Annotated in this window: 45 protein-coding genes, 1 tRNA gene, 1 other RNA gene and 1 pseudogene (1 of these 48 cut by a window edge); 41 read left to right on the top strand and 7 right to left on the bottom strand. The window is 40.0% G+C overall.

Annotated elements, in window-relative coordinates; translation table 11 throughout:
• Window positions 1–182 precede the first annotated feature (182 nt).
• The 7 genes from rpsA (at window position 183) to ADF62_RS00735 (ending at window position 5862) form a co-directional block, all read left to right on the top strand.
• Window positions 183–1385, top strand: a complete 1203-nt coding sequence (gene rpsA / locus ADF62_RS00760; protein ID WP_003094841.1) for a 30S ribosomal protein S1 — start codon at window positions 183–185, stop codon at window positions 1383–1385.
• Window positions 1386–1453: 68 nt separating this feature from the next.
• A tRNA-Arg gene (locus ADF62_RS00755) sits at window positions 1454–1525 on the top strand.
• A gap of 294 nt (window positions 1526–1819) precedes the next feature.
• Window positions 1820–2169: a transfer-messenger RNA gene (gene ssrA, locus ADF62_RS09905) on the top strand.
• 44 nt (window positions 2170–2213) lie between these two features.
• On the top strand, window positions 2214–2834 hold the full coding sequence (locus ADF62_RS00750) for a DUF3862 domain-containing protein (RefSeq protein WP_003097599.1): 621 nt from the start codon (window positions 2214–2216) through the stop codon (window positions 2832–2834).
• 263 nt (window positions 2835–3097) lie between these two features.
• A complete protein-coding gene (locus tag ADF62_RS00745; protein WP_239664975.1) occupies window positions 3098–3589 on the top strand; it encodes a TVP38/TMEM64 family protein in 492 nt (163 codons plus the stop codon).
• Entirely contained in the window at window positions 3567–4802 is a 1236-nt protein-coding gene (locus ADF62_RS00740) for an aminoacyltransferase (protein WP_048787864.1), read from the top strand. The genes ADF62_RS00745 and ADF62_RS00740 overlap by 23 nt, the downstream gene beginning before the upstream one ends.
• Before the next feature lie 97 nt (window positions 4803–4899).
• The gene (locus ADF62_RS00735) at window positions 4900–5862 is read left to right on the top strand and encodes a Gfo/Idh/MocA family protein (RefSeq protein ID WP_048787863.1); all 963 of its coding nucleotides are present in this window, start codon (window positions 4900–4902) and stop codon (window positions 5860–5862) included.
• A 39-nt stretch (window positions 5863–5901) separates the two neighbouring features.
• On the opposite strand, the gene ADF62_RS00730 is transcribed toward ADF62_RS00735, so the two are convergent.
• The 3 genes from ADF62_RS00730 to ADF62_RS00720 all read right to left on the bottom strand — a co-directional run bounded on the left by ADF62_RS00730 (window position 5902) and on the right by ADF62_RS00720 (window position 9085).
• Window positions 5902–6204, bottom strand: coding sequence for a DUF1827 family protein (locus ADF62_RS00730; protein ID WP_002885967.1), 303 nt, complete (start codon window positions 6202–6204; stop codon window positions 5902–5904).
• 9 nt (window positions 6205–6213) lie between these two features.
• Window positions 6214–6672, bottom strand: coding sequence for an NUDIX hydrolase (locus tag ADF62_RS00725; protein WP_048787862.1), 459 nt, complete (start codon window positions 6670–6672; stop codon window positions 6214–6216).
• Window positions 6673–6814: 142 nt separating this feature from the next.
• On the bottom strand, window positions 6815–9085 hold the full coding sequence (locus tag ADF62_RS00720; RefSeq protein ID WP_048787861.1) for an ATP-dependent Clp protease ATP-binding subunit: 2271 nt from the start codon (window positions 9083–9085) through the stop codon (window positions 6815–6817).
• A gap of 241 nt (window positions 9086–9326) precedes the next feature.
• On the opposite strand from ADF62_RS00720, the gene argF reads away from it, so the two are divergent.
• The 24 genes from argF (at window position 9327) to ADF62_RS00600 (ending at window position 31965) form a co-directional block, all read left to right on the top strand.
• The gene (gene argF, locus ADF62_RS00715) at window positions 9327–10307 is read left to right on the top strand and encodes an ornithine carbamoyltransferase (protein ID WP_048787860.1); all 981 of its coding nucleotides are present in this window, start codon (window positions 9327–9329) and stop codon (window positions 10305–10307) included.
• A 68-nt stretch (window positions 10308–10375) separates the two neighbouring features.
• Window positions 10376–10606 (top strand): DUF1797 family protein, encoded by a 231-nt coding sequence (locus ADF62_RS00710; protein WP_002885970.1) that lies wholly within the window; start codon window positions 10376–10378, stop codon window positions 10604–10606.
• Between the two features lie 267 nt (window positions 10607–10873).
• Window positions 10874–11554, top strand: a complete 681-nt coding sequence (locus ADF62_RS00705) for an amino acid ABC transporter permease (protein ID WP_002886081.1) — start codon at window positions 10874–10876, stop codon at window positions 11552–11554.
• Window positions 11554–12288 carry an amino acid ABC transporter ATP-binding protein gene (locus tag ADF62_RS00700; protein WP_003094046.1) on the top strand — a complete coding sequence of 245 codons (735 nt, stop codon included), beginning with the start codon at window positions 11554–11556 and terminating at the stop codon, window positions 12286–12288. The genes ADF62_RS00705 and ADF62_RS00700 overlap by 1 nt, the downstream gene beginning before the upstream one ends.
• 172 nt (window positions 12289–12460) lie before the next feature.
• Window positions 12461–12937, top strand: coding sequence for a ferrous iron transport protein A (locus ADF62_RS00695; RefSeq protein ID WP_003094204.1), 477 nt, complete (start codon window positions 12461–12463; stop codon window positions 12935–12937).
• Window positions 12934–15072 (top strand): ferrous iron transport protein B, encoded by a 2139-nt coding sequence (gene feoB, locus ADF62_RS00690; protein WP_003094165.1) that lies wholly within the window; start codon window positions 12934–12936, stop codon window positions 15070–15072. The genes ADF62_RS00695 and feoB overlap by 4 nt, the downstream gene beginning before the upstream one ends.
• Window positions 15073–15089: 17 nt before the next feature.
• Window positions 15090–15230 (top strand): FeoB-associated Cys-rich membrane protein, encoded by a 141-nt coding sequence (locus ADF62_RS10015; RefSeq protein ID WP_003094518.1) that lies wholly within the window; start codon window positions 15090–15092, stop codon window positions 15228–15230.
• 1054 nt (window positions 15231–16284) lie between these two features.
• A complete protein-coding gene (locus ADF62_RS00675; protein ID WP_003097586.1) occupies window positions 16285–17139 on the top strand; it encodes a bifunctional methylenetetrahydrofolate dehydrogenase/methenyltetrahydrofolate cyclohydrolase in 855 nt (284 codons plus the stop codon).
• A gap of 3 nt (window positions 17140–17142) precedes the next feature.
• A complete protein-coding gene (locus ADF62_RS00670; protein WP_003097583.1) occupies window positions 17143–17979 on the top strand; it encodes an NAD(P)H-hydrate dehydratase in 837 nt (278 codons plus the stop codon).
• 121 nt (window positions 17980–18100) lie between these two features.
• Window positions 18101–20215 (top strand): penicillin-binding protein PBP2B, encoded by a 2115-nt coding sequence (gene pbp2b / locus ADF62_RS00665; protein ID WP_048787859.1) that lies wholly within the window; start codon window positions 18101–18103, stop codon window positions 20213–20215.
• Window positions 20216–20324: 109 nt separating this feature from the next.
• Window positions 20325–20921 (top strand): recombination mediator RecR, encoded by a 597-nt coding sequence (gene recR / locus ADF62_RS00660; RefSeq protein ID WP_003094128.1) that lies wholly within the window; start codon window positions 20325–20327, stop codon window positions 20919–20921.
• 102 nt (window positions 20922–21023) lie between these two features.
• Entirely contained in the window at window positions 21024–21860 is an 837-nt protein-coding gene (gene licT, locus ADF62_RS00655; RefSeq protein WP_003094358.1) for a BglG family transcription antiterminator LicT, read from the top strand.
• A 221-nt stretch (window positions 21861–22081) separates the two neighbouring features.
• A complete protein-coding gene (ybeY, locus tag ADF62_RS00650; protein WP_048787858.1) occupies window positions 22082–22579 on the top strand; it encodes an rRNA maturation RNase YbeY in 498 nt (165 codons plus the stop codon).
• Complete coding sequence (locus ADF62_RS11285; protein ID WP_003093800.1) at window positions 22560–22964, top strand: diacylglycerol kinase family protein; 405 nt, start codon at window positions 22560–22562, stop codon at window positions 22962–22964. The genes ybeY and ADF62_RS11285 overlap by 20 nt, the downstream gene beginning before the upstream one ends.
• 18 nt (window positions 22965–22982) lie before the next feature.
• Complete coding sequence (gene era / locus ADF62_RS00640) at window positions 22983–23882, top strand: GTPase Era (protein ID WP_003093183.1); 900 nt, start codon at window positions 22983–22985, stop codon at window positions 23880–23882.
• 46 nt (window positions 23883–23928) lie between these two features.
• On the top strand, window positions 23929–24750 hold the full coding sequence (gene mutM, locus ADF62_RS00635; RefSeq protein ID WP_048787857.1) for a DNA-formamidopyrimidine glycosylase: 822 nt from the start codon (window positions 23929–23931) through the stop codon (window positions 24748–24750).
• Window positions 24747–25340 carry a dephospho-CoA kinase gene (gene coaE / locus ADF62_RS00630; RefSeq protein WP_048787856.1) on the top strand — a complete coding sequence of 198 codons (594 nt, stop codon included), beginning with the start codon at window positions 24747–24749 and terminating at the stop codon, window positions 25338–25340. Before mutM ends, coaE begins: the two co-directional genes overlap by 4 nt.
• Window positions 25341–25438: 98 nt before the next feature.
• Window positions 25439–26614, top strand: coding sequence for a multidrug efflux MFS transporter (locus tag ADF62_RS00625; protein WP_338131582.1), 1176 nt, complete (start codon window positions 25439–25441; stop codon window positions 26612–26614).
• Complete coding sequence (gene rpmG, locus ADF62_RS10010; protein WP_081448739.1) at window positions 26604–26750, top strand: 50S ribosomal protein L33; 147 nt, start codon at window positions 26604–26606, stop codon at window positions 26748–26750. The genes ADF62_RS00625 and rpmG overlap by 11 nt, the downstream gene beginning before the upstream one ends.
• A gap of 45 nt (window positions 26751–26795) precedes the next feature.
• Window positions 26796–27032 carry a preprotein translocase subunit SecG gene (secG, locus tag ADF62_RS00620; RefSeq protein ID WP_002886135.1) on the top strand — a complete coding sequence of 79 codons (237 nt, stop codon included), beginning with the start codon at window positions 26796–26798 and terminating at the stop codon, window positions 27030–27032.
• A 62-nt stretch (window positions 27033–27094) separates the two neighbouring features.
• Window positions 27095–29548, top strand: coding sequence for a ribonuclease R (rnr, locus tag ADF62_RS00615; RefSeq protein ID WP_048787854.1), 2454 nt, complete (start codon window positions 27095–27097; stop codon window positions 29546–29548).
• A gap of 21 nt (window positions 29549–29569) precedes the next feature.
• Window positions 29570–30034 (top strand): SsrA-binding protein SmpB, encoded by a 465-nt coding sequence (gene smpB / locus ADF62_RS00610; RefSeq protein WP_003097567.1) that lies wholly within the window; start codon window positions 29570–29572, stop codon window positions 30032–30034.
• A 154-nt stretch (window positions 30035–30188) separates the two neighbouring features.
• Window positions 30189–31595, top strand: coding sequence for a Cof-type HAD-IIB family hydrolase (locus ADF62_RS00605; protein WP_003097565.1), 1407 nt, complete (start codon window positions 30189–30191; stop codon window positions 31593–31595).
• Window position 31596: 1 nt separating this feature from the next.
• On the top strand, window positions 31597–31965 hold the full coding sequence (locus ADF62_RS00600) for a S1 RNA-binding domain-containing protein (protein ID WP_002886108.1): 369 nt from the start codon (window positions 31597–31599) through the stop codon (window positions 31963–31965).
• A 96-nt stretch (window positions 31966–32061) separates the two neighbouring features.
• Here ADF62_RS00600 and ADF62_RS00595 read toward each other — a convergent pair whose 3' ends face one another.
• Window positions 32062–33147, bottom strand: coding sequence for a M24 family metallopeptidase (locus ADF62_RS00595; protein WP_003097563.1), 1086 nt, complete (start codon window positions 33145–33147; stop codon window positions 32062–32064).
• 314 nt (window positions 33148–33461) lie between these two features.
• On the opposite strand from ADF62_RS00595, the gene ccpA reads away from it, so the two are divergent.
• From ccpA to ADF62_RS00580, 3 genes and pseudogenes are all read left to right on the top strand, one after another.
• Complete coding sequence (ccpA, locus tag ADF62_RS00590; RefSeq protein WP_037621533.1) at window positions 33462–34463, top strand: catabolite control protein A; 1002 nt, start codon at window positions 33462–33464, stop codon at window positions 34461–34463.
• A gap of 59 nt (window positions 34464–34522) precedes the next feature.
• Window positions 34523–35590, top strand: a complete 1068-nt coding sequence (locus ADF62_RS00585) for an MmcQ/YjbR family DNA-binding protein (protein ID WP_003097560.1) — start codon at window positions 34523–34525, stop codon at window positions 35588–35590.
• Between the two features lie 12 nt (window positions 35591–35602).
• Window positions 35603–36719: pseudogene (locus ADF62_RS00580) on the top strand (glycerate kinase).
• Between the two features lie 31 nt (window positions 36720–36750).
• On the opposite strand, the gene ADF62_RS00575 reads toward ADF62_RS00580, so the two are convergent.
• Window positions 36751–37206, bottom strand: a complete 456-nt coding sequence (locus tag ADF62_RS00575; protein ID WP_048787853.1) for a YueI family protein — start codon at window positions 37204–37206, stop codon at window positions 36751–36753.
• Window positions 37207–37411: 205 nt separating this feature from the next.
• Between ADF62_RS00575 and eno the strand changes: the two genes are divergently transcribed.
• Both eno and ADF62_RS00565 read left to right on the top strand, forming a co-directional pair.
• Window positions 37412–38710: a surface-displayed alpha-enolase gene (gene eno, locus ADF62_RS00570; protein ID WP_002889001.1), complete on the top strand. Its 1299-nt coding sequence runs from the start codon at window positions 37412–37414 to the stop codon at window positions 38708–38710.
• Between the two features lie 426 nt (window positions 38711–39136).
• Window positions 39137–39520 (top strand): TM2 domain-containing protein, encoded by a 384-nt coding sequence (locus ADF62_RS00565; RefSeq protein ID WP_003093919.1) that lies wholly within the window; start codon window positions 39137–39139, stop codon window positions 39518–39520.
• A gap of 367 nt (window positions 39521–39887) precedes the next feature.
• Here ADF62_RS00565 and ADF62_RS00560 read toward each other — a convergent pair whose 3' ends face one another.
• On the bottom strand, window positions 39888–40073 hold the full coding sequence (locus ADF62_RS00560; protein ID WP_003097555.1) for a hypothetical protein: 186 nt from the start codon (window positions 40071–40073) through the stop codon (window positions 39888–39890).
• Window positions 40074–40244: 171 nt separating this feature from the next.
• Entirely contained in the window at window positions 40245–42425 is a 2181-nt protein-coding gene (locus ADF62_RS00555) for an LTA synthase family protein (RefSeq protein ID WP_003097553.1), read from the bottom strand.
• A 161-nt stretch (window positions 42426–42586) separates the two neighbouring features.
• Between ADF62_RS00555 and ADF62_RS00550 the strand changes: the two genes are divergently transcribed.
• The 5 genes in view from ADF62_RS00550 to aroC are tightly spaced (at most 12 nt apart) and all read left to right on the top strand, a layout consistent with a single transcriptional unit that may run on beyond the window.
• Window positions 42587–43750, top strand: a complete 1164-nt coding sequence (locus tag ADF62_RS00550) for a class I SAM-dependent rRNA methyltransferase (RefSeq protein WP_037621530.1) — start codon at window positions 42587–42589, stop codon at window positions 43748–43750.
• Complete coding sequence (gene aroD, locus ADF62_RS00545) at window positions 43747–44424, top strand: type I 3-dehydroquinate dehydratase (protein ID WP_003097550.1); 678 nt, start codon at window positions 43747–43749, stop codon at window positions 44422–44424. Before ADF62_RS00550 ends, aroD begins: the two co-directional genes overlap by 4 nt.
• A complete protein-coding gene (locus tag ADF62_RS00540) occupies window positions 44414–45271 on the top strand; it encodes a shikimate dehydrogenase (protein ID WP_003097549.1) in 858 nt (285 codons plus the stop codon). The genes aroD and ADF62_RS00540 overlap by 11 nt, the downstream gene beginning before the upstream one ends.
• Before the next feature lie 12 nt (window positions 45272–45283).
• Window positions 45284–46351 carry a 3-dehydroquinate synthase gene (gene aroB / locus ADF62_RS00535; RefSeq protein WP_048787852.1) on the top strand — a complete coding sequence of 356 codons (1068 nt, stop codon included), beginning with the start codon at window positions 45284–45286 and terminating at the stop codon, window positions 46349–46351.
• A protein-coding gene (aroC, locus tag ADF62_RS00530) for a chorismate synthase (RefSeq protein WP_003097545.1) crosses the window boundary here: on the top strand, window positions 46352–46452 show its start. Its footprint extends 1066 nt past the window's final position; only the first 101 of its 1167 coding nucleotides appear in the window; the start codon lies at window positions 46352–46354; its stop codon lies beyond the right edge, outside the window.

Below are 46452 nucleotides of genomic sequence, written 5' to 3'. Positions count from 1 at the left end.
CCAAGCGGTAAGGCAAGGGACTTTGACTCCCTCATGCGTTGGTTCGAATCCAGCTACCCCAGTCAAAGGTATCGGGTGCATTGGCACCGTCTATGTTAATAATTGTCTTTGCGGGTACCTTGAAAAATATATTGTTATCAAGGGTCAGAATTGGCTGGCTCTTGTTGGAGGATCTTTTTAGAATGAACGAATTTGAAGAATTGCTAAACAGTGTTAGCGAAGTTAACACAGGTGACGTTGTAACAGCTGAAGTTATCTCAGTAGATAATGATCAAGCAAATGTTGTTATCGAAGGAACTGGTATCGAAGGTGTTTTGACACGTCGTGAATTGACAAACGACCGTGACGCAAACGTTGCAGACCTTGTTAAAGTTGGTGAAACACTTGAAGTGCTTGTTCTTCGTCAAGTTGTTGGTAAAGATACTGATACTGTAACTTACCTTGTATCTAAAAAACGCTTGGAAGCTCGCAAAGCTTGGGATAAACTTGTTGGTCGTGAAGAAGAAGTTGTTACTGTTAAAGGAACACGCGCTGTTAAAGGTGGACTTTCAGTTGAATTTGAAGGTCTTCGTGGATTTATTCCAGCTTCAATGATCGATACTCGTTTTGTTCGTAACACTGAACAATTTGTAGGTCAAGAATTTGACGCTAAAATCAAAGAAGTTGATCCAGCTGAAAACCGTTTCATCCTTTCACGTCGTGAAGTTGTTGAAGCCGAAGCTGCAGAAGCTCGTAAAGAAGTCTTCTCTAAACTTGAAGTTGGTTCAATCGTAACTGGTAAAGTTGCTCGTTTGACAAGCTTCGGTGCTTTCATCGACCTTGGTGGTGTTGACGGACTTGTTCACGTGACTGAATTGTCTCACGAACGTAACGTTTCACCTAAATCAGTTGTATCTGTTGGTGATGAAGTTGAAGTTAAAGTTCTTGCTATCGACGAAGAAGCAGGACGTGTATCGCTTTCACTTAAAGCAACAACGCCTGGACCATGGGATGGCGTTGAACAAAAACTTGCTGCTGGTGATGTAATTGAAGGTAAAGTTAAACGTTTGACTGACTTTGGTGCTTTTGTTGAAGTATTGCCAGGAATCGATGGACTTGTTCACATCTCACAAATTTCACACAAACGTGTTGAAAATCCAAAAGATGTTCTTTCAGTAGGCCAAGACGTTACAGTTAAAGTTCTTGAAGTAAACGCTGACGCAGAACGTGTATCACTTTCTATCAAAGCTCTTGAAGAACGTCCAGCTAACGCTGAAGGCGAAAACAACGAAAAACGTCAATCACGTCCACGTCGTCCAAAACGTCAAGAAAAACGTGACTATGAGCTTCCAGAAACTCAATCTGGATTCTCAATGGCGGATCTTTTCGGAGATATCGAATTGTAAGATAATAAAAAGGCATGTAAACATGTCTTTTTTTATATTTTAGAGTATGCTATAATAGTATACTGTTAGCACCCTTAGTGTAATGGATATCACGTAAGATTCCGGTTCTTGAGATAGGGGTTCGATTCCCTTAGGGTGCAAAGAGGAAACGTTGAGAGAGTAATGCTTTCAGCGTTTTTTAGTTGTTAAATTTATCAAGAGTACTCTGTAAATTCAGGGAATGTTAGAAAAGGTAAATGATATATAGTATCTTTAGAGTTTAGGGAGAAAGTCATTGAATAGTAATTTGTAATAATAACCGAATTATCTATTTCTGTAAATTGGGTAGAGAGCTAGATGCTAATAAATCGTACATAGTCTATACTTTTGTATATATCTTGGTAATCTTTTGCTATTTATTAAAAATTTTGCTATAATACTCAGTATCTCATATTGGGGTCGTTACGGATTCGACAGGCATTATGAGGCATATTCTGCGACTCGTGTGGCGACGTTAACGCTCAGTTAAATATAACTGCAAAAAATACTAATTCTTACGCTGTAGCAGCCTAAACACCTGCTCGCGTGACTTCTAGCAGATTGCTTATGTTTGCTTAGAGGTTTTATTGATTTATAAGCTACGTTTGACCATTGCCTAGCTGGTCGAAAAGAGATTTATAGGCTCGCATATAGAAGGCTTGAGTTATGTGTCGTCTATCTGTTAAATGAAAGACATAACCTATGGTTGTAGACGAATATGTTGGCAGATGTTTGGACGTGGGTTCGACTCCCACCGGCTCCATAAAAAACTTGAGGCGTCAGCCTTTTATTTGTGTATAGGAACTTATTATGAAAAAACTTTTGTCTTTGACCGTTTTAGGTCTCTCACTTTTTTCCTTAGCTGCTTGCGGAAATTCTTCGTCTAAGACTGAGACGAAAGGATCTTTGGATAATGAAGCATCCAAGATCTTAACTGTTAAGCATGGAAATGTTCGTCAGAACTTTGATAAGATTACCATGGCAAATGCTTCTCAGGAGTTTTCTGGGGGATCAAATCTTGATAGTTTGAAGGGGTTGTTTGGTGAGCCAACATCAACTAGTCAGGAGCAGGCAGGAGACGCCACGCTTGATGTCTATAATTGGCAGTATGATAATGTTGTTGTTACAGCAAAACTTTTTAACAATAGTACCGTTGTTAAGTCAATTTCAACTTTTTCTTACGTTCGGGATTCTAAAATCACTTTGAAAATGTATGAAGATCTTAAAAATGGAACTAGCTATGATAATGTGGTCAAAACACTTGGGGTACCAGATGTTTATTCTATCGCTGTTTCTTCTGATGCGACAATGACACAAGCACTTTGGTCATCTAACCTTGTAACTAAGAAAGGGAAAACAGGTAGCCTTACTCTTAACTTTAAAAATGGTGCCTTGGAAAACAAGTCTCAAGAAAATTTGATTAACAAGTAATCACAGTAAAAGATGCCTTTCTAAATCAATGAAGGTATTTTTTTGTTATAATAAAAGGAGTGATTAAATTTGAGGAAATATAATGACTAAAAAGGGTATTTTTTATAGGGATAGCAGGTTTAATTCTGGTATTCTTATGGCCTCTTTTAAATAATTTTATCCCCTAAATCAAGAAGTGGACCAATGCTAATCATGCTCAAGCCTTTTTAAAAGAGGTTTTTAAGCAGGCTGAATTCCAAAACGCAATGATACTTCTTAGTCTAATGATTCTGTCATCAGCTATTCCTGGAGTTTCAAGTTCTATTTTTTGTATTCTTGTTGGGCTACTCTATATCCCTTTGCTTGTGATTCCGATGAATATTATTGGGAATACTTTTGGAAATTTGACTAGTTTTGAAATTCTGAGAAGACTTGAGAGATCTAAACGTATGGAGAAACTCCTAAACTATGTTGAGTCCTTTAAACATTGCTTTATTGGTATTTTCCTAGCATTCTCTACTCCTTTTATCCGATCAGCTTTGGTCAATTATGCTTGTGTTCAGATGAAATTACCCACAAGGAAAAGGATTTTAGCGACACTAATTGGAATGCCACCACTCTCTGTTGTTTATGCAGTCAGTGGGGACTTGTTTCTTAATATCCGTCCAATCCGAATACCATTAGTGGCAGTACTTGCCATCTTGCTTTTTATCTCACTCGTCATTTACTTTATCCATTTTAGGAAGGAAAAAAATGAGCTTCATTCAAGTAACTAAAGAAGAATTTAACACACATGCTCAACAAGTGTCTGAGCGTTCTTTTATGCAAACTGAGGAAATGGCTAAGCTTCTTGAAAAACGTGGGTTTAGCATTAGCTATGTCGCTTGGAAAGAAGGAGACAAGCTAGAAGTCTCAGCAATTGTCTACAGCATGCCTATGACTGGTGGGCTTCGTATGGAGGTGAATTGTGGACCGATTCACTCAAATGCAGCTCATCTGAGCGACTTTTACCAAGGTTTGAAGGATTATGCTAAGGAAAATGGTGCTCTTGAACTATTAATCAAACCTTATGATACTTATCAAACTTTTGACAGTAATGGTGAACCAACTAGTGATGAGCAGAAGCAGTTGATTAGTCAATTGACTGATTTAGGTTATAGCTTTGATGGTTTACAGACAGGCTATCCTGGTGGTGAGCCTGATTGGCATTATGTGAAGGACCTATCAGGGGTTGCGGAAAAAGATCTCATCAAATCATTCAGTAAAAAAGGGAAACCTCTGGTTAAAAAAGCCAAAACCTTTGGTATTAAGTTGAAAAAACTGAAACGTGATGAGTTATCTATTTTTAAAGAAATCACTTCAGCGACCTCTGATCGTCGTGAGTATAGTGATAAATCGCTAGAATATTATCAAGATTTTTATGATGCTTTTGGTGATAATGCCGATTTTATGGTAGCTACCCTGAATTTTCAAGATTACTTTGATCATTTGGAGAGTGATCAGGCAAAGTTGGGAGCTAGAATTGTCAAATTGCAAGCTGATTTGGGATCTAATCCTAAATCTGAGAAAAAACAAAACCAATTGCGAGAGCTATCAAGTCAGTTTGAGACTTTTGATGTTCGTAAGGGAGAAGCGACTGCCTTTATTGACAAGTATGGTCAAGAAGACATTGTTCTAGCCGGAAGTCTCTTCGTTTACACCCCTCAAGAGGCAGTCTATCTTTTCAGTGGCTCTTATCCTGAATTTAATAAGTTTTATGCTCCAGCACTTTTGCAAGAGTATGTAATGACACAGGCTATTAAACGTGGCGTCAGCTTCTATAACTTCCTTGGTATTATGGGAATTTTTGATGGTTCTGATGGGGTTTTGCGATTTAAACAAAACTTTAATGGTTATATTGTTCGTAAGATGGGAACTTTCCGTTATTATCCACAACCGCTTAAATATAAAGCGATTCAAGGAGTTAAGAAACTGCTTGGACGTCATTAAGTCTCGGAGGGCTTCTATTGGAGTCCTCTTTCATTATAGTTCTGTTATGGAATTACTTCATGCATAAGAGAGTTTAGAGAAATAAGGAGGTAGTTTAATGAAACTGGCACTATTAGGTACAGGGATGATTGTTACAGAGGTCCTTCCTGTGTTAATGACTATTGAGGGTATTGAGCTTGAAGCTATCTTGTCAACACCACGATCACTTGATAAGGCTGAAGCTTTAGCCAAGCAGTATGGTCTTACTCAGGCGACAAGTGATTATTCAGCGATCTTGTCCAATCCAGATGTTGAGACCATTTATATTGGAACACCTAATCATACCCACTATGACTATGCCAAGCAAGCACTTATAGCTGGCAAGCATGTCATCTGTGAGAAACCTTTTACCCTGCATTTGGGAGAGTTTGAAGAGCTGATTAAGCTTGCTCAAGAAAAAGAGCTTCTCTTGATAGAAGCAATAACAAATCAATATCTGGAAAATTTTAAAGTTATCAAGGACTCTTTATCTGAAATTGGTGATATTAAAATTGTTAACATCAATTATTCCCAATATTCGTCACGTTACGATGCCTTTAAGCGAGGAGAGATTGCACCTGCCTTTAACCCTAAAATGGGTGGTGGAGCACTTAGAGATCTTAATATCTATAATATTCACCTTCTTGTTGGACTTTTTGGTAAGCCTAATCGTGTGGAATATCTACCTAATGTGGAGCGAGGAGTGGATACGTCAGGAATTTTAGTTTTGGACTATGGTAACTTTAAGGCTGTTGCCATTGGAGCTAAAGACTGTAGTGCGGAGATCCGTTCAACTATTCAAGGTGATAAGGGAGCCATTACTATTTTTGGTGCAACCAACACCCTTCCTGAAATTGGTCTTACTCTTAATGGTCAAGAAGAGACTGTGATTAATCTTAATAGTCCAAAACATCGTATGTATGATGAATTTGTATCTTTTGAAAAGATGGTAGCGACCAAGGATTTTGACAGTGTTGCCAAGCAGTTGGAGCATAGCCACCAGGTCATGGAAGTCTTGGATCAAGCTTCGAAAGTTTTATAAAAAAAGAAGCTGTGGCGGTGGCCACGGCTTCTTTTGAATTTATACAGTTGTTGGGAATGAAATCTCAATCAATTTGTCAGTGTGTACTGTTCTAAGTTTGTCCATCAAAACGATATCTTTGTCGATTTTTCGTTTAAGGAAGAATTCACGGATAACTTCTAATTCGTTGTCTTTAACAGCACGATGTTTATTTGAAATCAAGAGTTCATAATGTTTAGGTGCTTGTGTAAAGACAACATCAGTATTCCCAGCAGAGTAGGTCTCTACGAGAAAGGCATCCGTGTTGTCTAGTTGGTTTTGAACGAGTTCTTGGTGTGTACGGGTCGTATTAATGAGTTTCATAGTTTCCTCCTAAGATTTGCCAGTTGTTATGTTGTTTGCTTTCCATTGTTCGATTCCCCATTTATGACTACCACGTTTTAGCTTGGCAATTGCCTCATCAATTGGAAACCATGCTAGGTTATTGAAATCTTCGAGGGGTTTGCCAATTTTTGAAAAATCTACAACTTCATAAATATAGGCTGGATTGTAATAGTAAGTGTCACGGTGGCTTGAATAGAAGTATTCATCAGCCTGGCCATAGTACTGGCCTAAAGTGGCTGTAAACCCAAGTTCTTCAATTAACTCGCGTTCTAAGGCACTAAAGTGATCCTCGCCTGCTTCGATTTCTCCACCTGGGAGAAACCAAGCTCCGTTAGGAGCCTGGACTAAAATAATCTTTGTCTTTTCTTGGTTAGGAATCACAGCATAAACACCGTAACGTGTTTGATAATGAGCTCCCTCAACCTTGTCACCAAATGTTGGATTCATGAGTTGCTCCTTACGTTTATTTGCCTATATTATACTAAAATTTTGCTCATTTTCCTATTGATTTAGGCAGAATTAGGGATAAATTTGAAAATAGGAAATGAAAAGATAAATAAACCAAGTCGTAATGACTTGGTTTATTTGTTTAATCAGATTCTTTTGCTGCCTCAGCTTTTTGAGTATTTTTTTCGACTTTTTTAGCAGACTTAATGGTAATGTGGCCTTTTGAGGTCATGACTGCCTTGAGATCTTTTTCGTTTGGATTTTCAAGGTAGAAGTCGGTAATAGCATCTTCAATGTGATCTTGGATGGTACGACGTAGTGGTCGAGCACCCATCTTAGGATCGTAACCAAGGTCAACCAATTTTTCCTTAACTTTCTCTGTTACACTGAGGTGGATACCGTTGTTAGCCAAGCGTTGGTTGACATTATCAAGCATGAGGTCCACGATAGTAAGGAGATTTTCTTTGCTGAGGGCAGAGAATTCGATAATACCGTCAAAGCGGTTCATAAATTCAGGACTGAAGAAATCTCCAAGCTGGTTAAGAACAGAATTGGTACGATTTTCACGGGTAGCTCCAAAGCCAACGCTAGCTTCAACTTTACCAGTACCAGCATTTGATGTCATGATGATGATGGTATCCTTGAAGCTTACAGTGCGCCCTTGACCATCAGTCAAACGACCGTCGTCAAGTACTTGGAGGAACATGTGAAGAACGTCTGGGTGAGCTTTTTCAACCTCATCTAAAAGAATAAGTGAATAAGGATTACGGCGGACTTTTTCAGTCAACTGACCAGCTTCGTCGTAACCAACATATCCTGGAGGGGCACCAACCAATTTAGCAACAGCGTGTTTTTCCATGTATTCTGACATGTCGAAACGAATCATACTGTCAGCTGAACCAAAGAGTTCAATAGCCAATTGTTTAGAGAGCTCAGTTTTACCGACTCCTGTAGGACCTACGAAGAGGAAGCTACCAATTGGGCGGTTTGGAGCACCCAATCCAACACGATTACGGCGGATAGCTTTGGCAATCTTATCAACTGCAGCATCTTGTCCGATAACATGTGATTTAAGATCATCGGCAAGACTAAGAAGTTGTGATTGTTCTTTTTCTTTCAAATCACCGACAGGAATATTGGTCTTTTGTTCCACAATAGCTTCGATATGTTTTTCTGTGATGACAGGCATATCTTGGTCTTTGATGGTTTGCTTTTGCATTTCCTTGTATTTGGCAATTTGATCACGGAAGTAGGCAGCTTTTTCAAAGTCCTCGTCACGAGTAGCCTGAGCTTTAAGATTCTCTGCTTCAATCAAACGTTTGTCGATATCTTTAGGATCAACAAAATTGAGGGTCAAGTTCATCTTCGAACCAGCTTCATCCAGAAGGTCGATGGCCTTGTCTGGCAAGAAGCGGTCTTGAATGTAGCGGTTGGACAATTCTGCAGCTGCAGTAATGGCTTCATCAGTGTATTTGACATGGTGGTAGTCTTGATATTTAGGCTGAATACCACGCAAAATTGTGATTGTTTCCTCAACTGTTGGCTCATCTACCTTAACGGGTTGCATACGACGTTCGAGTGCAGCATCTTTCTCAATGATACGGTATTCGTTGAGTGTTGTTGCTCCAACAAGTTGAAGCTCTCCACGGGCAAGTGCAGGTTTTAAGATATTTCCAGCATCCATATTGCCATCCCCAGCATTACCAGCTCCTACAATTTCATGGATTTCGTCAATAAAGAGGATAACATCCTGACGTTGACGAATTTCTTCCATGAGTTTTTGCATGCGTTCTTCAAATTGGCCACGGATACCAGTCCCTTGAACCAGGCTGACCACATCAAGACGGATCACTTGCTTACCTTGGAGTTTTTGTGGCACATTACCGTCAACAATTTTTTGGGCAAGTCCTTCGACTACAGCGGTTTTACCAACACCAGGCTCACCGATGAGAACAGGGTTGTTCTTGGTACGGCGGTTCAGGATTTCGATGACGCGAATAATTTCTTCGTCACGACCAATGACAGGATCAATGTCTCCACGACGAGCAATATTTGTGATATTAATTCCAAATTCTTCAAGAAGGCCTTGAGGTTGTTGAGGAGCTTGTTGGCGTGGTCCTTCTGGACGGCCTGGCCCTTGTGTATTGCCACCGTTTCCTCGGTTGCCTCCCTCTTGTGTTGGAGGTGTATTGGGAAGATCACCGTTAGAAGAACGGAAGTTATTTAGGTCGCTGAAGAAATCATCGAAGAAGTTGGAACCTCCTGTTTGATTGAATTGATTGAGGGGGTTTTGGGGGTCAGATTTCATGATTTTATAACAATTTTGACAGAGGTCAACTTGTTGCTGATTACCATTTACATTGGTATATAAATGAATACTAGCTTCATTAAGGTTACAGTTTTGACAGAGCATATCAGAACCTCTTTTCTATTTGAATTGGGAAAGACCTTTAATGAAAAAAACTTGGTCAAAAAAGGTCAAATCTATGACACCATTATAGCATGCAGAAGGTAGATTGCAAGTAAAAAGTATTTAGGTTTGGCACTCTCTTGACAAGAGTGCTGGTTTTGAATTTTAATTCAAAACCACTTGTATAAAATGAAAAAATATTATATAATATTTATATATTATTCAGAATGAAAGAGAGATACCTATGACACAAGCTAAATCCTTTTTAAAAGAAATCGACTTTACCAAGCAAGAACTCGAGGAGTTGATTGATTTATCCATAAAATTTAAACAGTTAAAAAAGGAAAGAATTCCGCATAAATATTTAGATGGCTTAAATATTGCCTTGATTTTTGAAAAAACATCTACAAGAACTCGCTCAGCTTTTACAGTGGCCGGTCAGGACCTAGGTATGAATGTGACCTACCTTGGTGCTGGAGACATTCAGCTGGGTAAGAAGGAATCTGTTGTTGATACGGCCAAGGTGCTTGGATCTATGTTTGATGGAATCGAATACCGTGGGTTTAAGCAAGAAGATGTCGAGGATTTGGCTAAGTACTCAGGTGTTCCGGTCTGGAATGGTTTGACGGATACCTGGCATCCAACGCAAATGATTGCGGATTTCATGACTTTGAAGGAGCGTTTTGGTAGTTTGGAAGATTTGACCATTGCCTATATTGGAGATGGTCGTAACAATATGGCTAATTCTCTCTTGGTGACATCGGCTATCTTGGGGGTTAATGTTAAGATTATTGCCCCAGAGGTGCTGCAACCCGAAGATGAGATTGTAGCCCTAGCTCAGAAACATAATAATGGTGCCGATTTAACCATTACAGATGATATTTCAGAGGTCAAGGGAGTGGATATGCTTTATACGGATGTCTGGGTATCTATGGGTGAAGAGGTAGATTTTAAATCTCGTATTGATTTACTCTTGCCTTATCAAATTAATGCAGACCTACTAGCCAAGACAGAAAATCCAGATGTTACCGTTATGCATTGTCTCCCAGCCTTTCATGATCTCAATACCCAAATTGGAAAAGAAATCTATGACAAATATGGTTTGGCAGAGTTAGAAATTACAGATCAAGTCTTCCAAAAATACAGTGACATCATATTCCAAGAAGCTGAGAATCGTATGCACTCTATCAAGGCCATTATGTACAATTCCTTGAAAAATATTTAAAATTCCCCCATTTTTCCCATAAGTGTGATAAAATAAGTAAGAAATACACAATTAATAGGAGAAATAACATGGAATCACATTTGGTGAGAATCATTAACCGTCTGGAAATGATGGCGGCTGATGGTGGTAATTTGAAACGTAATTTTGAACGCGAAGGAGTAGTTGTTGCCGAAGTATCATTTAGTAACGATCCTGAAAATGGTCCAGTGTTCACATTGCGTGATGTTGAAGCTCGCGAGTCATACTCATTTGATAGCATCGACTTGATTGCAATGGAAATCTATGATTTGCTTTACTAATAATTAATTTGGATCCTCAGATAGGGGTCCAAAAATTCAAAATGCCTGAGACTCAATAGTTTCAGGTGTTTTTTTAGGGCTAGAGTTTCAGTTTATGCTTGTTTTAATTACAAAAAATTGGAGTCACTTCAAAAGTTTTCGTAGAGTTTTTGATTGCTGTGCAATCTTTTATTTTTTATACTGAAATTCCGCATTTATAAGAAAAATACTTTATTATTATACAGTTTTCTGATATAATATTGAAGAATATTAGTAAGGAGTATCTTGATGAATTTTTCATTTCTACCACAGTTTTGGTCTTACTTTAACTATGGTGTCTTAGTAACAATTATGATTTCAGTCTGCGTGGTCTTCTTTGGAACCATCCTTGGGGTTTTGGTATCCTTGGCCAAGCGTTCTGGAATCAAACCTTTGGAGTGGTTGGTAAGCCTTTATGTTTGGGTTTTCCGTGGGACTCCTATGGTTGTGCAGATTATGATTGCTTTTAACCTCATCCACATGAATCTTCCAACTGTTCAGTTTGGGATTTTAAACCTTGATTTGTCACGTATCGTTCCAGGTATTATTGTCCTTTCTTTGAACAGTGGGGCTTATATTTCTGAGAGCGTGCGTGCAGGTATCGAGTCTATCCCTAAAGGTCAGGTTGAAGCTGCCTACTCACTTGGTATCCGTCCATGGAATACCATGCGTTATGTGGTCTTGCCTCAAGCTATTAAAAATATCTTGCCTGCCTTGGGTAACGAGTTCGTCACTATTATCAAGGATAGTTCACTTTTGCAAACTATCGGGGTTATGGAATTGTGGAATGGTGCACAAACTGTTGCAACTACAACCTACTTGACTTTGACACCGCTCTTGTTCGCAGCCTTCTATTATTTGATTGTGACAACGGCTATGACTGCACTCTTGAAACAAATGGAAAAACGACTTGGGGAGGGACGTAAATAATGGCAGAAACAATTATTGAGATTAAAAATCTCCACAAGTATTTTGGTAAAAACGAAGTTCTCAAAGGGATTGATTTAGATATTAAAAAAGGTGAAGTAGTGGTTATCATTGGTCCTTCAGGATCTGGTAAATCAACTTTCCTACGCTCAATGAACTTACTTGAAACGCCTACAAAAGGGGTAATTTCCTTTGAAGGTGTGGATATTACAGACAAGAGCAACGATATTTTTAAAATGCGTGAAAAGATGGGAATGGTTTTCCAACAGTTCAACCTCTTCCCTAATATGACAGTTAAAGAAAATATCACCTTGTCACCAATTAAGACTAAGGGTGTTTCTAAAGCTGATGCAGAAGCAAAGGCTATGGAACTTTTAGAAAAGGTTGGCTTGAAAGATAAGGCAGATGCCTACCCAACGAGTCTATCAGGTGGTCAGCAACAACGTATTGCGATTGCACGTGGTTTAGCTATGGATCCGGACGTTCTCTTGTTTGACGAACCTACATCAGCCCTTGATCCAGAAATGGTTGGTGAAGTTCTTGCAGTTATGCAAGACCTCGCTAAATCAGGGATGACAATGGCGATCGTTACCCACGAAATGGGCTTTGCCTACGAGGTAGCTGACCGTGTCATCTTTATGGATGGCGGTGTCATTGTCGAAGAAGGTACACCACAAGAGATCTTCGACAATACTAAGGAAGATCGTACCAAGGATTTCTTGAGTAAAGTTTTGTAATATATTCATTAAGTATGTATACATTGTTTGTGAAGGTTGGAACTTTTCCAGCCTTTTCTTTTTTGTGTTCTGCTTTTCTAGAATCATTCTTGTTTAGGATAATATTGCGGAAAAGATGGATAAATATGCTATAATGATGCCATATCAAAAATAATAAAGTAGGTCAAGAAATATGCTCATATATGATGCGGCCTTAAAAACGCCTTACCGGATTCTTGGCATTAACCTCCCTAAGGATAGTCTTTTACACTTATCTAACTTAGGGTTGGCTGCCGGTGAAACGATTGAGGTGGTAACTAAGACCAAGAACAGTGCTATTATTATCGTTAAGGGGAGTCGCTTAGCCTTTGATGCTTCGATTCTGGATAAGATTGATTTGGCACCTGCGGAGGAAGATCAGGAAAAGATACCTCTTTCTGAATTACCAGTTGGACGTTCGGCTATTGTTACTGATATTTTTTCAGCAAATGAAACCAAACGACGTCTTATGGATATGGGAATCACAAAGCGTACTCGAGTCTTATTGCGTAAGGTAGCACCTTTGGGAGATCCTCTAGAAATTAGCTTGAGAGGGTATGAATTAACTCTACGCAAGTCGGAAGCGCAAATGATTAGTGTGGTCATGCTGGAAGAGGGAGAGGAAAAATGACAGAAATTGCATTAATAGGTAATCCTAATAGTGGTAAAACCAGTTTATTCAACCTGATAACAGGGAATAATCAGCGTGTTGGTAACTGGCCGGGTGTTACTGTAGAACGAAAAAGTGGTCTGGTCAAAAAGAATAAGGATTTAGAAATTCAGGATTTACCAGGGATTTACTCAATGTCACCCTATAGCCCTGAAGAAAAGGTGGCGCGTGACTATTTGTTGAGCCAAAGGGCCGACAGTATTTTAAATGTAGTCGATGCGACAAATTTGGAGCGTAACCTTTATCTGACAACGCAGTTGATTGAGACAGGTATTCCAGTCACTTTAGCGCTTAACATGAGTGATGTTTTAGAGGCTCAGGGAAAACAGATTAATGTTGAAAAATTATCTTATCATCTAGGCGTGCCAGTAGTAGCTACTAGTGCTCTCAAGCAAACTGGTGTGGATCAGGTAGTGAAAAAGGCGTCCCATACGACGACTTCTACAGTCGGTGATATTGCCTTTCCAATTTATGATGATAAATTAGAAGCTGCCATCTCACAAATTTTGGAAGTTTTGGGAAATTCGGTGCCACAAAGGTCTGCGCGTTTTTATGCCATTAAACTCTTTGAACATGATGCTTTAGTTGAGGCTGATCTAGACTTGTCCCCATTTCAACGAAAAGAAATCAAAGATATCATTCGCATCACTGAGGAAATTTTCACAGAAGATGCGGAGTCAATTGTCATTAATGAGCGTTATGCCTTTATTGAACGTGTTTGCCAGATGGCTCAAAGTTATACAGAAGATTTTGACCTGACCTTGTCAGATAAGATTGATAGAATTGTCACCAACCGTATTTTGGCCTTGCCAATTTTCGCAGCAGTTATGTATTTGGTTTATTTCTTATCTATTCAGACTGTTGGAACCATGTGGACAGACTGGGCTAACGATGTGCTTTTTGGTAAGTATGTTCCAGATTTGGTAACTTCTGGTCTTGACTATCTTCAAGTTCAGGACTGGCTTAAGTCTTTGATTGTTGATGGGATTGTCGCTGGGATTGGGACAGTGCTAGGCTTCCTTCCTCAAATTTTTGTGCTCTTTATCTGTTTGGGTGTGCTTGAGGACATTGGATATATGAGTCGTATTGCCTTTGTTATGGACCGTATTTTCCGTCGTTTTGGACTTTCTGGAAAATCCTTTATTCCCATGTTGATTTCGACAGGTTGTGGGGTTCCAGCGGTTATGTCTAGTCGAACCATTGAAAATGAAAGGGACCGTCGCATTACTATTATGACGGCGACCTTCATGCCGTGTTCGGCCAAGTTGGAAATTATTGCCTTGATTGCTGGAGCTTTCTTTCCTAGTAATTCTTTTGTGGCACCAAGTACCTATTTTATTGGGGTGGCTGCTATTATCCTATCAGGTATTGCCCTCAAAAAGACGAGTTTTTTGGGTGGCTTAACCAGTCCGTTTATTATGGAATTGCCTGCCTACCACTGGCCTAAAGCCATATCGGTCTTACGTTATGCCTTTGGTAAGGCTATGAGTTTTGTCAAACGTGCGGGAACAATTATTTTCAGTTTGACTGTCCTGATTTGGTTCATGTCCAACTACAACTTTATGTTACAGACCGTTGATACGGAAATGAGTATCTTAGCGACTTTGGGTAAAGGATTGTCTTGGATTTTTGCACCTCTTGGTTTTGGAAATTGGAAGTCAACAGTTGCTGCTCTCACAGGTTTAGCAGCCAAGGAGACAGTTGTTGCCACCTTCGGAATTCTCTATCATAACAGTAGTGAGGCTGGTTTGGCTACGGCTCTACAAGCAGATTATTCTTCCTTAGCTGCCTATTCCTTCTTGATTTTTAACTTGCTTTGTGCACCCTGTTTTGCGGCTATTGGAGCTATTAAGCGTGAAATGGCCAGTCTTAAATGGACGGTTGGTGCTATCGGTTTCCAAACAGGTTTGGCTTATTGTGTGAGTTTAATTCTTTACCAGTTTGGCCAAGTTATCCTGTACGGCAAGTCAATGACAATTTGGACTTTTGTTGCTTTCTTACTTTTAGTTACTATGATTTACTTTGTTGTTCGTAAACCGCGTCAGATTAAGGATCAAATCATTAGCTTGGATAATCTTCAAGAAGCCCATATTTAGGTTTAGGAGGAATTGTTATGTCTACGTTTATTATTGCCTTCATTATTTTTGCTTTGGCTGGTCTTGGTATCCGTCACTATATTAAAGGAAAAGGTTCTTGTGGCGATTGCGAGTGCTCTTGTCCAGTCAAAGAAGAAATGCATAAAGCTAATCACTAATGGAATATAAGAAAATGAGCTTTTATTTGGATAAGGGGTCATTTTTTCTTACAATTGTGAGGAATGTATAAAGGTTTCCTAAGAGAAAGTATGATATGATGACATGGAAAGAATCTAGCGTGACTTAATAAAGGCGAAATGAAAGAAATGGGTTTGAACAGAGAGAGAGTGCCCTAATTCATGAGACCTGGTGTACTGATAATATTTGGGGAGAATTTGCGATAGGTCTCCGTCAGATGGAGTATACGGTGCATACACCTAGCTTTCGTTACCGTGACTTACCATATCAAGACTGTCTGACTAAAGTTGGTACCGTAACTTTGCAGGATTATCGAGATGATTTGGTGGCTTTGATCGAAAGTTAAAATCAGCCACCGCTTATTTTGGGACACTCTTTAGGTTGTCTGGTGGCATGATGGTTGCTGAAAAGACAGAAATTGCTGGTAGGGTTCTCATGTGACCTGCTCTGATAGCTGATATTTTTGCCTTTTATTCAACTATGCTAGCTTGTTTCGGCGAACACTTTTTACGTTGGGGTTTTTGGAAAAAAAGCCATTCCACCTTATAAAAAAGAATTTTTTCAAGTATTGTATGAATGAGCAGGAGGGAGCTTTAAAAGAAGAAGTCTTTGCTATACTAGTGCTTGAGTCGGATATTACACTCAGATGGCCCTTCATTGATTTGATAAGACCAAGGCGGTTTACGTGAATTTTAGTAACATTTCGTGCCCTGTTCTTGTAAGAATAAGATGACTCATCCTAATATTGCTAGAAGAACAGCTAGGAACTACCGTGATTCAGTTCTTGTTTCACTAACGGGTGCAGATCACATGTATGAAAGTGGTAAATTTCAGTAAAAGACCTTAAGAGTTATTGAGGGATGGCGTCAGCAAAATTTTTGTAGATTAATGACGAAGAATAATCAGACGAAGTTGGGACAAATTCCCAGCTTTTTGTGTTTCATTTTAAATGTCTTTTTGAAAATTTTGAAAATTGAGTCACAAAGAGGCCTCCCTATGGTATAATTGAAAAAAAGTATGTATTGGAGAACACCCATGGCGATTATGATGGATGGTAAGGCCCTAGCTGTTAAAATGCAGGATCAATTGCAAGAAAAGGTAGCACGTCTAAAAGAAAAGGAATGGATTGTTCCAGGACTCGTGGTGATTATGGTTGGAGACAACCCTGCTAGTCAAGTTTATGTGCGTAATAAGGAACGTGCTGCTAAAAAGGCTGGTTTCCACAGTAAGACGGTCAATCTTTCTGAGAGTATCAGCGAGGAAGAATTGATTGAGGTTATTGAGAAGTACAATCAAGATCCGCTTTTCCATGGAATTTTGGTTCAATTGCCATTGCCAAATCATATTAATGAAATGCGTATCCTTTTGGCTATTGATCCTAAAAAGGATGTGGATGGTTTCCATCCTATGAATACTGGGAACCTCTGGAATGGTCGTCCTCAAATGGTACCTTGTACACCAGCGGGAATTATGGAAATCCTTCGTGAGTACAATGTTGAATTGGAAGGTAAGACAGCAGTTATCATTGGACGCAGTAATATTGTAGGTAAGCCTATGGCACAGCTTCTCTTGGAGAAAAATGCCACAGTTACTTTGACCCACTCACGTACGCCACATTTGGCTAAAGTTTGTAACAAGGCTGACGTTTTGATTGTGGCTATTGGCCGTGCAAAATTTGTAACGGAAGAATTTGTCAAAGAGGGTGCGGTTGTCATTGATGTAGGAATCAACCGCGATGAAGAAGGTAAACTCTGTGGCGATGTTGATTTTGATCAAGTGAAAGAGAAGGTTGGCATGATCACTCCTGTCCCAGGTGGTGTAGGTCCTATGACTATTACCATGCTGATGGAACAGACCTATCAAGCTGCTCTTCGTAGTTCGAAAGGATAGCTTATGAAAGTTGATGACGATTTAGTTAGGCAAGTGATAAGGCCTAGATTGAGAGAGTCTCACAAGGGCTCTTATGGTCGAGTGCTTTTGGTTGGTGGACTTTATCCTTATGGTGGTGCCATCATTATGGCTGCTATTGCCTGTGTCAACAGTGGTTCAGGTTTGGTTACAGTTGCTACAGATCGTGACAATATCACAGCCCTTCATGCTCACCTTCCTGAAGCTATGGCCTTTGACCTAAGGGAGACTGAAAGATTTCTTGATAATCTTAGGGCAGCTGATGTGGTATTAATCGGTTCTGGCCTAGGTGAGGAGGAGACGGCTGGTCGGGCTTTGGATTTGGTCTTGGCAAATATTAGGTCAAACCAGAACTTGGTTGTTGATGGTTCAGCTCTTAATCTGTTGGCACACAAAAAAAAGAGCAGTTTGCCAGAGTGTCACCTTATACTTACTCCCCATCAAAAGGAATGGGAAAGACTGTCTGGTTTAGCTATTTCAGAGCAGTCGGTTTCCAATACTCAAAGAGCCTTAGAGGAGTTTCAAAGTGGGACAATTCTAGTTGCCAAGAGTCATAAGACAGCTGTTTATCAGGGAGCAGAAGTAGCCCATTTAGAGGTCGGTGGGCCCTATCAGGCGACTGGAGGAATGGGAGATACCTTGGCTGGTATGGTTACTGGTTTTCTTGCCCAATTTGCCTCAACTGACTCTTACAAGGCAGTCATAATTGCGACTTGGCTTCACTCAGCTATTGCGGATAATATCGCTGAAAATGCTTATGTGGTTTTGCCAACTCGCATCAGCAAGGCTATTCCTAGCTGGATGAAAAAATTGTCATTATAAATCTGAAAACATGTCTCAAATTGAGGCAAGTTTTTTAAAATTTCGATATTTTTTTAAGTTTGCTGAAGATAATTTGTGATAAAATATAAGAAAATTCTTATAAGAACATAGAGGAAACAAAGTGACATCATTTTGGGAAAAAAATAGTCAAAAATGGAAAATATGGCGTCAGAAGCGAAAAGAAAAACGAGCGAACAAACCTAGAAAGCCAGTAAACATCTCGCGTCGTGTTTACTTGCTTTTTGGTGTCGTCTTTGTTCTTTTTTTGTTACTTTTTGCGCGTTTGACCTATATGCAGGTTTATAACAAATCGTTTTATACTAAAAAATTAGAGGATAACTCCAAGTATACGGTTAGGATTGCAAGCGAACGTGGGCAAATCTTTGATGCCAAGGGGGTTGCTCTTACGACCAATCAGAGTAAGGACGTTATCACCTTTACACGTAGCAATTTGGTGTCATCAGATACGATGAAGAAGGTCGCTGAAAAGTTGGCGACCATGGTGACTCTGACAGAGACCAAGGTGACCGATCGCCAGAAACGTGACTTTTATTTAGCTGATTCTGCCACCTACAAACGTGTGGTTAATGATCTTCCAAAGGACAAGAAAACAGATAAGTTTGGTAATAAATTAGCTGAAGCTACTATTTACAACAATGCTGTTGATGCCGTTCCTGATGAAGCAGTGGATTACACTGAGGACGAGCTTAAGATTGTCTACATTTACTCACAGATGAATGCTGTTTCTAATTTCTCAACAGTCACACTGAAGACGGCGGACTTGACCCCTGATCAGATTGCGATTGTGGCAGCCAAGCAGAAGGAACTTAACGGAGTTACAGTTGCTAAGGATTGGGAACGTCACACGTCTGATTCGGCCTTGTCCCCTCTTATCGGTAGGGTTTCAAGTTCAGAAGCAGGACTGCCTCAGGAGGATGCTAAGGATTATCTTAAAAAAGGATATGCCCTAAATGACCGTGTAGGTACCTCTTATTTGGAAAAAGAGTACGAGGAGAAGCTCCAAGGAAAACACACTGTTCGTGAGATTACTGTGGACAAGGAAGGTAAGGTTGATAGTGATAAAATCACTCAGAAAGGTAGCAAGGGAAACAACCTGCAGTTGACCATCGACCTTGATTTCCAAAAGGGAGTTGAAGATATCCTTGGTCAACAACTTTCTTCAGAGATTTCAGAGAATAAAGCGACTTATTCTGAAGGTATGTACGCAGTAGTTATGAATGCGGAGACTGGTGCTGTCCTTGCTATGGCAGGACAAAAACATGAGCAAGGGGCACAGGATTTTAAGGCTGATGCCTTAGGGACAATCACCGATGTCTTTATTCCAGGTTCTGTAGTTAAGGGAGCTACTTTAACCGCAGGTTGGCGCTCGGGTGCTATCTATGGGGACCAGGTATTAACTGACCAACCTATTAATATTGCTGGTTCGCCCTCAATTACCTCTTGGTTTACAGAGCAAGGTAGTCGTGCCATTACCGCAACTCAGGCCTTAGAATATTCCTCAAATACCTATATGGTACAGATTGCTATCAAACTTCTTGGGCAACAGTATGTTCCAGGGATGTCCCTGTCGACTGATAATATGGAAAAGGCGATGACGACGCTTCGTGATACCTATGCTGAATTTGGTATGGGTGTGTCTACGGGACTTGATTTACCAGGAGAATCAGAAGGTTACATTTCCAAGAATTATAATGTAGCCAATGTCTTGACAGAGGCTTTTGGACAATATGACTCTTATACAACTATCCAGTTGGCTCAGTATGTTGCCTCAATCGCAAATGGTGGAAAACGTGTAGCGCCTCACATCGTTGGAGGTATCTATGATGCTGGTGAAAATGGTAGTCTAGGAACTTTATCTTCAACTGTAGACACACGTGTCCTTAACAACTTATCCTTAGATTCTGAGCAATTAGGGATTATCCAACAAGGGTTTAATGACGTTGTCAATTCAGGTTCTAGTCTTGCAACCGGTAAAGCCATGGCAAGTTCTATTATTCCAATTAGTGGTAAAACAGGGACAGCCGAAACTTATGCAACAGATGGTTCAGGAAATTCAGTAACGACAGTTAACCTTAATGCTGTTGCCTATGCGACAGCCAAAGATGGTACTAAGTTGGCGGTTGGGATTATGTACCCACATGCTTTAGACTGGAAGAGTAAGGCCCATCAAAATGCCGTTAAAGCTATCATGGAACTTTATCAAAATACTCACTAATAATATAAAATCTCTTGTGCCTTGCATGAGAGATTTTTCTGTGATATAGTGTTTGAGTATTTGTTCTTTAAGATATGAATTGAGAAAGATAAAAGAAATGGAGGCCTTCATGCTTTACCCTACTCCAATTGCTAAACTGATTGATAGTTTTTCAAAACTTCCAGGAATTGGGGCTAAGACGGCGACACGTCTGGCTTTCTATACTATTAACATGTCTGATGAAGATGTCAATGATTTTGCAAAAAATCTTTTAGCAGCAAAACGTGAATTGACTTATTGTTCGGTTTGTGGTCGCTTAACAGATGATGACCCATGTAATATTTGTATGGATGAAACTAGAGACCGTACTAAGATTTTAGTTGTTGAGGACTCCAAAGATGTTTCTGCTATGGAAAAGATTCAGGAATACCGTGGTCTCTACCATGTGCTTCAAGGGCTCATCTCCCCTATGAATGGTGTCGGACCAGATGATATTAATTTAAAGAGTTTGATTACTCGTCTTATGGACAGCGAGGTTGACGAGGTCATCATCGCAACTAATGCAACAGCCGATGGTGAGGCAACCTCTATGTATATTTCACGTGTCCTCAAACCTGCAGGTATCAAGGTGACCCGCCTAGCGCGTGGGTTGGCTGTTGGTTCTGACATTGAGTACGCTGATGAAGTAACCTTGCTAAGGGCTATCGAAAATCGAACAGAACTGTAGAAAAAAGTGTTGGTATAGCCAGCACTTTTTGTTTATTGTCATTAGGTTTCTCATTAAAAATTTGGTAAAACAAAAGAAAGGCTTAAATGATGAGGAATCGTGATGCAAATTGAAAAAATTTTAAATAACAATGTTGTCCAAGCTATGGATAATGATGTGGAATACATTGTTATGGGGAAGGGACTAGGCTTTCAAAAGAAGGTCGGAGAGACGGTTGATAAAGAGAAGGTTGAAAAGACTTTTGTCTTGGAAAATCCGGAGATAGAGGCCGAATGGACTCGTGCTTATGTAGATTTGCCTGATGGTGAAATGCAGGTCTTTTTGAATATCATCACTTTTGCTGAAGATGTCTTGCAGACCAAGTTTGAACCCTCTTTTTTTATCGCTCTTGCAGACCACCTTCATTATGCTATTGAACGCAGTAGAGAAGGCATATCCCTGCAAAATTCTTTGGCTTGGGAAGTTCGAAAATTTTACCCTCGGGAGTATGAAATTGGAAAAGAAGCCCTTCGTTTGATTGCCGATGATTTAGAAGTTGAATTGGCAGATGATGAGGCGGCTTCTGTCGCTTTGCACTTTGTCAATGCACAAAAGGATGTGGGTCTTCATGAAAAAGACCAACAGATGACTCAAATTGTGGTTGGCATTAGTGAGATTGTCCGTCTTGATTTTGCTTGTGACTTGGAGCAAGATAGTTTTTCTTATAACCGTTTTATTACTCATCTTCGGTACTTAGCGCAACGTATTGTTAGTGGTGTTAGTGGTGGTAAAAACGACGCTTTTCTATATGAACAAGTCAAGGTTAACTACCCAAAATCTTTTATCTGTACCCAAAAGGTCGTCACCTATATCAAGTCAAGTTATGCTTTTGAACTTAGTTTAGACGAACAGGTTTATTTGACCATTCATATTCAACGCTTTAGAGATCATATCGATTAGTAAGCGATTCTCATAGCTACTATACAAAATGCAGACAATTAGGCTCAAGTCTGCTTTTTCTGTGCCCTTGTGATATAATGAATTGATTGATATTGTACTGAATCACTCGATGAAAGTATTGAATGTATTTTAGTATTCGTAATAAAAAGCTAATTTGTTAGGGAAAGGAAGGGAACGGCTCTGTCCTTTAAGTAGGCTAAACTGTTCCGAAAAAGCATGCTATGTACGTTGAAATGATTGATGAGACTGGACAAGTCTCAGAAGAAATAAAAAAACAAACCTTGGAATTACTTGATTTTGCAGCGCAGAAACTTGGCAAGGAAGACAAGGAAATGGCGGTTACTTTTGTAACTAACGAACGTAGTCACGAATTGAATTTGGAGTATCGTGATACGGATCGTCCAACTGATGTTATTAGTTTGGAGTATAAGCCTGAGTTAGATATTACCTTTGATGAAGAAGATTTGGCTGAAAATCCCGAATTGGCTGAAATGATGGGGGAGTTTGATAGTTATATCGGCGAACTCTTTATTTCTATTGATAAGGCTCGCGAACAAGCTGAGGAATATGGACATAGCTACGAGCGTGAGATGGGCTTTCTGGCTGTTCACGGATTTCTTCATATCAACGGGTATGATCACTACACCCCAGAAGAAGAAGCGGAAATGTTTGGATTACAGGAAGAAATTTTGACTGCTTATGGACTTACGCGACAATAACCCACAAAAAAAGTGGAAAAACAGAGAATTTACGGCCAGTTTTGAGTTTGCTCTGACAGGGATAATAACGGCCATTAAAGAAGAACGCAACATGCGTAAACATTTGGTATCAGCTATCTTAGTGGTATTGGCTGGCTTGGTTTTTCGTGTGTCTGCGACAGAATGGCTCTTTCTTCTGCAGGCAGTTTTTCTAGTAATTGCCCTAGAGATTGTTAATTCTGCCATTGAAAATGTTGTTGATTTGGCCAGTAATTATCACTTTTCTATGCTAGCTAAAAATGCTAAGGATATGGCTGCAGGAGCGGTCTTGGTTGTCTCTTGTTACGCACTCATTACTGGTATGATTGTTTTCATACCTAAGATTTGGAATTTGATTTTTAACTAAAAAATAGAAAGAAGATATATGACATTTAAATCAGGATTTGTGGCCATTCTTGGTCGACCTAATGTAGGAAAATCAACTTTTTTAAACCATGTTATGGGGCAAAAAATTGCTATCATGAGTGATAAGGCTCAAACAACCCGTAACAAAATTATGGGGATTTACACAACAGAAAAAGAACAGATTGTTTTTATCGATACACCGGGTATTCACAAGCCCAAGACAGCACTTGGAGATTTCATGGTGGAGTCTGCTTATTCAACCCTTCGTGAAGTGGATACGGTCCTCTTCATGGTTCCAGCCGATGAGCCTCGTGGTAAGGGTGATGATATGATTATCGAACGCCTTAAGCAAGCCAAGGTTCCGGTTATATTGGTGGTTAATAAGATTGATAAGGTCCATCCAGACCAGCTCCTTGAGCAGATTGATGATTTCCGTAAACAAATGGATTTCAAGGAGATTATTCCAATTTCAGCTCTTCAAGGAAATAATGTTTCCCACCTTGTAGATGTTTTGAGTGATAATCTTGAGGAAGGTTTCCAGTATTTCCCATCGGATCAAATCACAGACCATCCAGAGCGTTTCTTGGTCTCTGAGATGATTCGAGAAAAAGTCCTACAGTTGACGCGTGAAGAAATTCCGCACTCAGTTGCTGTTGTCATTGATTCTATGAAACGTGATGAAGAGACTGATAAGGTTCACATTCGTGCGACTATCATGGTTGAGCGTGATAGCCAAAAAGGTATTGTCATCGGTAAAAAGGGTGCTATGCTCAAGAAAATTGGTACCCTTGCTCGTAAAGATATTGAGCTCATGCTTGGGGACAAGGTCTTCCTTGAAACTTGGGTGAAGGTTAAGAAAAATTGGCGGGATAAAAAACTTGATTTGGCCGATTTTGGTTATAATGAAAAAGAATACTAAGAAAAGCTGGGCATTTGCTCGGCTTTCTTGCTAGAAGGAGGGGCAGATGCCTGAGTTACCTGAGGTAGAAACTGTTAGACGAGGGTTAGAAAGATTGGTAGTAGGACGGACTATTTTGTCACTTGAAGTTAAGGTCCCGAAAATGATCAAGACATCATACGATAGCTTTTTGCATGATTTGCCTGGCCAGATGATTCAAGTCATGCGACGTAGAGGTAAGTACTTGATTTTTGACTTTGGACAATTGATTATGATTTCCCACTTGCGTATGGAGGGGAAATACCTGCTGTTCACAGACCAGGTTCCTACCAACAAACACTTTCACTTATTTTTTAAGTTAGATGATGGCTCTACACTTGTCTATCAGGATGTTCGCAAGTTTGGGACTTTTGATTTATTGGATAGGAAACAGGAAGAGGTCTATTTTATACGGAAAAAACTTGGCCCTGAGCCCACCAAGAAGACCTTTAAATATGCACCCTTTGAGAGAGCCTTAATGCATTCTGCCAAGCCTATTAAGCCCTTACTCTTGGAGCAGAAATTAGTGGCCGGTCTAGGAAATATCTACGTTGATGAGGTGCTTTGGGCAGCCAAGGTTCATCCTGAGACACCAGCAAATAAACTCAGCAAGGCATCCATGAAACGAGTTCACGATCAAACGATTGCCATATTACAGTTGGGGATTGCGAAGGGTGGTTCCACCATAAGGACCTATCGTAATGCACTTGGTGAGGATGGGACTATGCAGAACTATCTACAGGTTTACGGAAAGACAGGGCAACCTTGTCCACGTTGTGCAAGCACGATTGAGAAAATCAGGTTAGGAGGAAGAGGAACGCATTTGTGTCCTCATTGTCAAAAACGATGATTATAGGATTAACAGGAGGCATTGCTTCAGGAAAATCAACCGTTGTTGAAATGATTAAAGAGGTAGGTTACAAGGTCATTGATGCCGATCAACTGGTGCACGATATGCAGGCCAAAGGGGGTAAGTTGTATCGTGCCTTGTTTGATTGGTTGGGAGAGGGGATTCTCCTTCCTAATGGAGAATTAAATCGTCCTAAGTTAGGGCGATTAATCTTTTCAAGTGAAGAGATGCGGCATCAATCTGCTGAAATTCAGGGAAAAATTATCCGAGAAGAGTTGGCAGCCAAAAGAGATTGCTTGGCCAAGGAAGAGGACGTCTTTTTTATGGATATTCCCTTACTGATTGAAAATGACTATCAGGATTGGTTTGACCAGATTTGGTTGGTGGGGGTGTCTCCTGAGGTCCAGCGCCAACGCTTGATGAAAAGGAATCACTTAAGTGCTGAGGAAGCAGGCACGCGTATTGCTAGTCAAATGCCTTTAGCTGAAAAACTGCCCTATGCTAGTTTAGTTATTGACAACAACGGGAGCATCGATGATTTGAAGAAGAAGGTGAAGAGTGCCATAAAAGATTTAGCTAACCTCGTATAGTTAGTCATTGTGTTATAATGGATAGTGAATTTTAGAAAGAAGATGATGATTTGCGCCAAAAAGAGCTTAAAACCGCTGATTGGCAACGAAATCTTAAAATTGCTTGGATAGGAACTTTTTTTACTGGGGCTAGTTTTTCTATTGTCATGCCCTTCATGGCTCTCTATGTAGAAGAATTAGGGATTAAAGGCGCTATGGTAGAATGGTATGCTGGTTTATCTGTTGCCCTGTCTGCCCTAGCTTCAGCCTTGGTTTCACCAGTTTGGGGACGCTTGGCGGACCGTTATGGCCGAAAACCCATGATGATAAGAGCCAGTATGGTCATTACCTTTACAATGGGAGGCTTAGCCTTTGTGCCTAATGTCTTCTGGATGCTTTTCTTGAGAATCTTGAATGGTCTGTTCGCAGGTTATGTGCCAAATGCAACAGCCTTGATTGCTAGTCAGGCTCCTCAGCAACGTTCTGGCTATGCCTTGGGGACCTTATCTACGGGTCTAACAGCCGGCGTTTTGATTGGCCCTTTGTTAGGTGGGACCTTGTCTGAGGCCTTTGGTATGCGAGGGACCTTTCTATTAGTTGGGGTGATTTTGTTTATCTGTTGTCTTTTGACTATCTTTGGTTTGCGAGAGGACTTTCAACCGATTGAAAAGGGAGAGATGATGACCCTTTCGCAAGTATTTGCTAAAATTCCCAGCAAATCGCTTTTAATCGGCCTCTTTGTGACTAGTATGATTATCCAGATTTCTGCCCAATCGATAGCGCCTATGTTGGCCCTTTATATTCGTTATTTAGGTCAGAGGGACAATATCCTTTTTTACTCAGGTTTAATTGTTTCTGCTATGGGCTTCTCTAGTCTCTTGAGTACCCCTTTTCTGGGAAAATTGGGAGACCGTATTGGCAATCATCGTTTGCTCTTGATGGGCTTATTCTATAGCTTCCTCTTGTATTTCCTTTGTGGTTTTGCCGGTTCAGCCTTGCAACTGGGGATCTTACGCTTTGCCTATGGCTTTGGTATAGGTGCCCTTATGCCTAGTGTCAATTCTTTATTGACCAAGATGACACCCAAGGAAGGAATCTCAAGAATATTTAGCTTTAATCAAAGCTTTTCATACATTGGACAAGTTTTAGGTCCTTTTGTTGGTTCAGCAGTTGCGACTGGACTAGGTTATCGCTGGGTCTTCTTTGTGACCGCAATGATTGTCTTTGGAAATTTTGTCTGGTCCTTAATCATCTTTAGAAAATCGCTAGGAGTTAAGAATATAGGTGAGAGTTAAAATCAATTTAAAGTGTAGTGAATGTGGGAGCATCAACTATCTCACAAGTAAAAATAAACAGAATCATCCTGAGAAAATTCAGGTACTCAAATTCTGCCCCAAGGATAGAAAAGTAACCTTACATGTTGAATCTTAAAGGGTTCTATGGTAGAATAAAAAGGACTTTTTCGGAGGAATAACTATGTACGACTTATTATTAACGCTGCTCTTGGTGATGTCAGCTATTATTGTGATTGCGGTATTCATGCAACCACAAAAAAATCCAAGTAGCAATGTCTTTGATGGTGGTGGGTCAGAAGCACTATTTGAACGTAGTAAACCACGTGGTTTTGAAGCCTTTATGCAACGCTTTACAGGAATCATGGTTTTTCTATGGATTGTAGATGCAATCGTCCTTTCCATTCTCTCAAGTAAGTAATGAGCTGACTGAGGTTGGCTCATTTTTTGCGTTATAGTCAATAAATAAAAGAAAAGGAAATCATGAAAGAATCTATTATAAATTATTTGAAGGAGCATGGGAAATCCAGTGTAAACGACATTGCCCAGGCTCTTAATCATGCTGGGGGAGAAAAGTTTCCTCAGCTCATCAAGGCCATATCAGCCATGGAAAGTAAGAGACAGTTGCGTTTTAACCGAGATGGCTCTGTATCCTTGCGTCCTAAGAAAGAAAATCCTAATCAGGTGACTGTTGAAGGTGTCTTCCGTGCCAATAAGAACGGTTTTGGTTTCTTGCATGTCGATGACAGTGAAGATGACATGTTCATCGGTCGTAATGACGTTGGCCATGCCATTGATGGTGATACTGTTGCCGTTGTTATCAAGAAGCCAGCAGACCGTTTGCGTGGGACAGCGGCAGAAGCAAGAGTTGTTGAAATTGTCGAACGATCTCTTAAAACGGTTGTCGGGAAATTTATCCTCAATGATGAGAAAGAACCTTATGCAGGTTACATCAAGTCTAAGAATCAAAAAATTCAGCAACCAATCTACATCAAGAAAGAACCAGTTGCTCTTGAGGGAAATGAGATTATTAAGGTTGATATTGAAAAATACCCTAACCGCCATTACGATTATTTTGTAGGAAGTGTTCGAGATATTATTGGTCATCAAGGAGATGCTGGTATTGATGTCTTGGAAGTTTTGGAATCAATGGATATTGTTTCGGAGTTTCCAGAAGATGTTATGGCTGAAGCAGAGGCTGTGCCGGATGCACCTAGTCAAGAAGACCTAATTGGTCGTGTTGACCTTCGTCAAGAGGTGACCTTCACTATTGACGGAGCCGATGCCAAGGACTTGGACGATGCGGTTCATATCAAACGTTTGCCAAATGGTAACTTTGAGCTTGGTGTTCATATTGCCGATGTGTCCTACTATGTTACAGAAGGTTCTGCTCTTAACCGTGAGGCAGTAGCACGTGGGACTTCTGTTTATGTGACAGACCGTGTGGTACCAATGTTGCCTGAGCGTCTTTCGAATGGTATTTGTTCACTAAATCCCAATGTTGACCGCTTGACGCAGTCAGCTATTATGGAGATTACTCCAAAAGGCAAGGTGGTCAATCATAAGATTTGCCAATCTGTAATTAAGACAACCTTCCGTATGACCTATAGTGATGTCAATGAAATGTTGGCTGGAAATCCAGAAAAGATTGAACAGTTCAAGCCTATCATGGATTCTGTGTCAGCTATGGCAGAACTTCATAAGATTTTAGAAGACATGCGTGAACGTCGTGGTGCTCTTAACTTTGATACATCTGAAGCTCGTATCTTGGTTAATGATAAGGGGATGCCAGTTGATATTGTGGTGCGTGAACGTGGGACGGCTGAGCGAATGATTGAGTCCTTTATGTTGGCTGCCAATGAATGTGTGGCAGAGCATTTCGCTAAGGCTAAGTTGCCATTTATTTACCGTATTCACGAAGAACCTAAAGCGGAGAAATTGCAACGCTTTATGGATTATGCTTCTATCTTTGGTGTTCAAATCAAAGGAACAGCTAATAAGATGGATCAGCTAGACTTGCAAGATTTCATGGCGCGAGTTCAGGGTAAACCTGGAGCAGAAGTTATGAATATGATGTTGCTTCGTTCGATGCAACAAGCCCGATATTCAGAACACAATCACGGACACTATGGACTTGCGGCTCAGTACTATACCCACTTTACTAGTCCAATCCGTCGTTACCCAGACCTTTTGGTTCACCGAATGATTCGTGAGTACACCAACAATATGTCTCAAGAAACGCGTGAACATTTTGAAGAGGTTATTCCTGAGTTAGCGACATCATCTTCAACTTTTGAACGTCGTGCCATTGATGCCGAACGTGTCGTTGAAGCCATGAAAAAAGCAGAATACATGGAAGAGTTTGTTGGTCAAGAATTCGATGGTATTGTCGGAAGTGTGGTTAAATTCGGTATGTTTGTGGAATTGCCAAACACCATCGAGGGTTTGGTTCACATCACGACCCTTCCAGAATTTTACAATTACAATGAACGCACCATGACCCTTCAGGGTGAGAAAACTGGTAAGACTTTCCGAGTTGGTCAGCCTATCCGTGTCAAATTAACACGTGCTGATAAGGAAACCGGAGACATTGACTTCCAATACCTTCCAAGCGAGTATGATGTCACTGAAAAAGTAGACCACAAGGCTCGTCAGGAACGTGAAGAAAAGGCGAAAGCCTTCCGTAATAGAGGACCACGCCGTGATCGTCAAAACGGTGACTTCGAAGGTCGTGGTAAACGTGGGGATAACCGTAACCGTCAAGACGATAATGGTCGTAAAGGTTCTTATGACGAAAAACGTAAGTCATCTAAGAAACCCGACAAGCGTAAAAATCAAAACCGTCCTCATAATGATAACAAAGGACGTGAGAGTGGCCGTCGTAAGAAAAAAGGGAACAAACCTTTCTACAAGGACGTTGTTAAAAAACGAAAATAGGATGAGAATGGAGGGACTGCTATGCCAAAAGGTGAAGGCAATGTTGTTGCTCAGAATAAAAAGGCGAGACATGACTATAGTATTGTAGATACTATTGAAGCAGGCATCGTGCTGACAGGGACAGAGATCAAATCCGTTCGTGCGGCCCGCGTCCAACTAAAAGATGGCTATGCTCAAATCAAGAATGGTGAGGCCTGGTTAATCAATGTTCATATTGCTCCTTTTGAGCAGGGAAATATTTGGAATCAGGATCCAGACCGTACGAGAAAATTATTGCTTAAGAAAAAGCAAATCACCAAACTTCAAAATGACCTTAAGGGTACAGGGATGACCTTGGTTCCTCTTAAGGTATACCTAAAAAACGGTTTTGCCAAGGTATTGCTCGGCATCGCCAAAGGGAAACACGATTACGATAAACGTGAGTCTATCAAGCGTCGTGAACAAGAGCGTGATATTAATCGTATTATCAAGAGTGTTAACCGTTAAACCGCTTATCATCTAAGACTGACCTGGTCTTAGATGATTTTTTGCTTTTTAGCTTTAAGAAATGATATAATGGAAACACCGCATGATCTTTTGTTAGGGCTGCTTCTTGAATAGTACCTAGCGCTAGATTTTGATACTGTAAAGGAGATTAGCGATGCCAGTAGATGCAAAAACAAAATACAAGGCCAAGAAGACTAAGATTGTTTTCTTTGATATTGATGACACCCTTCGTGTCAAAAAGACAGGTTACATTCCTGAATCTATCAAGGCTGTTTTCAAAGGGCTTAAAGAAAAAGGAATTTTGACGGGGATTGCCACAGGACGTGGCTACTATGGTGTCGTTGAGGATATTCGAGACCTAGAGCCCGATTATTTTGTAACCATCAATGGAACTTATGTGATTAACCGAAAAGGGGAAGAAATTTATAACCAGCCCCTAGCTCGTGAGGTTACAGAAGCTTTTGTTGCTTGGTGCAAAGAGATTGGGAATGCTTGGGGCTTCGCTGGTAAGGACAAGCCAGTTGTTTCAGAGCGTTCAGATTTGATTGATAATGCTATGAAACCAGTCTATGGTCTTTGTGATGTGGAGCCAGACTTTCACTTGTCGAATGATGTTTACCATATGTGGACTTTTGCGGAAAATGATGCTGAGCTTGAGTTACCAGAAGAACTCGCATCCCATGTTCGTATGGTACCCTGGCATGAACACTCGTCTGATGTCGTAGCAAATGGTATCTCAAAGGCCTCTGGTGTCGAGCATGTCTTAGAGCATGAAAATCTTAAACCAGTCAATGCCATGATGTTTGGGGATGGTCCAAACGATATGGAAATCTTTGATTATGTTGGACTTAAGATTGCCATGGGTAATGCCACACCAGAATTGAAAGAAAAAGCAGATTACGTTACAGGAACAATAGAAGAAGATGGCATTTTTAATGCTTTGGAGGAACTCGGATTGGTAGAAAAAGAACTTCATTTTCCACAACTTGACTTGGATACAGTAGAAGGTCCAGTCGCAACAATTAAAACAAATCATGGTAATTTGGTCATCAAACTCTTCCCTGATCATGCACCATTAACAGTTACAAACTTTGTCAATTTGGCCAAGAGTGGCTACTATGATGGTGTGATTTTCCACAGAATTATCAAGGACTTTATGATTCAAGGTGGTGACCCAACTGGTACTGGTATGGGTGGTGAATCAAGCTTCGGTGGTAGCTTCCAGGACGAGTTTTCTGAAGAACTCTATAACCTCCGTGGTGCACTTTCAATGGCAAATGCTGGACCAGATACTAATGGTAGCCAGTTCTTCATCGTTCAAACACCTGAGATTCCTTATGCTAAAAAGGAACTCGAACGTGGTGGTTGGCCAGCACCAATCGCAGAAGCTTATGCTGAAAATGGTGGAACACCTCACCTAGACCGTCGTCACACAGTCTTTGGTCAATTGGTAGATGAAGACTCTTACAAGGTGCTTGATGAGATTGCTAATGTTGAGGTTGGAGCTCAAGATAAGCCACTTGAAGATGTTGTGATTGAAACAGTTGAGGTAGCAGACTAAGATGAAAATTGGAGACAAGCTTAGGGGTGTTATCACAGGCATCAAGCCTTACGGTGCCTTTGTTTCATTGGAAAATGGTACCACAGGCTTGATTCACATCTCAGAGATTAAGACAGGTTATATCGACAACATCTACAATACCTTAAAGGTAGACCAGGAGGTCTTGGTTCAAGTTGTTGATTTTGATGAATTTACACAAAAGGCCAGTCTTTCTTTGAGAACCCTTGAAGAAGAAAAAAATAAAATTCCTCATCGTCATCGTTTCTCTGACAGTCGTTTGAACTATGGCTTTAAACCTTTGGCAGAAGCAATGCCAGGATGGATTGAAGAAGGACTTGACTATCTTAGACAAGAGCATGAGGAAAAATAGTAAAAGCTGACTCTCGATGAGTCAGCTTTTTTGGTGTTTTCGATTTGGCTACAAACAAAAAGGTCTTCAACTTAATTGAAGACCCATATTTATTAATTAGACATCAAAATAGAGCAATTCTTTTGGTGTGTGTGTGAAGACTTCAAAGCCATCTTTTGTCACGTAACCACAGTCCTCAATACGAACACCAACTTTTTCAGGAATGTAAATACCTGGTTCAACAGAGAAACACATTCCTTCTTCGATTACCAAGTCATTTCCTTCCATGATTGAAGGAAACTCGTGGACATCCATACCAAGTCCATGTCCCAGACGGTGGTTGAAGTATTCACCGTAACCAGCTTTTTCAATAACATTACGTGCTGCAGCATCGACTTCGCTGGCAGTTACACCTGGTTTGATAAAATCAAGGGCAGTGAGTTGAGCTTCCAAACAGATATTATAGATATCTTTCTTGAATTGGTCAGGTTGACCAACAGCTACGGTACGTGTCATATCTGAAACATAACCTTGACTAACAACACCCAAGTCGAAGAGGAGGAGGCTGTCATTTTCAATGCGGTTAGTTCCTGGAATACCATGTGGGTTTGCTGCATTGTTGCCTGTGAGAACCATAGTTTCAAAGGACATTTGATTGATGCCGATTTTTTTCATGCCAAATTCGATTTGAGCAATGATATCTGTCTCAGTCATATCAAGAGAGATATTGTCGAAACCGATATTAACAGCTTTATCAGCATAGTCACCAGCAACAATCATTTTTTGAATTTCATCAGCTGACTTGATAACGCGCATTTTTTGAATGAATGGTGTCAAGTTTTCAAAGCGACCTTCAAAGACCGTTTGCAATCCTTGGAACTTAGTCACATTGAGATTGTCAAACTCTGCATAAATAATAGGGCTGTCTGTACTTGCTAGACCAGCTTTGATTTTTTGCCATGGATTTTCAGAGTCCACATAACCGAAGACTGGGAAATCGAGAACAGAAGAGGCACGTGCAACCTCAAGAGCAGGAACAAAGAGGGCAGGCTCACGATTTTCGTAGACGAAGAGGAACATTTGGCGTTCATGTGGGTCACAATCAAAACCAGTAAGATAATTGACAGTTACAGGATCTGAAACAATAGCTAGCCCTGATTTATTTTCATTTAAAAAATGACGAATGCGATCAAGTTTAGACATAGAAAAAACTCCTTTGTATTTCTTACACTCATTCTGTCACTTTTATAGGGAAAATGCAAGCTGTTTTTGGCTTTTCATTAAATCATTTGCTTTCATTGAGTTTTTTAAATCTTATAGGTTGTAAGCGATGGATAATCATGAAAACGCGAAATGATAGCCCAACATTTGAAATAGCTTTCTTTACCCTAGTTAGCAAAAGAGGATCCCTTTCATTTTTTTGTAAAAAATCAGTCAAAACAATTGAAAGTGTTTTCAAATTTTGCTACAATTACTATGAAAGAGTGTGCATTAAGTTTAGAAAGGAAGTGTTTCTTATGAATACTGATGAAACAATCACAATTTACGATGTTGCGCGTGAAGCCGGAGTATCGATGGCAACTGTTTCTCGTGTTGTAAATGGTAACAAAAACGTAAAAGAAAACACCCGGAAAAAAGTTCTCGAAGTTATTGATCGTTTGGATTACCGTCCAAATGCAGTTGCGCGTGGCTTGGCGAGTAAAAAAACAACTACTGTAGGAGTTGTCATTCCAAATATTACAAATAGCTATTTTGCTACTCTAGCTAAAGGTATTGATGACATTGCAACCATGTACAAGTATAATATTGTTCTTGCTTCCAGTGATGAAAATGACGATCATGAAGTTACAGTCATTAATTCTCTATTTGCTAAACAAGTTGATGGTATTATTTTTATGGGACACCATCTGACAGAAAAAATCCGTGCAGAATTCTCTCGTACCCGTACACCGATTGTTCTAGCAGGAACAGTTGATCTCGAACACCAATTACCAAGTGTTAACATCGACTATAAAGCTGCCGTTGAGGATTGTGTAACGCAACTTGCTAAAAATAATGAAAAGGTTGCTTTTGTATCAGGACCACTAATCGATGATATTAATGGCAAACTACGTTTGGCTGGGTATAAGTCTGGACTTGAAAAGAATAATTTGAGCTACAACGAAGGACTTGTCTTTGAAGCTAAATATAGCTATAAAGACGGCTTTGATTTAGCACAACGTGTCTTGAACTCTGGTGCCACTGCTGCCTATGTTGGGGAAGATGAATTGGCTGTAGGTCTCTTAAATGGCCTCTTTGCTGCAGGCAAATCAGTTCCAGAAGATTTCGAAATCATCACAAGCAATGATTCACCGATTACAAGCTACACACGTCCAAACCTTTCTAGTATAAACCATCCTCTCTATGATTTAGGGGCAGTTAGCATGCGTATGTTGACTAAAATTATGCATAAGGAAGAACTTGAAGATAAGAACGTTATTCTTAATCATGGTCTAACTTTACGCCAGTCAACAAAATAAAAAAGGAGTTGGGACATCAGTTTGTCTCAACTTCTCTTTTTTAGAAAAAGGGAGAATGAATGACTTTTGAGGATGCTTATTTTAAACAGAAAGTCCTAAAACATGATAGCCTGGAGCCTTTTGGTTTTATAACTAGTGAGAAAGGCTACGAGCTCAGAAAACCACTAATGGCTGAAGGACTTGAGGCTCGACTATTCATTGATTTAGAAGGTAAGTTGACAGGGCAGGTTGTTGATATTGATTTTGATGAGTCTTATGACACTTTCCGAAGCCCTCACGCAACTGGAACCTACGTTGGTCAAGTCAGAGAAGCTTATGGAGATCTCTTGTCACAAGTAGCTGATTTTTGTTATGACGACCAATTGTTTTCGTCCCCGCAAGCTAATCGTCTGGCTAATTTTATAGTTAAGGAATTTTCAGACCAAGCTGACCATCCTTTTGAGAAATATCCAGACTATCTTTCCTTTCGGGTTGATGATAAGTGGTATGCCTTATTTTTCCCTCTCAAAGGGGAGAAACTAGGACTTGATAGGGAAAAGGCGGATTTAGTCTATGATGTGGTTAACCTCAAGATCGATCCAAGGCAGATGGATAAGCTCTTAGACTTAGATGGAATCTATCCTAGTTACCATATGTCCAAGAAGACTTGGATTAGCCTTGTTTTAGATGAGACAATTCCAGATCAAACGATTTTTGAGCTCCTTAGAGGGAGTCGTTCTCTGGTTGCTCCTAAGCATCTTAGGAAGCCTTCAGAGCCTCACTACTGGATTATTCCAGTAAATCTAAAATACTACGATATTGGGGAAGAGTTCTCGTCAAGTGAGGATATTCTTTGGACCCAGAAAGCCAGTATGCAAAAAGGGGACGTCGTTGCAATCTATATTACGGCACCTACCAAGGCCATTCGTTATCTCTGTCAGGTTTTAGAAGCGAATATCCCTAATCAAGGTTATCGTGAAGAGGAGAGTATTAAGGAGTTGATGCGGATTAAACCCTTATACACCTTTAATGACACTGACTTTGATAGTGATAGATTAAAGAGTTTAGGTATTAAAACTGTTCGAGGTCCTCGACATATGACAGATGAGTTAGTTCAGGCTTTATCCCCTTACCTAAAAGAAAAATAGAAGGAGGACATCATGCGAATTTTGATTGCACCTGATTCCTTTAAGGAAAGTTTGTCTGCAAAAGAGGTCGCCTTAGCTCTTAAATCGGGCTTTGAAAAGGCCTTGCCCGACGCTGAGTTTGACCTCATGCCAATAGGTGATGGTGGCGAGGGCACCTTAGATGCTCTTGCTGAAAATCTAAATCTTGAGAAGAAAAGTATCGAGATTCCTCATGCCTATACAAGTGATGGAAGTGTTTTTTTTTGCCAGCAATGGCCAGACTGCCGTTTTTGAAATGGCTGCGATTTGTGGCTTGGAGCATATACCTAAAGATAAACGCAATCCTCTTTGTATAACAACCCAGGGGGTCGGTGAACTGATTGTTCACTTGGTTAAATCTGGTATTCGTGATTTTATTATAGGTGTAGGCGGATCAGCTACTAATGATGGCGGAATTGGTATGGCTTATGGATTAGGTTATTGTTTTTATGATTCTGAGGGACAGGAGCTTGATCCAATAGGTGCTAATCTTGGTCTCATTAAAAAGATATCCTCTAAAAATAAGGTTGATTTGTCTGGTGTCACCATTCGTCTGATTACTGACGTAGATAACCCCTTGTGTGGTCCACATGGAGCGACCTATATTTTTGGTGGACAAAAAGGCCTAGCTCCTTCACAATTTAAAAAGGTTGACCAAGACATGACACAACTCTACGAAAACTTTGCTCCTGAGGTTTTAAAACTGGCTGGTTCAGGAGCCGGAGGAGGCATGGCAGCGGGTTTAGTAGCCTTTGCAGGCGCAGAAATTAAATCAGGGATTGACTTTGTACTTGATTGCGTTGATTTTGATCAACGTGTGAAGGAAGTTGATTTGGTCATAGTTGGTGAGGGACGTATGGATAGCCAGTCCTTGTCTGGAAAAGCACCGGTCGGGGTGGCTAGGCGGACACCGTCAGCTATTCCTGTCATTGCTATCTGTGGTAGTTTGAAGGATGACTTGCCTGATTTTCCAGTAGCAGGTATCTCAGCTGCTTTCCCTATCATTGGACAAGTATTAGAGTTAGACCAAGTTTTAGCTACCGCTAAGGAGAATCTCTATCGCACAGGACTCAATATTGGGAATCTCATTAAGCTCAGTAAAACATTGTGATATAAGAAAAAAGCTGGCGTTGCGTCAGCTTTTATTTTCCAAATAGTTTAGCAAAAAATCCCTTTTTTTCAAGGATAGGTTCAGTTTCACTAGGAGCAAGGATATCAGGATAGAGTTCTGAAAATAACACTTTATCAAGATTCTCTGCTTGATTACTATGTACGATAAGACCGTATGGTGAATGAGCCTTGGCCTCGTCCACGATAGTAGCTGAAATGTTGAGCGCTTGAGCCGTTTTGATATAGGTAAATTGTATCTGGTCAGCTAATTTTGGCGATATCTTGAGACTAAGATTCGGGTAAACTGCTTGCAAGTCTTTTAAAATCTGGGGAAAATGGTCAATTACAGTTTTCTTTTCAGCATTTTCTAATAGAACAGCTAGGACTACACGTTCCGCATAGGTTCCAAAATACTGACGAAGTTCATCGGGATTTAGGCGTTTTTCGCCACTAGCGCATTGGAGCACTTTGTTTTCAAGTGAAGTCATAGGAATCTCCTCTTAGTTTTCTACTTGTATTATACAATATTTTGAATTCCTTTTCATTTGAGTCGTTTTCTGAGATTTTCAAAAACAATTGAAAACATTAAAAAATAGAAAATCGCTAGAAAATTCTGGTTTTAATTTGCTTAAGCCTTGATATTATGGTAATATAAAGGTGTAAAAAATTTTAACTCATAAGGAGAGTATTGTAATGTCAATTATTACTGATGTTTACGCTCGCGAAGTCCTTGACTCACGCGGTAACCCAACACTTGAAGTAGAAGTTTACACTGAATCTGGTGCATTCGGTCGCGGTATGGTTCCTTCAGGAGCTTCAACTGGTGAACACGAAGCAGTAGAACTTCGTGATGGTGACAAAGCCCGTTACGGTGGTCTTGGTACTCAAAAAGCAGTTGATAACGTAAACAACGTTATTGCTGAACACATCATCGGATTCGACGTACGTGATCAACAAGGTATTGACCGCGCCATGATCGCTCTTGACGGTACTCCAAACAAAGGTAAACTTGGTGCCAACGCTATTCTTGGTGTGTCTATCGCTGTAGCACGCGCAGCTGCTGACTACCTTGAAGTTCCACTTTACAGCTACCTTGGCGGATTCAACACTAAAGTTCTTCCAACTCCAATGATGAACATCATCAACGGTGGTTCTCACTCAGATGCTCCAATCGCTTTCCAAGAATTCATGATTGTACCTGCTGGTGCACCAACATTCAAAGAAGCTCTTCGTTGGGGTGCTGAAATTTTCCACACTCTTAAGAAAATCCTTAAAGAACGTGGTCTTGAAACAGCCGTAGGTGACGAAGGTGGTTTCGCGCCAGCATTTGACGGTACTGAAGATGCTGTTGAAACTATCATCAAAGCTATCGAAACTGCTGGTTACAAACCAGGTGAAGATGTATTCCTTGGTTTCGACTGTGCATCATCTGAGTTCTACGAAAACGGTGTATATGACTACACTAAATTCGAAGGTGAAGGTGGAGCTAAACGTACTGCCGCAGAACAAATCGATTACATCGAAGAATTGGTTAACAAATATCCAATTATCACAATCGAAGATGCTATGGATGAAAACGACTGGGACGGTTGGAAAGCTCTTACTGAACGTCTTGGTGGTAAAGTTCAATTGGTTGGTGACGACTTCTTCGTAACTAACACAGCTTACCTTGAAAAAGGTATTGCAGAACACGCTGCTAACTCAATCCTTATCAAAGTTAACCAAATCGGTACTTTGACTGAAACTTTCGACGCTATCGAAATGGCGAAAGAAGCTGGATACACAGCAGTAGTATCACACCGTTCAGGTGAAACTGAAGATTCAACAATCGCTGATATCGCAGTTGCAACTAACGCTGGTCAAATCAAGACAGGTTCATTGTCACGTACTGACCGTATCGCTAAATACAACCAATTGCTTCGTATCGAAGACCAACTTGGTGAAGTTGCAGAATACCGTGGTTTGAAATCATTCTACAACTTGAAAAAATAATTCTATAGTCATATAGAATAAAAAGAGGTTCCTTAGGGAATCTCTTTTTTTAATATTAAAATTATTGATTAGATTTATTAAATTGTTCCTACTGTTAGTTTCTCTCTAAATAGTAACTTTTCGTCACTTACTACAGTTGACAAAGAACTCAAAAAGCTCTGTAATTTTTACAGTGATTTTGCTGGTTACAGAATTTATAGAGATGATTCCTAATGTCACTGTAAAGATAGTTATGCATTAAGTATTGTTTGAATTTTTAATGAAATCGATAATTAATTAATTATGACTTTACAATCATTTAAAAGAGTAATACAAGCCATAACTTAAAAGAGAGGAAAGAAAAATTGGCAAAAATTGTTAAAGTTACAGGTACGAAAGTTATAATCTCGAATAATGAGGAGTACTTGAAAAATAAACCCATCTGAATTGAATTTCGTTCCAAAATTAGGTGATGAAGTAGAAGTTCATAAAGTAGATGATGAAATTATTATCATAAAAGCTGAAGAGAAAAAAGATGACAATGTTAAGATTAACATTGTTAATGAAAACAACTCTTCCCAAAATCAGTCACAAGTCGTTTATACGCAAGCAACTACTCCAGGTTTGCATTATGTAAATAAATGGGTTTATATTTTTCTCGCTATTTTTCTTGGTGGATTAGGTGTCCATCATTTTTACGCAGGGTATTACGGAACAGGTATCCTATTTCGGATTTTATCTTTTACGGGTATCCCAATTATCATCGGATTTATCCAAGATGTTATCGTCTTATTCAAGATGCCTGATGTGAATGGTAGGATTGTTGTTTAACTAAAAATTTATTACAAATTAAATTTTTTAAAAGCTCAAGTCTAGTATCTCAAGATGGAAAAGAGTTTAGTTTTTTAATTTAGATAAGTAATATAACTCTGTGGTATTTAATTGGGAATTGACTAGCTTGTACATAGAATTAGATGAACAAGAGTAATGAAATGACCCCAATATGACTTGAGAGTAAAAATATAATTACGATTTGTCTCTTGTTATATTATGAATTGCACCCCCAAAGTATATATTTAGTTTCTAACTTTTAGGGTGCTTTTGCTATAGAATTTTAGCCTATGATAGGCACTGTACCTAAATAGGAGTTCTAAATATAAAAAGTCCCCGCAATCCTATTGACTGCGGGGATTTCGTCTTAGAATAGACCTTTAATCTTGTCTAAAGCTCCACTGACCATTTCGTTGCCTGAAACAAGTGACTTAGCTTGGTCAAAGTATTCGCCCAAATCATCTTTATTGTCATCGACAAACTTTTTAGCAGCTTCGAAATCTTTCTTTTCAATCATTTTTTTTACTTGGTTAAATAATTCCATTGGATTCATATCTGTTCTCCTTTATAAGTTTTCTTACTAACTCTATTTAATCACGCTTACAGCAAACTAGCAAGAAATATGTTTGAGGCGAGTGCTATGAGGATTATGATTTTCCAGTTAAGTACGATTGATAATTGTTTAATCTTAAAAGGCAGTCCTGTTTGGACTGCCTTTTAAGGCTTATTGTTGTTCCGTTGAAGAGCTACTTGGCTCTGATTCACTTGAACTTGAGCTCGATTCAGATTCTGCAGGATGTAGTTCCTTGTAAGATGGGGTCTTGAATAGATCAGCCGTTGATTTATTGCCTTTTTGTTTGTAGAGGCTAGTTGATTTATCTTTCAGCTTTTTGTTGATCTGTTTCAGTTGATTCATCTGTTTCGTGTAGGAAATCGTGCTAGAATCAACATGTTTCAAACCATTTGGTGTATAGAAACGAAGGAGGTCACCAGTTTGAACAGCGTCACTCATCGAAAGCTGAGTGGCTACTGTCTTACGAATGGCTTCGTTATCCTTTTTAGTCGTTTCATCAGGGTTGGTAATTTCTTCCCCTGTTTGAGTGTTATAGAGTCTACCAGAATAGCTGGTGTATTGAGGAGTAACATATTGACCTGAGGTTCTAAATGCGACGGTTTGCTTATTATCAGGAGATAGGAGGTCTTGTCCCATCTGGATATAAGAGCTAGTGTCAACACCAAGAATGTGAAGGAGAGTTGGAAGGGCATCAACCTCTCCACCAAAGGTGTTAGAGATACCACCACCAGTATATCCTGGAATATGAATCATGTAAGGAACACGTTGAAGCATGGCTTTATCATAGTTTGACCAAGTTTCAGGGTTCTTACCGAGAAGTTCAGCAAGATTGCTGCTTCGTGTATCAGAGATACCATAGTGGTCACCGTACATGACAATAATCGAGTTGTCGTAAAGACCGGTTTCCTTAAGGTAATCAAAGAAGTCTTTGATTGCAGAGTCAAGATAGTTAGCTGTTGCAAAATATCCGTTGACTGTCTCATCTTTTGTTTCAGCGAGTGGGAAACCTTGTTCCTTTTCATCGCCTGAGAGTGAAGTGTATGGGTAGTGGTTAGATACGGTTAGGTATTTAACATAGAAAGGCTGTTGCATTTGTTCCAGATATTTGATGGAATCTGGAAACATGTACTTGTCATTTAGACCATACTGGAAGGAATTCTCATCAGTTTTTTCAGTGAAGGCTGATGAGTCAAAGAAGTAGTTATAACCCCATTGTTTATAGGTGTTATTGCGATTCCAGAAGGATCCAGTGTTTCCGTGGAAAACGGCTGAAGTATAGCCGCCTGTTTGAGCCAGGATAGATGGTGCAGCGTAGGCTGTATTGGTACCACCGTAGTTTACCATGTATGACCCTGTACTTAGTCCGAAGAGTGATGTTTCCATCAAGGTTTCAGCATCAGAAGTTTTTCCTGATTTAACTTGGTGGAAGAAATTTGAAAAGGCTAGGGTTTCATTTGAGTGGTAAATGGAATTGAGGAATGGTGTTACCTCATAAGACTGACCATCTACTTGGAGCTTGTAATCAATAAGAAACTGTTGGAAACTCTCCAAGTGAATAACGATAACGTTTCTTCCTTTAGCAATTCCGTAGTACTTAGGATCAGGTGCTGCATAGTGCTCCTTAACATAAGCTTCAACCTTTTTCATATCGTCTGCTGTTGCGGATGAACGAGCTTGTGAAGCTTGATACGTTAAGTTACCGGAATAAGCTGTAAAGAAAGGAATCCCCATAGCACGAACAATATAGTTGTTGGAGAAACCACGTGTCAGTAACTCACCACGGTTAACTTCCGCTAGAAATAGGTTAACTGAAAGAAGGAGTGTCGACAGTGCGGTGACGGCAAAACTAGCTCGTTTATTAAATGGCTTACTATCCGTTTTTAGTTTTTTCCTAAAACCAGCATAGATGAAGAAAGGAATATCAATCAGATAAAAGATATAACTTGGTTCAAGAAGGTTCTTAGCTGAATCTCCCAGTCCCGCTGCTGAACTAGAACTTGCCAGGATGGTATTTACAGTGATGAAGTCTGTAAACTCACCGAAGTAAATGACATTAGCAATAAGCAGGAGATTAAGGATGACATAAATAGCAATCGTTGTGCTATAAAAGAAACGTCTTTTCTTGAAGTAAAGTCCTAAACCTAACAGCATTAATCCTAGTGGAATAGGGTTAATCAGCGAAAGCATAACCTGATATCTGCTTTCCAACTCAAGATTAATGTTGACGTAATAAGCGAATATGGTTTTTAGCCAGTAAAAGAAGAGTAACAAGAGGACGAATCCGAGTCTTGATGAAACTCCTTTCCAAAAGGCTTCATTTATTTTTTTCAAAGTAATACTTCCTTTGATTCTATATTATCTTAACCATTATACCAAATAACAAAATGACTCTCAAAAATTTACTGCCATTGAGTGTGATATTCCTTGACATACAATTGACAAAATCTAGTTACGAAACAGAAATTATAGCATTTTTTTGGTATAATGGTAACATGAGTATATTGACAGTAAGTCCCTTTGCGGAGAAAAAAATCAAACAAGGTAAACAGCTTCTTTTAGCCGAAGATTTTCCAAATATAGCTGAAAATAATCAGTTGATTTATCTTTATAGCCAATCCAAAGAATTTTTAGGAACAGGCTATTTGTCGAGTCAAAATAAGGGGATAGGTTGGTTTTTGTCCCCTAAAAAGCAAAAATTGACAGTGACCTATTTTCAGGGGCTTTTTGAGAAGGCAAAAGCCAAACGTCAATCCTATTATGATAATGATTTAACGACGGCTTTTCGTCTTTTTAACCAAGATGGTGATGATTTTGGTGGTCTAACGATTGATTTGTATGGAGACTATGCCCTCTTTTCATGGTATAATGCCTTTGTTTATTCCTTGAAGGATGTTATTGTAGAGGCCTTCCAAGCGGTCTTTCCTGAGGTCTTGGGAGGTTATGAAAAAATCCGCTTCAAGGGTCTTGATTTCGAATCAGACCATCTTTTTGGGCAAGAGTCGGGTGATACCTTCACCATTTTAGAAAATGGGGTAACTTATGAGGTTTTCCTCAATGATGGGCTAATGACGGGGATTTTCCTTGATCAGCATGAAGTGCGTGATGGTTTAGTTAATGGCTTAGCCTTGGGTAAATCAGTTCTGAATATGTTCTCTTATACGGCCGCTTTTTCAGTGGCTGCAGCTATGGGGGGAGCGGTTGAAACGACATCGGTGGATTTGGCAAAACGTTCACGTGAATTATCGACGGCTCATTTTGAAGCTAATGGCTTCAGTATGGAAAATCATCGCTTGGTCGTGATGGATGTCTTCGATTATTTCAAATATGCAAAGAAAAAAGGCTTATCTTATGACCTTATCGTCATCGATCCGCCAAGCTTTGCTCGAAATAAGAAACGCACTTTCTCAGCAAATAAGGATTACCACAAGTTAATTGCACAAAGTATTGATATTTTATCAGAGCATGGGACAATCATCGCAAGTACCAATGCTGCTAATATGACAGTGCAACAGTTTAAGAAACAACTACGTAAGGGCTTGGGAGATGTTTCAGCGGACTTCGTTAACCTGCAACAATTACCAGCGGATTTTACCGTCAATCCTAATGATCCAACATCAAATTATTTGAAAGTATACACAATAAAGGTAAATAAATGAAAATTGTAGTTCCGATTATGCCAACTAGTTTAGAGGAGGCACAAGCGCTTGAACTGTCTCGTTTTGAGGGGGCAGACATTATTGAATGGCGTGCAGATTTTTTAGATAAGGATAGTATCTTAACGGTTGCTCCGGCTATTTTCGAGAAATTCGCAGGCTTTGAGATTGTCTTTACCATCCGTACAACGCGTGAGGGTGGTAGGCTTGAGTTAACGGATGCGGAATATGTCGCACTGATTAAGGATGTAGCTGCGATTTATTCGCCAGATTATATTGATTTTGAGTATTTCACACGTAAGGCTGTCTTTGATCAAATGCTCGAATTTTCAAACTTGGTTTTGTCTTATCATAACTTTAAGGAGACACCTGAAAACCTCATGGAACTTTTGTCTGAGATGGCAAACTTGACACCACGAGTGGTTAAGGTGTCAGTTATGCCTAAGCATGAGCAGGATGTTCTCGACCTTATGAACTTCACACGTGGTTTTAAGGCCTTTAATCCTGAGCAGGAGTTTGTGACCATGTCAATGGGTAAACTAGGTCGTTTGTCACGTTTTGCGGGCGACTTGATAGGGTCATCATGGACTTTTGCCAGTCTTGATAATGCCAGTGCTCCAGGACAAATTAGTTTAGCAGACATGCGCAGAATCAGGGAGGTTTTGGATGCAGATTGATGGACACACACGCCTAGCAGCTGTTGTCGCCAATCCAATCAAGCATTCGATTTCGCCGTTCATTCATAATTCTGCCTTTGAGAAGACACAAATTAATGGTGTTTATGTGGCCTGGGAGATTCCAGAGTCAGACCTGGCTGAGACAGTTAAAAATATTAGACGTTACGACATGTTCGGTATCAATTTGTCCATGCCATATAAGGAAGCAGTCATTCCTTTTTTGGATGAGATTAGTCCTGCAGCTCAACTGATTGGTGCTGTCAATACAGTTGTTAATCGTGATGGGCGTTTGATTGGTCATAATACGGACGGTTTTGGCTTTTTTGCTAGTCTAAAGAACTTTAGCCCTAAAGATGCCCGTCTGATGATTTTGGGTGCTGGTGGTGCGGCTAAAGCTATTGTGACGCAGGCAGTTCTTGATGGTGCCAAAAAAGTCAGTGTCTATGTTCGCCCTCAGTCATTTGATAAGGCAAAAAAGAGCTTTAAGTCCTTACTTGAACAGACAACTTGTCACTTGGAGTTCCATGCTTTAAATGATCTTAAGTATTTTAAAGAGGAACTAGGCCAGGCTGATTTATTGGTGAATGCGACGAGTGTTGGGATGGATGGCGCATCCTCGCCTATTCCTACAGATACAAAATTTCCTAAGGGACTCTTGGTTGCTGATATCATTTATCAGCCTTTTGAAACACCTTTCTTGGCCTTGGCTAGGAAACAGGGAATAGAGGCTGTGAACGGACTTGGCATGTTGCTTCATCAAGCAGCAGGTGCCTTTAAATTGTGGACAGGCAAGGACATGCCAACAGACGCCATTTGGCAGGAATTGGAAAATATTTACAATAGCTAGGAGGGGACGACTATGAAACTAGAGGTAAATTTAACACATAACCCTTATGACATTATCATTGAAAAGGGAGCCCTTAAGACGGTCGGTCAATGGGTGAAGTCACTTTGGGAACCACAAAAGATTGCCCTTATTACGGACAATCATGTGGGAGCTCTATATGCAGAAAAAGTTAAGCTTAGCCTGGAGCACGAAGGTTTTGAGGTTGCCGTTTTTGATTTTCTAGAAGGTGAAGCGAGTAAAAATCTTAAAACTGTTAATAAGGCTTATGAGTTTTTGATTAAGAATAGCATGACTCGTAGTGATGGTATTCTTGCTCTTGGTGGCGGTGTTGTTGGTGACTTGGCAGGCTTTGTTGCTTCAACTTATATGCGTGGCATTCACTTCGTTCAGGTTCCAACTAGTCTCACTGCCCAAGTGGATTCATCTATTGGTGGTAAGACGGGTGTGAACACACCATTTGCTAAAAATATCGTGGGAACTTTTGCTCAGCCTGATGGGGTTTTGATTGACCCTAATGTCCTTGAGACACTTGGTAAACGTGAATTGATTGAAGGTATGGGTGAGGTTGTCAAATATGGTTTGATTGACGATCCTGAGCTTTGGCACCTGCTTGAAAGCATCGATGGTTCAGTTCACAGTATCCTAGAAAACTCAGAAACTATCATTTATCGTTCATGTAACGTTAAGCGTAAAATTGTGGTTGAAGACGAGTTTGAAGGTGGCGTCCGTATGTATCTAAACTTTGGTCATACGATTGGGCATGCCGTTGAACAAACAGCTGGTTACGGTAAAGTTATGCACGGTGAAGCGGTAGCTATCGGAATGGTTCAGATTTCTCGTGTTGCTGAGGAAAAAGGTCTGATGCCTCAGGGAATCACACGTCAAATTGCTGAGATGTGTGTTAAATTTGGTTTGCCAGTGGACTATGAGCCATGGCGTGTTGAAGAGCTCTATACAGCTCTCACACACGACAAAAAAGCTCGTGGTAATAGCATTAAGACGGTTATCGTTCCAGAGATTGGTAAGGCAGCTATCAATCAGATTCCTTTAGTCGAAATGAAAGAGTACTTGGAGAAATAAATGAGATATTTAACAGCAGGTGAGTCTCACGGCCCACGTTTAACAGCAATTATCGAAGGTGTTCCAGCTGGTCTTTCCTTGACCGCTGAAGATATCAATGC

It is taken from the genome of Streptococcus sp. 1004_SSPC (genome assembly GCF_001069025.1).
Classification (GTDB): domain Bacteria; phylum Bacillota; class Bacilli; order Lactobacillales; family Streptococcaceae; genus Streptococcus; species Streptococcus vestibularis.
The sequence above is the reverse complement of the archived record's forward strand: the minus strand, read 5'-3'. Positions and strand labels throughout refer to the sequence as shown.

Coding starts and splice junctions, on each gene's coding strand:
- ADF62_RS00705 (WP_002886081.1), top strand. CDS start 10,874: ATGAATTTTTCATTTCTACCACAGTTTTGGTCTTACTTTAACTATGGT.
- era (WP_003093183.1), top strand. CDS start 22,983: ATGACATTTAAATCAGGATTTGTGGCCATTCTTGGTCGACCTAATGTA.
- ADF62_RS00735 (WP_048787863.1), top strand. CDS start 4,900: ATGAAACTGGCACTATTAGGTACAGGGATGATTGTTACAGAGGTCCTT.
- argF (WP_048787860.1), top strand. CDS start 9,327: ATGACACAAGCTAAATCCTTTTTAAAAGAAATCGACTTTACCAAGCAA.
- rnr (WP_048787854.1), top strand. CDS start 27,095: ATGAAAGAATCTATTATAAATTATTTGAAGGAGCATGGGAAATCCAGT.
- ADF62_RS00540 (WP_003097549.1), top strand. CDS start 44,414: ATGCAGATTGATGGACACACACGCCTAGCAGCTGTTGTCGCCAATCCA.
- ADF62_RS00560 (WP_003097555.1), bottom strand. CDS start 40,073: ATGAATCCAATGGAATTATTTAACCAAGTAAAAAAAATGATTGAAAAG.
- ADF62_RS00745 (WP_239664975.1), top strand. CDS start 3,098: ATGATTCTGTCATCAGCTATTCCTGGAGTTTCAAGTTCTATTTTTTGT.
- mutM (WP_048787857.1), top strand. CDS start 23,929: ATGCCTGAGTTACCTGAGGTAGAAACTGTTAGACGAGGGTTAGAAAGA.
- rpsA (WP_003094841.1), top strand. CDS start 183: ATGAACGAATTTGAAGAATTGCTAAACAGTGTTAGCGAAGTTAACACA.
- ADF62_RS00575 (WP_048787853.1), bottom strand. CDS start 37,206: ATGACTTCACTTGAAAACAAAGTGCTCCAATGCGCTAGTGGCGAAAAA.
- ADF62_RS00720 (WP_048787861.1), bottom strand. CDS start 9,085: ATGCTCTGTCAAAACTGTAACCTTAATGAAGCTAGTATTCATTTATAT.
- ADF62_RS11285 (WP_003093800.1), top strand. CDS start 22,560: ATGGACTTACGCGACAATAACCCACAAAAAAAGTGGAAAAACAGAGAA.
- ADF62_RS00750 (WP_003097599.1), top strand. CDS start 2,214: ATGAAAAAACTTTTGTCTTTGACCGTTTTAGGTCTCTCACTTTTTTCC.
- recR (WP_003094128.1), top strand. CDS start 20,325: ATGCTTTACCCTACTCCAATTGCTAAACTGATTGATAGTTTTTCAAAA.
- eno (WP_002889001.1), top strand. CDS start 37,412: ATGTCAATTATTACTGATGTTTACGCTCGCGAAGTCCTTGACTCACGC.
- aroD (WP_003097550.1), top strand. CDS start 43,747: ATGAAAATTGTAGTTCCGATTATGCCAACTAGTTTAGAGGAGGCACAA.
- ADF62_RS00700 (WP_003094046.1), top strand. CDS start 11,554: ATGGCAGAAACAATTATTGAGATTAAAAATCTCCACAAGTATTTTGGT.
- ADF62_RS00670 (WP_003097583.1), top strand. CDS start 17,143: ATGAAAGTTGATGACGATTTAGTTAGGCAAGTGATAAGGCCTAGATTG.
- ADF62_RS00725 (WP_048787862.1), bottom strand. CDS start 6,672: ATGAATCCAACATTTGGTGACAAGGTTGAGGGAGCTCATTATCAAACA.
- ADF62_RS00740 (WP_048787864.1), top strand. CDS start 3,567: ATGAGCTTCATTCAAGTAACTAAAGAAGAATTTAACACACATGCTCAA.
- ybeY (WP_048787858.1), top strand. CDS start 22,082: ATGTACGTTGAAATGATTGATGAGACTGGACAAGTCTCAGAAGAAATA.
- ADF62_RS00675 (WP_003097586.1), top strand. CDS start 16,285: ATGGCGATTATGATGGATGGTAAGGCCCTAGCTGTTAAAATGCAGGAT.
- licT (WP_003094358.1), top strand. CDS start 21,024: ATGCAAATTGAAAAAATTTTAAATAACAATGTTGTCCAAGCTATGGAT.
- feoB (WP_003094165.1), top strand. CDS start 12,934: ATGACAGAAATTGCATTAATAGGTAATCCTAATAGTGGTAAAACCAGT.
- ADF62_RS00585 (WP_003097560.1), top strand. CDS start 34,523: ATGACTTTTGAGGATGCTTATTTTAAACAGAAAGTCCTAAAACATGAT.
- ADF62_RS00595 (WP_003097563.1), bottom strand. CDS start 33,147: ATGTCTAAACTTGATCGCATTCGTCATTTTTTAAATGAAAATAAATCA.
- aroB (WP_048787852.1), top strand. CDS start 45,284: ATGAAACTAGAGGTAAATTTAACACATAACCCTTATGACATTATCATT.
- ADF62_RS00695 (WP_003094204.1), top strand. CDS start 12,461: ATGCTCATATATGATGCGGCCTTAAAAACGCCTTACCGGATTCTTGGC.
- ADF62_RS10015 (WP_003094518.1), top strand. CDS start 15,090: ATGTCTACGTTTATTATTGCCTTCATTATTTTTGCTTTGGCTGGTCTT.
- ADF62_RS00605 (WP_003097565.1), top strand. CDS start 30,189: ATGCCAGTAGATGCAAAAACAAAATACAAGGCCAAGAAGACTAAGATT.
- coaE (WP_048787856.1), top strand. CDS start 24,747: ATGATTATAGGATTAACAGGAGGCATTGCTTCAGGAAAATCAACCGTT.
- ADF62_RS00600 (WP_002886108.1), top strand. CDS start 31,597: ATGAAAATTGGAGACAAGCTTAGGGGTGTTATCACAGGCATCAAGCCT.
- smpB (WP_003097567.1), top strand. CDS start 29,570: ATGCCAAAAGGTGAAGGCAATGTTGTTGCTCAGAATAAAAAGGCGAGA.
- ADF62_RS00710 (WP_002885970.1), top strand. CDS start 10,376: ATGGAATCACATTTGGTGAGAATCATTAACCGTCTGGAAATGATGGCG.
- ADF62_RS00730 (WP_002885967.1), bottom strand. CDS start 6,204: ATGAAACTCATTAATACGACCCGTACACACCAAGAACTCGTTCAAAAC.
- ADF62_RS00550 (WP_037621530.1), top strand. CDS start 42,587: ATGAGTATATTGACAGTAAGTCCCTTTGCGGAGAAAAAAATCAAACAA.
- secG (WP_002886135.1), top strand. CDS start 26,796: ATGTACGACTTATTATTAACGCTGCTCTTGGTGATGTCAGCTATTATT.
- ccpA (WP_037621533.1), top strand. CDS start 33,462: ATGAATACTGATGAAACAATCACAATTTACGATGTTGCGCGTGAAGCC.